Origin of the sequence: Acidovorax sp. 94 (assembly GCF_003634645.1) — a bacterium.
Taxonomy (GTDB): Bacteria; Pseudomonadota; Gammaproteobacteria; order Burkholderiales; family Burkholderiaceae_C; genus Acidovorax; species Acidovorax facilis.
Genome location: NZ_RBJA01000001.1, coordinates 3,479,096 through 3,532,961 on the forward strand (window position 1 = coordinate 3,479,096; position 53,866 = coordinate 3,532,961).

At 66.3% G+C, this 53,866-nt stretch carries 59 protein-coding genes (1 of these 59 only partly in view); 31 read left to right on the forward strand and 28 right to left on the reverse strand.

What is annotated here, in order from left to right:
* Nucleotides 1-94: the 5' portion of a tripartite tricarboxylate transporter substrate binding protein gene (locus C8C94_RS16055; protein WP_121421408.1), read on the reverse strand. 890 nt of this gene lie to the left of the window's left edge; 94 of the gene's 984 nt are visible here — the first part of the coding sequence; the start codon lies at nt 92-94; its stop codon lies beyond the left edge, outside the window.
* A 152-nt stretch (nt 95-246) separates the two neighbouring features.
* On the opposite strand from C8C94_RS16055, the gene C8C94_RS16060 reads away from it, so the two are divergent.
* Nucleotides 247-1,158 (forward strand): LysR family transcriptional regulator, encoded by a 912-nt coding sequence (locus C8C94_RS16060; protein WP_121421409.1) that lies wholly within the window; start codon nt 247-249, stop codon nt 1,156-1,158.
* Nucleotides 1,159-1,286: 128 nt separating this feature from the next.
* Here the strand turns inward: C8C94_RS16060 and C8C94_RS16065 are convergent, their stop codons facing one another.
* The 9 genes from C8C94_RS16065 to trpE all read right to left on the reverse strand — a co-directional run bounded on the left by C8C94_RS16065 (nt 1,287) and on the right by trpE (nt 7,701).
* Nucleotides 1,287-2,003: a uracil-DNA glycosylase gene (locus C8C94_RS16065; RefSeq protein WP_121421410.1), complete on the reverse strand. Its 717-nt coding sequence runs from the start codon at nt 2,001-2,003 to the stop codon at nt 1,287-1,289.
* Between the two features lie 70 nt (nt 2,004-2,073).
* A complete protein-coding gene (gene trpC, locus C8C94_RS16070) occupies nt 2,074-2,877 on the reverse strand; it encodes an indole-3-glycerol phosphate synthase TrpC (protein ID WP_056065300.1) in 804 nt (267 codons plus the stop codon).
* A complete protein-coding gene (locus C8C94_RS25735; RefSeq protein WP_174240343.1) occupies nt 2,867-3,031 on the reverse strand; it encodes a hypothetical protein in 165 nt (54 codons plus the stop codon). The genes trpC and C8C94_RS25735 overlap by 11 nt, the downstream gene beginning before the upstream one ends.
* 7 nt (nt 3,032-3,038) lie before the next feature.
* Nucleotides 3,039-4,076 carry an anthranilate phosphoribosyltransferase gene (trpD, locus tag C8C94_RS16075; protein WP_121421411.1) on the reverse strand — a complete coding sequence of 346 codons (1,038 nt, stop codon included), beginning with the start codon at nt 4,074-4,076 and terminating at the stop codon, nt 3,039-3,041.
* Nucleotides 4,077-4,099: 23 nt separating this feature from the next.
* Nucleotides 4,100-4,765: a LysE family translocator gene (locus C8C94_RS16080; protein WP_055395609.1), complete on the reverse strand. Its 666-nt coding sequence runs from the start codon at nt 4,763-4,765 to the stop codon at nt 4,100-4,102.
* An 8-nt stretch (nt 4,766-4,773) separates the two neighbouring features.
* A complete protein-coding gene (locus C8C94_RS16085) occupies nt 4,774-5,280 on the reverse strand; it encodes a DinB family protein (RefSeq protein WP_121421412.1) in 507 nt (168 codons plus the stop codon).
* A complete protein-coding gene (locus tag C8C94_RS16090; protein WP_121421413.1) occupies nt 5,277-5,861 on the reverse strand; it encodes an aminodeoxychorismate/anthranilate synthase component II in 585 nt (194 codons plus the stop codon). Before C8C94_RS16090 ends, C8C94_RS16085 begins: the two co-directional genes overlap by 4 nt.
* Nucleotides 5,858-6,205 (reverse strand): chorismate mutase, encoded by a 348-nt coding sequence (locus C8C94_RS16095; protein WP_121421414.1) that lies wholly within the window; start codon nt 6,203-6,205, stop codon nt 5,858-5,860. Before C8C94_RS16095 ends, C8C94_RS16090 begins: the two co-directional genes overlap by 4 nt.
* Nucleotides 6,202-7,701 carry an anthranilate synthase component I gene (trpE, locus tag C8C94_RS16100; protein WP_055395603.1) on the reverse strand — a complete coding sequence of 500 codons (1,500 nt, stop codon included), beginning with the start codon at nt 7,699-7,701 and terminating at the stop codon, nt 6,202-6,204. The genes C8C94_RS16095 and trpE overlap by 4 nt, the downstream gene beginning before the upstream one ends.
* A gap of 361 nt (nt 7,702-8,062) precedes the next feature.
* On the opposite strand from trpE, the gene C8C94_RS16105 reads away from it, so the two are divergent.
* Both C8C94_RS16105 and C8C94_RS16110 read left to right on the forward strand, forming a co-directional pair.
* A complete protein-coding gene (locus C8C94_RS16105; RefSeq protein ID WP_055395601.1) occupies nt 8,063-8,650 on the forward strand; it encodes a chalcone isomerase family protein in 588 nt (195 codons plus the stop codon).
* Between the two features lie 262 nt (nt 8,651-8,912).
* Nucleotides 8,913-10,562 carry a methyl-accepting chemotaxis protein gene (locus C8C94_RS16110; protein ID WP_121421415.1) on the forward strand — a complete coding sequence of 550 codons (1,650 nt, stop codon included), beginning with the start codon at nt 8,913-8,915 and terminating at the stop codon, nt 10,560-10,562.
* A 7-nt stretch (nt 10,563-10,569) separates the two neighbouring features.
* Here the strand turns inward: C8C94_RS16110 and gph are convergent, their stop codons facing one another.
* The 3 genes from gph to C8C94_RS16125 form a co-directional block, all read right to left on the reverse strand.
* The gene (gene gph / locus C8C94_RS16115; RefSeq protein ID WP_121421416.1) at nt 10,570-11,280 is read right to left on the reverse strand and encodes a phosphoglycolate phosphatase; all 711 of its coding nucleotides are present in this window, start codon (nt 11,278-11,280) and stop codon (nt 10,570-10,572) included.
* Nucleotides 11,281-11,360: 80 nt separating this feature from the next.
* A complete protein-coding gene (locus tag C8C94_RS16120) occupies nt 11,361-12,884 on the reverse strand; it encodes a hypothetical protein (protein ID WP_233573489.1) in 1,524 nt (507 codons plus the stop codon).
* Between the two features lie 2 nt (nt 12,885-12,886).
* Nucleotides 12,887-14,245: an SPFH domain-containing protein gene (locus C8C94_RS16125; protein ID WP_121421417.1), complete on the reverse strand. Its 1,359-nt coding sequence runs from the start codon at nt 14,243-14,245 to the stop codon at nt 12,887-12,889.
* Between the two features lie 228 nt (nt 14,246-14,473).
* Here C8C94_RS16125 and C8C94_RS16130 point away from each other — a divergent pair, with 228 nt between their 5' ends.
* The 3 genes from C8C94_RS16130 to C8C94_RS16140 all read left to right on the forward strand — a co-directional run bounded on the left by C8C94_RS16130 (nt 14,474) and on the right by C8C94_RS16140 (nt 17,819).
* The gene (locus tag C8C94_RS16130; RefSeq protein ID WP_121421418.1) at nt 14,474-15,172 is read left to right on the forward strand and encodes a response regulator transcription factor; all 699 of its coding nucleotides are present in this window, start codon (nt 14,474-14,476) and stop codon (nt 15,170-15,172) included.
* A gap of 29 nt (nt 15,173-15,201) precedes the next feature.
* On the forward strand, nt 15,202-17,298 hold the full coding sequence (locus C8C94_RS16135; protein WP_121422911.1) for a HAMP domain-containing sensor histidine kinase: 2,097 nt from the start codon (nt 15,202-15,204) through the stop codon (nt 17,296-17,298).
* 128 nt (nt 17,299-17,426) lie between these two features.
* On the forward strand, nt 17,427-17,819 hold the full coding sequence (locus tag C8C94_RS16140) for a hypothetical protein (protein ID WP_121421419.1): 393 nt from the start codon (nt 17,427-17,429) through the stop codon (nt 17,817-17,819).
* Between the two features lie 68 nt (nt 17,820-17,887).
* Here C8C94_RS16140 and rpe read toward each other — a convergent pair whose 3' ends face one another.
* On the reverse strand, nt 17,888-18,568 hold the full coding sequence (gene rpe, locus C8C94_RS16145; protein WP_121421420.1) for a ribulose-phosphate 3-epimerase: 681 nt from the start codon (nt 18,566-18,568) through the stop codon (nt 17,888-17,890).
* A gap of 87 nt (nt 18,569-18,655) precedes the next feature.
* On the opposite strand from rpe, the gene apaG reads away from it, so the two are divergent.
* From apaG to C8C94_RS16165, 4 genes are all read left to right on the forward strand, one after another.
* Nucleotides 18,656-19,063 (forward strand): Co2+/Mg2+ efflux protein ApaG, encoded by a 408-nt coding sequence (gene apaG, locus C8C94_RS16150; protein WP_121421421.1) that lies wholly within the window; start codon nt 18,656-18,658, stop codon nt 19,061-19,063.
* A gap of 82 nt (nt 19,064-19,145) precedes the next feature.
* On the forward strand, nt 19,146-21,161 hold the full coding sequence (locus C8C94_RS16155) for a site-specific recombinase (protein WP_121421422.1): 2,016 nt from the start codon (nt 19,146-19,148) through the stop codon (nt 21,159-21,161).
* 161 nt (nt 21,162-21,322) lie between these two features.
* Complete coding sequence (locus C8C94_RS16160; protein ID WP_121421423.1) at nt 21,323-22,582, forward strand: cation:proton antiporter; 1,260 nt, start codon at nt 21,323-21,325, stop codon at nt 22,580-22,582.
* Complete coding sequence (locus C8C94_RS16165; RefSeq protein WP_055395579.1) at nt 22,572-23,696, forward strand: YbdK family carboxylate-amine ligase; 1,125 nt, start codon at nt 22,572-22,574, stop codon at nt 23,694-23,696. Before C8C94_RS16160 ends, C8C94_RS16165 begins: the two co-directional genes overlap by 11 nt.
* Before the next feature lie 21 nt (nt 23,697-23,717).
* On the opposite strand, the gene C8C94_RS16170 is transcribed toward C8C94_RS16165, so the two are convergent.
* On the reverse strand, nt 23,718-24,116 hold the full coding sequence (locus C8C94_RS16170) for a tautomerase family protein (RefSeq protein WP_121421424.1): 399 nt from the start codon (nt 24,114-24,116) through the stop codon (nt 23,718-23,720).
* Nucleotides 24,098-24,322 (reverse strand): hypothetical protein, encoded by a 225-nt coding sequence (locus tag C8C94_RS16175; protein WP_147433269.1) that lies wholly within the window; start codon nt 24,320-24,322, stop codon nt 24,098-24,100. The genes C8C94_RS16170 and C8C94_RS16175 overlap by 19 nt, the downstream gene beginning before the upstream one ends.
* Nucleotides 24,323-24,485: 163 nt before the next feature.
* Here C8C94_RS16175 and C8C94_RS16180 point away from each other — a divergent pair, with 163 nt between their 5' ends.
* The 6 genes from C8C94_RS16180 (at nt 24,486) to C8C94_RS16200 (ending at nt 27,929) form a co-directional block, all read left to right on the forward strand.
* Nucleotides 24,486-25,394: a LysR family transcriptional regulator gene (locus tag C8C94_RS16180; protein ID WP_121421425.1), complete on the forward strand. Its 909-nt coding sequence runs from the start codon at nt 24,486-24,488 to the stop codon at nt 25,392-25,394.
* 45 nt (nt 25,395-25,439) lie between these two features.
* Nucleotides 25,440-26,423 (forward strand): thiamine-phosphate kinase, encoded by a 984-nt coding sequence (thiL, locus tag C8C94_RS16185; RefSeq protein WP_121421426.1) that lies wholly within the window; start codon nt 25,440-25,442, stop codon nt 26,421-26,423.
* Nucleotides 26,424-26,547: 124 nt separating this feature from the next.
* Nucleotides 26,548-26,751, forward strand: coding sequence for a DUF2892 domain-containing protein (locus C8C94_RS16190; RefSeq protein ID WP_010466405.1), 204 nt, complete (start codon nt 26,548-26,550; stop codon nt 26,749-26,751).
* 1 nt (nt 26,752) lies between these two features.
* A complete protein-coding gene (locus C8C94_RS25650; protein WP_158603832.1) occupies nt 26,753-26,923 on the forward strand; it encodes a hypothetical protein in 171 nt (56 codons plus the stop codon).
* A 4-nt stretch (nt 26,924-26,927) separates the two neighbouring features.
* Nucleotides 26,928-27,476: an RNA polymerase sigma factor gene (locus tag C8C94_RS16195; protein ID WP_121421427.1), complete on the forward strand. Its 549-nt coding sequence runs from the start codon at nt 26,928-26,930 to the stop codon at nt 27,474-27,476.
* A 99-nt stretch (nt 27,477-27,575) separates the two neighbouring features.
* On the forward strand, nt 27,576-27,929 hold the full coding sequence (locus C8C94_RS16200) for a hypothetical protein (RefSeq protein ID WP_055395567.1): 354 nt from the start codon (nt 27,576-27,578) through the stop codon (nt 27,927-27,929).
* Nucleotides 27,930-27,965: 36 nt separating this feature from the next.
* Here C8C94_RS16200 and C8C94_RS25740 read toward each other — a convergent pair whose 3' ends face one another.
* Nucleotides 27,966-28,115 (reverse strand): hypothetical protein, encoded by a 150-nt coding sequence (locus C8C94_RS25740; protein WP_162239752.1) that lies wholly within the window; start codon nt 28,113-28,115, stop codon nt 27,966-27,968.
* Here C8C94_RS25740 and C8C94_RS25655 point away from each other — a divergent pair.
* A complete protein-coding gene (locus C8C94_RS25655; RefSeq protein WP_162239751.1) occupies nt 28,110-28,253 on the forward strand; it encodes a hypothetical protein in 144 nt (47 codons plus the stop codon). The two genes, C8C94_RS25740 and C8C94_RS25655, sit on opposite strands and share 6 nt — an antisense overlap.
* 135 nt (nt 28,254-28,388) lie before the next feature.
* Here C8C94_RS25655 and C8C94_RS16205 read toward each other — a convergent pair whose 3' ends face one another.
* The 3 genes from C8C94_RS16205 to C8C94_RS16215 form a co-directional block, all read right to left on the reverse strand.
* Entirely contained in the window at nt 28,389-29,729 is a 1,341-nt protein-coding gene (locus C8C94_RS16205; RefSeq protein ID WP_233573490.1) for a ferric reductase-like transmembrane domain-containing protein, read from the reverse strand.
* A gap of 128 nt (nt 29,730-29,857) precedes the next feature.
* Nucleotides 29,858-31,039 (reverse strand): twin-arginine translocation pathway signal protein, encoded by a 1,182-nt coding sequence (locus C8C94_RS16210; RefSeq protein WP_121421428.1) that lies wholly within the window; start codon nt 31,037-31,039, stop codon nt 29,858-29,860.
* Nucleotides 31,040-31,071: 32 nt separating this feature from the next.
* The gene (locus tag C8C94_RS16215; protein WP_121421429.1) at nt 31,072-32,112 is read right to left on the reverse strand and encodes an NAD-dependent epimerase/dehydratase family protein; all 1,041 of its coding nucleotides are present in this window, start codon (nt 32,110-32,112) and stop codon (nt 31,072-31,074) included.
* Between the two features lie 142 nt (nt 32,113-32,254).
* Between C8C94_RS16215 and C8C94_RS16220 the strand changes: the two genes are divergently transcribed.
* Nucleotides 32,255-33,139 (forward strand): LysR family transcriptional regulator, encoded by an 885-nt coding sequence (locus tag C8C94_RS16220; RefSeq protein ID WP_121421430.1) that lies wholly within the window; start codon nt 32,255-32,257, stop codon nt 33,137-33,139.
* A 21-nt stretch (nt 33,140-33,160) separates the two neighbouring features.
* On the opposite strand, the gene C8C94_RS16225 is transcribed toward C8C94_RS16220, so the two are convergent.
* Complete coding sequence (locus C8C94_RS16225; RefSeq protein WP_121421431.1) at nt 33,161-34,105, reverse strand: LysR family transcriptional regulator; 945 nt, start codon at nt 34,103-34,105, stop codon at nt 33,161-33,163.
* A gap of 119 nt (nt 34,106-34,224) precedes the next feature.
* Here C8C94_RS16225 and C8C94_RS16230 point away from each other — a divergent pair, with 119 nt between their 5' ends.
* From C8C94_RS16230 to C8C94_RS16270, 9 genes are all read left to right on the forward strand, one after another.
* Nucleotides 34,225-34,641, forward strand: coding sequence for a 4-oxalocrotonate tautomerase (locus C8C94_RS16230; protein ID WP_121421432.1), 417 nt, complete (start codon nt 34,225-34,227; stop codon nt 34,639-34,641).
* A gap of 83 nt (nt 34,642-34,724) precedes the next feature.
* On the forward strand, nt 34,725-35,165 hold the full coding sequence (gloA, locus tag C8C94_RS16235) for a lactoylglutathione lyase (protein ID WP_121421433.1): 441 nt from the start codon (nt 34,725-34,727) through the stop codon (nt 35,163-35,165).
* 143 nt (nt 35,166-35,308) lie between these two features.
* Nucleotides 35,309-36,931, forward strand: coding sequence for a DUF4139 domain-containing protein (locus tag C8C94_RS16240; protein ID WP_121421434.1), 1,623 nt, complete (start codon nt 35,309-35,311; stop codon nt 36,929-36,931).
* An 89-nt stretch (nt 36,932-37,020) separates the two neighbouring features.
* A complete protein-coding gene (locus tag C8C94_RS16245; protein ID WP_121421435.1) occupies nt 37,021-37,497 on the forward strand; it encodes a universal stress protein in 477 nt (158 codons plus the stop codon).
* 18 nt (nt 37,498-37,515) lie between these two features.
* Complete coding sequence (locus C8C94_RS16250; protein ID WP_121421436.1) at nt 37,516-38,043, forward strand: phosphatidylglycerophosphatase A; 528 nt, start codon at nt 37,516-37,518, stop codon at nt 38,041-38,043.
* Nucleotides 38,040-38,567, forward strand: coding sequence for a CinA family protein (locus tag C8C94_RS16255; RefSeq protein WP_121421437.1), 528 nt, complete (start codon nt 38,040-38,042; stop codon nt 38,565-38,567). The genes C8C94_RS16250 and C8C94_RS16255 overlap by 4 nt, the downstream gene beginning before the upstream one ends.
* 81 nt (nt 38,568-38,648) lie before the next feature.
* Nucleotides 38,649-39,551, forward strand: coding sequence for an alpha/beta fold hydrolase (locus tag C8C94_RS16260; RefSeq protein WP_121421438.1), 903 nt, complete (start codon nt 38,649-38,651; stop codon nt 39,549-39,551).
* A gap of 218 nt (nt 39,552-39,769) precedes the next feature.
* The gene (locus C8C94_RS16265) at nt 39,770-41,659 is read left to right on the forward strand and encodes a cyclic nucleotide-binding and patatin-like phospholipase domain-containing protein (protein WP_121421439.1); all 1,890 of its coding nucleotides are present in this window, start codon (nt 39,770-39,772) and stop codon (nt 41,657-41,659) included.
* A gap of 84 nt (nt 41,660-41,743) precedes the next feature.
* On the forward strand, nt 41,744-42,232 hold the full coding sequence (locus tag C8C94_RS16270; protein ID WP_055401060.1) for a nuclear transport factor 2 family protein: 489 nt from the start codon (nt 41,744-41,746) through the stop codon (nt 42,230-42,232).
* A 281-nt stretch (nt 42,233-42,513) separates the two neighbouring features.
* Here C8C94_RS16270 and C8C94_RS16275 read toward each other — a convergent pair whose 3' ends face one another.
* The 3 genes from C8C94_RS16275 to C8C94_RS16285 form a co-directional block, all read right to left on the reverse strand.
* The gene (locus C8C94_RS16275) at nt 42,514-42,762 is read right to left on the reverse strand and encodes a hypothetical protein (protein ID WP_121421440.1); all 249 of its coding nucleotides are present in this window, start codon (nt 42,760-42,762) and stop codon (nt 42,514-42,516) included.
* A gap of 381 nt (nt 42,763-43,143) precedes the next feature.
* Entirely contained in the window at nt 43,144-44,697 is a 1,554-nt protein-coding gene (locus C8C94_RS16280) for a SulP family inorganic anion transporter (RefSeq protein WP_121421441.1), read from the reverse strand.
* Between the two features lie 130 nt (nt 44,698-44,827).
* Nucleotides 44,828-45,685 (reverse strand): YecA family protein, encoded by an 858-nt coding sequence (locus tag C8C94_RS16285; protein ID WP_121421442.1) that lies wholly within the window; start codon nt 45,683-45,685, stop codon nt 44,828-44,830.
* Between the two features lie 216 nt (nt 45,686-45,901).
* Between C8C94_RS16285 and C8C94_RS16290 the strand changes: the two genes are divergently transcribed.
* From C8C94_RS16290 to C8C94_RS16305, 4 genes are all read left to right on the forward strand, one after another.
* Nucleotides 45,902-47,644 (forward strand): FMN-binding glutamate synthase family protein, encoded by a 1,743-nt coding sequence (locus C8C94_RS16290; protein ID WP_121421443.1) that lies wholly within the window; start codon nt 45,902-45,904, stop codon nt 47,642-47,644.
* An 8-nt stretch (nt 47,645-47,652) separates the two neighbouring features.
* Nucleotides 47,653-48,474: a hypothetical protein gene (locus C8C94_RS16295; protein WP_233573492.1), complete on the forward strand. Its 822-nt coding sequence runs from the start codon at nt 47,653-47,655 to the stop codon at nt 48,472-48,474.
* 102 nt (nt 48,475-48,576) lie between these two features.
* Entirely contained in the window at nt 48,577-50,439 is a 1,863-nt protein-coding gene (locus C8C94_RS16300) for an ABC transporter ATP-binding protein/permease (RefSeq protein ID WP_121421445.1), read from the forward strand.
* A gap of 90 nt (nt 50,440-50,529) precedes the next feature.
* On the forward strand, nt 50,530-50,958 hold the full coding sequence (locus tag C8C94_RS16305) for an N-acetyltransferase (protein WP_055402480.1): 429 nt from the start codon (nt 50,530-50,532) through the stop codon (nt 50,956-50,958).
* Nucleotides 50,959-51,024: 66 nt separating this feature from the next.
* Here the strand turns inward: C8C94_RS16305 and C8C94_RS16310 are convergent, their stop codons facing one another.
* The 4 genes from C8C94_RS16310 to C8C94_RS16325 all read right to left on the reverse strand — a co-directional run bounded on the left by C8C94_RS16310 (nt 51,025) and on the right by C8C94_RS16325 (nt 53,809).
* The gene (locus tag C8C94_RS16310; protein ID WP_147433270.1) at nt 51,025-51,255 is read right to left on the reverse strand and encodes a hypothetical protein; all 231 of its coding nucleotides are present in this window, start codon (nt 51,253-51,255) and stop codon (nt 51,025-51,027) included.
* 307 nt (nt 51,256-51,562) lie between these two features.
* Nucleotides 51,563-52,048 (reverse strand): putative toxin-antitoxin system toxin component, PIN family, encoded by a 486-nt coding sequence (locus C8C94_RS16315; RefSeq protein WP_121421447.1) that lies wholly within the window; start codon nt 52,046-52,048, stop codon nt 51,563-51,565.
* Nucleotides 52,038-53,330: a class I SAM-dependent RNA methyltransferase gene (locus C8C94_RS16320; protein WP_121421448.1), complete on the reverse strand. Its 1,293-nt coding sequence runs from the start codon at nt 53,328-53,330 to the stop codon at nt 52,038-52,040. The genes C8C94_RS16315 and C8C94_RS16320 overlap by 11 nt, the downstream gene beginning before the upstream one ends.
* On the reverse strand, nt 53,327-53,809 hold the full coding sequence (locus C8C94_RS16325; RefSeq protein WP_099731911.1) for a thioesterase family protein: 483 nt from the start codon (nt 53,807-53,809) through the stop codon (nt 53,327-53,329). Before C8C94_RS16325 ends, C8C94_RS16320 begins: the two co-directional genes overlap by 4 nt.
* Nucleotides 53,810-53,866: the final 57 nt, after the last annotated feature.

The following is a 53,866-nucleotide window of genomic DNA, read 5'->3' on the forward strand; positions in this document are numbered from 1 at the left end:
GGTCCGGCCAATTGGCTTGTGCCTGCGCGGCAGACGCCAGCACCAGCTGGCCAGCCAGGCCCCAGACACCACGGCCCCAGGAAAGTAGACGCATACAGAGCACTCCCGCAAAGAAATCGGACACAACAGAGGATGGAACCATCTTAGGAAGCTGCGCCTTGCTTGACCACCAGCATTTCAGCAAGCTGCTTTGCCACCACGGCAAACCGGCGCATACTGAACACCTCCCTCTCCGCCCCTTCCTCCATGCGTCCCCACCTGCTGCAAGACACCACCCTGCGCTACTTTCTGGCCGTGGCGCAGAGTGGATCGCTCACCGAGGCTTCGGCCCGGCTGCATGTGGCCGCCTCGGCACTGAGCCGCCAGATCGCGGGGCTGGAGGCCCAGCTGGGCACGCCCCTCTTTGAGCGCCACCCGCGCGGCATGGTGCTGACGGCGGCGGGCGAGATCCTGGCGGTGCACGCGCGCCGCACGTTGCTGGACGCCGAGCGCGCGCTGGGCGAGATCGGCGCGCTGCAGGGCCTGCGTGCAGGGCAGGTGCGCCTGGCCACATCGGATGCGTTCGCGAACGAGCTGGTGCCGCGCCTGTGCGTGGAGTTCCAGCGCACGTACGCAGGGGTGCAGTTCAGCGTGATCGCCTTGCCCACGGCCCAGGTGCCCGACGCCGTGCGCAGCGGCACGGCCGACATCGGCTTGTGCTTCAGCCGCGCGCCGCACAAGGACATCGACGTGGCCTACCGCCAGAGCGCCCCGGTGCTGGCCCTGCTGCCGCCTGGCCACCCGCTGGTCAGCGCGGGCAGCGCGACCCTGGCGCAGATGGCCGAATACCCCTTGGCGCTGCCCCCGCCCGAGACCACGGTGCGCCAGATGATCGACATCGTCTGCAGCCGCCAGGGCCTGCAGCTCGACGCCGTGCTCATCAGCAACCATGCCAAGACGGTGGTCAACTTTGTGCTGCTGGGCGGCGGCCTGTCCGTGGCCAGCGAGATCGCCGTGCGCCACCTGGTGGCCGAAGGCGCCATCGTGGCCCTGCCCATCAGCGACCCCGGGATGGACCTGCGCGACATCGAAATTCAGACCCTGGCCGGGCGCAGCCTGCCGGTGGCGGCGCAGGCGTTTCTGGAGCTGCTCAAGGAACGGCTACCGCAGCAGTGGTAGCCCTTGGCGGCGGTTATCCGGCGTGCTGATCATCACCCGGCAGCCCCAGGCGAATCGGGCCCCCGGGCACCGTGGCATCCACCGGCACCCCGCCGCGCGTGACGCGCAGGCGGTGCTGCAAACCCTGCTCAGTAACCGTGCTGCGCGCGAAAATCCCGCGCCTTGCCAAAGTGCCCGTTGCCAATAAAAGGGACAGGCGGGCGCAGTGCCGACAGGGGCGAGGGGTGGTTGGACGTGAGCACCAGGTGCCCGCGGTCAGCGGGAATCCACGCGCGCTTTCCCTGGGCGTGCGAGCCCCAGAGCATGAACACCACCGGACGCGGGCCCTCGGCCACATGGCGGATGACGGTGTCGGTCAGTTCCTCCCAGCCCTTGCCTGCATGGCTGGCGGCCTGGCCCTCTTCCACCGTGAGGCAGGTGTTGAGCAGCAGCACACCGTTCTTCGCCCACTTGACCAGGCTGCCGCCGGGGTTCGGGAACGGGGGGAAGGCCACCCCCAGGTCGCGCTGCATTTCCTTGAAGATATTCTGCAGCGAGGGCGGCAGGCGCACGCCCGGCGCCACCGAAAACGCCAACCCCTCGGCCTGGCCCCGGCCGTGGTACGGGTCCTGCCCCAGGATGACCACGCGCACGTCCTCAGGCGGCGTCAGCTCCAGCGCGCGCAGCGGCTGGGGCGGAAAGATCGCCGCACCCGCCTGCAGCCGCGCCTGCAAGAACGCGAGCAACGCCTGCCCGCGTGCGCCAGCAAAAAAGGCGTCCGCCAACGGCTGCCAGCCGGGCGCCACGGGCCAGTCGGCGGGGTTGGCGCTTTGGAGTTGGGCCGGGGTCTGGGGAGTTGAATTCATGGTCAAAATAGGCTCTAGCGCTTTACCATCAAGCGCAAGCAGCTATTAAAACAGGAGTTTTCACCCTCTCTCACCCAAAGAGCTTGGCCAGGGCCAGGCCCGGATCGTCCGCCCGCATGAAGGCTTCACCCACCAAGAAGGCGTGCACACCAGCGTCGCGCATGGCCTTCACATCGGCAGGCTTCAAGATGCCCGACTCGGTGACGAGAAGCCGGTCCGCAGGCACGTCCTTGAGCATGGAGAGCGTGGTGTCCAGCGTGACCTCGAACGTGCGCAAGTTGCGGTTGTTGATGCCGACCAGCGGAGTCTTGAGCTTCAGAGCCCGCTCCAGCTCGGGCCGGTCATGCACCTCCACCAGCACCGCCATGTCCAGGCTGCGTGCAATGGCCTCGAAGTCGGCCATCTGGGCGTCGTCCAGGCTGGCCGCAATCAGCAGGATGGCGTCGGCGCCCATGGCGCGCGATTCGTAGATCTGGTACGCATCCACCATGAAATCCTTGCGCAGCACAGGAAGCAAGGTGCTGGCGCGGGCTTGTTTCAGGTAGTCGGGCTGGCCCTGAAAGAACTGCCGGTCGGTCAGCACCGACAGGCAGGCCGCGCTCACCTTGCCATCGCCTTCCATGTAGCTCTGGGCAATGTCAGCGGGCTCGAAGTCGGCGCGCAGCACCCCCTTGCTGGGGCTGGCCTTCTTGATCTCGGCAATCACGGCCGCCTGGCCCTTGGCGATCTTGGCGCGCAGCGCGCCTTCAAAGTCGCGCGTGAGCACACGGCTCTCGGCGTCGGCGCGCATGGCTTCAAAGGACAGGCGCTTTTTGGCTGCCGCTACTTCTTCGTGCTTGACGGCGACGATTTTGTTGAGGATGTCACTGCTCATGGTGCGCGGCCTTTGGGTTGTCGGTTTCGGTGTCGTCGGGCTCAGGGGAGCCCTGTTTCAGAATTTTGGTGAACACGCGGTGCATCACGAACCCGGCCACGATGAAAAGGGCAGAGATGCCCAGTGCAATCCAGGTGCCAGGGTCGCGCCACATGGCCGTGTCAGGTCGCCGTGGCCAGCGCGTGCGTGCGCGTGACCACCTGCTCCAGCTTGGCCAGCGCGGCGCCCGACGCAATCACGGCACGGGCCTTGGCCAAGCCTGCGGGCACCGAATCGACCACATTGGCGGCATACAGTGCCACGCCCGCGTTCAGGCACACGATGTCTTGCGCGGCGCCAGGCTCGCCCTTGAGCACGCCGATCAGCATCTCCCGCGACTGCTCGGGCGTCTCAACCTTGAGCGCGCGATTGCTCGCCATCGGCAGGCCAAAGTCCTCAGGGTGGATTTCGTACTCGGTGATCTGGCCGTTTTTCAACTCACCCACCAAAGTGGCAGCGCCCAAGCTGACTTCGTCCATGCCATCACGACCGTACACCACCAGCGCGTGCTCGGCGCCCAGGCGCTGCAGCGCGCGCACCTGGATGCCGACGAGGTCGGGGTGGAACACGCCCATCAGGATGTTGGGCGCACCGGCCGGGTTGGTCAGCGGGCCCAGGATGTTGAAGATGGTGCGCACGCCCAGCTCCTTGCGCACCGGGGCCACGTTCTTCATGGCCGGGTGGTGGTTGGGCGCGAACATGAAGCCGATGCCGACCTCTGCAATGCACTGCGCGATCTGCTCGGGCTGGAGGTTGATGTGGATGCCCAGGGCTTCCATCACATCCGCGCTGCCGCTTTTGCTGGATACGCCGCGCCCGCCATGTTTGCTGACCTTGGCGCCCGCTGCGGCGGCCACGAACATCGAGCAGGTGGAGATGTTGAAGGTGTTGGCACCGTCGCCGCCCGTGCCCACGATGTCCACCATGTGGGTCGCGTCCTTGACGTGGACCTTGGTGCTGAACTCGCGCATCACCTGCGCGGCGGCGGTGATCTCGCCAATGGTTTCCTTCTTCACGCGCAGGCCGGTGATGATGGCTGCGGTCATGACGGGCGACAGCTCGCCATTCATGATGAGGCGCATCAGGTGCAGCATCTCGTCGTGAAAGATTTCGCGGTGCTCGATGGTGCGCTGCAGCGCTTCCTGGGGGGTGATGGGCATGACGGTGTCTCCTGGGGTGGCGGTCAGGCCGCCGGTTGATCTGTAAAGGCCAGCTTGAGTCCGAAGCCGATGAACATGGCGCCCGCCACGCGGTCCAGCCAGTGCATGCCGCGCTGGATGGCTGTGGCGCGTCGCGCCATCCATGATGCCGCCAGCGCCCACCCCACGTTGACGGGAATGGCGTTCACGTTGAACAGCACGCCCAGCAGCACAAAGGCCAGCGCCTTGTTGTCGGTGCCCGGCGCGATGAACTGCGGCACAAAGGCCAGGAAGAAGATGGCGACCTTGGGGTTGAGCACATTGGTCCAGAAGCCCCCCAGGAACACCTTGCGAAGCGGCGTGTGCGGCGCAGGGGCCGCCTGCGCAGCTGCCAGCGCTGCGCTGTTACCACCATCAGCACCGGGCTTGGACAGCAGCATGCGCACGCCCATCCACATCAGGTAGGCCGCGCCGATCCACTTGAGCACCGTGAACGCCGTGGCCGAGGTGGCCAGCAGCGCGCCCACACCCACGGCGGCCGCAAAGATGTGCACGAAACACCCGGCCGTGATGCCCAGCCCCGCCACGATGCCCGCGCGTGTGCCGGAACGCAGCGCGTTGGTAACGATGTAGAGCACATCGGGCCCGGGCGTGAGGTTGAGCAGCCAGCCTGCCGCGATGAACATGAGCAGTTGATGAAGTTCGGGCATGGGTGTGTCTACCAGCGTCGGCCAGGTTCCAGTCGGTGCAGGAAGGTCGTCAGCGAATCGCGCGGAGGCTGCACCGCATGCGCGGCCAGGATGCGCCCTGCTGCCCCCCGGTGGTACGTGCCATGCACAACCAAGTGGTTCAGGATCTCGCTGCGCGACATGCGCCCCGTGTCGCCGTCGGTGAAGCGGAACGCCACCGGTTCGGCCAGCTGTGCATCGCCCAGCCCGCCCACGTACTGCACATACCAGTCGTCCGACGCGCGCACTGCCTCGCTCAGGGTGGCCAGCTCCGGCGTCTCATCGGTGTTGGTCGCCTGATAGGCAGTCTGAGGCAGGCCCTGCAGGTGGCTGGCAAAGATGCGGTCCACCACGTAAGTGTGGTTCAGGATGCGCACAAACAGCCGGTAATCGTCGGCAGGCAGCGCGCCCTGCGATGCCGCGCCCAGTGCCAGCAGTTCCTGGTTGGCCCACCGCTTGTACTGAAAAAGCTGGGCTAGGCCCTGGGGGGCTGTCATGCGCGCTGCTCCAGAAAGTTCTTGAGCATGGCGTGACCGTGTTCGGTGAGGATGCTTTCGGGATGGAACTGCACGCCTTCGATGGGCAGCGTCTTGTGGCGCACGCCCATGATTTCGCCGTCGTCGGTCCAGGCGGTCACTTCGAGCACATCCGGGCACGTGGCGCGCTCGATGGCCAGCGAGTGGTAACGGTTGACGGTGAATTGCTCCGGCAGGCCCGCAAACACGCCCTTTTGTGTGGTGGTGATCACGCTGGTCTTGCCATGCATGAGCTCCTGCGCACGGATAATGGTGCCGCCAAAGGCTGCACCAATGGCTTGATGACCCAGGCACACGCCCAGGATGGGCAGCTTGCCGGCAAAGTGCTGGATCGCTGCCACCGAGATACCGGCCTCTGCAGGTGAGCAAGGCCCGGGCGAGATGACCAGGCGGTCAAGCTGGCCCGCATTCAGGCGCGCCTCGATCTCGGCCACGGTGATCTCGTCGTTACGAAACACCTCGACCTCGGCACCCAGTTCACCAAAGTACTGGACGATGTTGTAGGTAAAGCTGTCGTAGTTATCGACCATCAAGAGTTTCATGCGGCGCTCCCGGCAGTGGCGGGCTCGCGCAGACGGGCGAACTCGCGGTGTTCATAGGCGATGCAGACTTCCATGAGGCTGCGGTAGATGGCTTCGATCACGTCGGCATCGCCACCTTCGGCCTGGGCGCGTTCGCGCACGCGGTCTACGATGGCCTGGATGCGCGCTTCATCGCGCACCTGTTCCACGCCTTGCTTGATGCGCGCGGCCTGGGTCATGTAGCCCACGCGCTCGACCAGCAGGGGCACCAGCACATCGTCCAGCACGTTCACTTCGCGGCGCACTTCCTGCATCGTGGTGCAGGGTTTGACCTTGTCGATGGCCTTGGGGTCAGCAGTCGTCATTCCAGCCCCTCCTCGACCAGTTCGGCGGCGCGCAGCAGGGCGCGGGCCTTGTGCTCGGTTTCTTTCCACTCCAGCTCGGGTACCGAATCCGCCACCACGCCCGCAGCCGCCTGCACATAGAGCGTGCCGTTCTTGATGATGCCGGTGCGGATGGCAATGGCCACGTCCATGTCGCCCGCGTAGCTGAGGTAGCCGCAGGCGCCGCCATACAGGCCGCGCTTGGTGGGTTCGAGCTGGTCGATGAGCTCCATGGCGTGCACTTTGGGCGCGCCCGTCAACGTGCCTGCCGGGAAGGTCGCCTTGAGCACATCCATGCTGGTCATGCCATCGTGCAGGATGCCTTCCACGTTGCTCACGATGTGCATCACGTGGCTGTAGCGCTCCACCGCAAAGGCTTCGGTCACCTTCACGGTGCCGGTCTTGGCGATGCGGCCGATGTCGTTGCGCGCCAGGTCGATCAGCATCACGTGTTCGGCACGCTCCTTGGGGTCGTTGATGAGCTCGACCTCGGTGGCCTTGTCCTTCTCGGGCGTGGCGCCACGCGGGCGGGTGCCCGCCAGGGGGCGGATGGTGACCTTGGTGCCCTCGTCGGTCTTCTCCTGGCGCACCAGGATCTCGGGGCTGGCACCCACCACATGAAAGTCGCCAAAGTCGTAGAAGTACATGTACGGCGACGGGTTCAGCGAACGCAGCGCGCGGTACAGGCTCAGGGGGCTTTCGGTGTAGCGCTTGTGGATGCGCTGGCCCACCTGCACCTGCATGAAGTCACCCGCAGCAATCAGCTCCTTGGCGCGGTTCACAGCGGCCAGGTAGTCGGCCTTGGCAAAGTCGCGCTGGGCGGGGTGGCTTTCGGTGGCCTTGACCACGGGGGCACTCACCGAATACTTGAGCTGCTCTTTCAGCTCGCGCAGGCGCTTCTTGGCGCGGGTGTAGGCCTCAGGCTGGGCCGGGTCGGCGTAGACGATGAGGTAGAGCTTGCCCGAGAGGTTGTCGATGACCGCCAGTTCTTCGCACTGCAGCAGCAGGATGTCGGGGCAGCCCAGGGTGTCGGGCGGGCAGGTGGTCTCCAGCTTCTTTTCGATGTAGCGCACCGCGTCGTAACCAAAGTAGCCCGCCAGGCCGCCACAAAAGCGTGGCAGGCCGGGGCGCAGCGCCACCTTGAACCGCTTTTGGTATGCCTCGATGAAGTCGAGCGGATTGCCCTGGGCGGTTTCGACCACCTGGCCGTCCGTCACGACCTCGGTTTTGGCCTGCGCCCCAAAGCCGCTGGCCCGCAGCAGCGTGCGTGCGGGCAGGCCGATGAAACTGTAGCGCCCGAAGCGCTCGCCACCCACCACGGATTCGAGCAGGAAGCTGTGCTTGCCCCCGTCCTTGGTGTGCGCCAGCTTCAGGTACAACGAGAGCGGGGTTTCCAGGTCCGCAAAGGCCTCGACCATGAGCGGAATGCGGTTGTAGCCTTCGCTGGCCAGGCTTTTGAATTCAAGTTCTGTGATCACGGGGAGGGCTCCCAGCTGTCGCAGCGCGTGTCCCTGTCAATGAAAAAGGGGCGCTGCGGTCCATTCAATCGGCCTCACCGCATCGGGGTGGAGGCCACGGGTGCACGCTGGGGCTGCTGCCCAGGTGCCATCAGGCGTTCAAAGCGACAGGCTGACGCCAGGGCCAGGCTCCCCGGTCGCTGCAACCTGTGATGAACACGTGGTGAATGAACATGGGCCAAAGTGTAGCAAAGCTTTTTTCAGTGCCTGAGTTGACGACTCTCAAGGCGAGATCGCACAACCACTCGAAAACCCTGTTGCGGCCCGGCAGGAGCACTGCAACAATTTGAAACGAACGACCGTTCTTTTTTAGGAGTTGCGCATGAAGTTTCTCCAGCGATGTGCCGCAGCAGCCGTGGCCTGCCTGTTGGCGGCCGGTGCTATTGCCCAGCCCATCACCGTGGCCGACGTCAAGTATGAAGAGACGAGCAGCCTGAGTGGCAGCAGCCTTCAGCTCAATGGCGCAGGGGTTCGCTACAAGGCCGTGTTCAAGGTGTACACCGCAGGCCTGTACCTTGAAAAGAAGGCCTCGACTCCCGCTGAAATCATGGCCCTGAAGGGCCCCAAGCGCATGAGCATCACCATGCTGCGCGAGATCGACTCCACCGAGCTGGGCAAGCTGTTCTCGCGCGGCATGGAGGACAACATGGACCGCGCAGCGTTCTCCAAGCTCATCCCGGGCGTGCTGCGCATGAGCCAGATCTTCTCGGACCACAAGAAGCTGCAGGCGGGCGACCAGTTCATGATCGACTGGATACCAGGTACCGGCACGGTGATCACGGTCAAGGGCAAGCCCCAGGGCGAGCCTTTCAAGGAGCCGGAGTTCTTCAACGCGCTGCTGGGCATCTGGCTGGGCAATGTGCCCGCCGACTGGAAGCTCAAGGACGCCCTTCTGGGCAAGCCTGCGTAACCCCCTGGGACAAACCCCGAGGCACTTCCGCCCGGGGCTGTCCCGCGCCCGACAGACGCGCTCCCTACTCGGGAGTAGCCTTTGGACCAACGAGCACACCCGCCCCTCACCGACGAAACAACGGCCTCTTGCTGCGCGCACCCCGCAGTCACTGATGCCACGGCCTGAACCGAGTTTTTCGCGCTACCCGCGCCCCGCAACGAGCCGTCTGTAACGCCCCCAATTTTCTGCCCCCAGATACCTTTTTGCGCCAGACCCCACCATGAAACTCAGCAACCTTTCCGTCGGCCTGCGCCTGGGCGCGTCGTTCGGTGCCATCCTGCTCATCACCGCGTTGATTGCCGCCACCGGCATGTGGCGCATCGCGAGCCTGCAAGGCGCCAGCGAACGCGTGGCCACCCAGGAGATCGAGCAGCAGACCCTGGTGGAGAACTGGGCGTCAGACATCCGCCTGAACTGGGTGCGCACCGAGGCCTTCCTCAAGGCCATTGACCGCGACTACATGGAAAAGCTCACGGCCGACACGCAGGCCACAGCCAAAGGCATCGAGGGCAAGGTCCAGCGCATCGAAGGCCTGGTACAGGGAGACAAGAACCGTGCGCAACTGGCCACCATTGCCGCCGCCAGCAAGGCCTACAACGACAAACTCGCCGAGATCCGCGAACTGCACCGTGGCGGCGAGCCCAATGTGCCCACGCTGGTGGACAAGGACTTGCGCCCTCTGGCGGACAAGTACCTCCAATCCCTCGACGACCTGCGCACTGCCATGGCCGCGCAGCTGGCAGACAGCCAGGGCGACACCAGCACGCTGGCCAAGGCCAGCCAGGTGTTGCTGGGCGTGGGCACACTGATAGCCGTGGCACTGGGGGCGCTATTGGCCTTCACCGTCACACGCTCCATCGTGCAACCTGTGCAGCGGGGCAAGCAGGCGGCAGAGAGCATTGCCGATGGCGACCTGACCCACCCCATCGAAGCCAGCGGCAATGACGAAACCGGCCAACTGCTGCAGGCGCTGGCCACCATGCAATCGCGTCTGGCCACCATCGTCGGCAATGTGCGCCACAACGCAGAAGGCGTGGCCACCGCCAGCGTCGAAATTGCTTCCGGCAACAACGACCTCTCGGCACGCACGGAACAGCAAGCCTCAGCCTTGCAGCAGACCGCCGCATCCATGGAAGAACTTGGCTCCACGGTGCGCCAGAACGCCGACAACGCGCGCACGGCCAATCAGCTCGCCATGAGCGCATCCACCGTGGCCCAACAGGGAGGCGATGTGGTGGCCGAAGTGGTCGAGACCATGAAGGGCATCAACGACAGCAGCCGCAAGATCGCCGACATCATCAGCGTCATCGACGGCATCGCCTTCCAGACCAACATCCTGGCCCTGAACGCTGCCGTGGAGGCTGCGCGCGCGGGCGAACAGGGGCGCGGCTTTGCCGTGGTGGCCGGGGAAGTGCGCAGCCTCGCTGGACGCAGCGCTGAAGCCGCCAAGGAGATCAAGGGCCTGATCGGCACCAGCGTGGAGCGCGTGGAGCGCGGCACAGCCCTGGTGGACAAGGCCGGCGCCACCATGAGCGAAGTGGTTGCATCGATCCGCCGCGTGACGGAGATCATGGGCGAGATCAGCGCAGCCAGCAGCGAACAGAGTCAGGGTGTCTCGCAGGTGGGCGAAGCCATCACGCAGATGGACCAGGCCACGCAGCAGAACGCGGCCCTGGTAGAGCAAAGCGCAGCAGCGGCCGACAGCCTCAAGACACAGGCGGGGCAGCTGGTGGATGCGGTGGCGGTTTTCCGCCTCTCAGCCAACACCACCCGCCACGGCGATGCAACGCCCGCCCCCGTGCGCGGCAGCAGCATCAGCGCATCGCGGCTGGACTACCGCGCCGTGGCGCCACGCCAGTTACCCGCCTGAGAGCGGCTCAGGTCAGCTGCGCCAGCGAATCCACAAAACCGTCGGCATCCACGGCCCGAACGGGCGCGCCGTGGTTGTAGCCGTAGGTGACCAGCACCACGGGGCACCCGGCCGCGCGGGCAGCCTGCGCGTCGTTGCTGGAATCGCCCAGCATCAGCGTGCGCGCGGGGGCAGTGCCCAGCGCTTCGCAGGTCTTGAGGAGGGGCAGAGGATCGGGCTTCTTGCGCTCGAAGGCGTCACCGCCAAACACTTTCTCGAAATACCCATCGAGGCCCTTGGACTTCAGAAGCGGCAGCGCAAAGTCCGTGGGTTTGTTGGTCAGGCAGGCCAGGCGCAGCCCCCGGGCCTGCAGCGCCTTCAGACCGTCCTCTACACCCCGGTAAACCCCTGCAAACTGGCCGTTGATGTCCAGGTAGTGGCGCTGGTAGCTGGCCCAGGCCGCAGGATAGTACGCTTCGATTTTTATAGCATCTTGCGCAATACCATCAAGCGCTAGCACGTGTTTTAGCACTGATCGCAGCAAATGCTCCGAGCCTTTGCCCACCATGTGTTCGATGTGCAGGGCCTCGATGGCCGGCAGGGCCAGCTCACGGAGCATGCGATTGATCGCCTCGTTGAAATCCCCCATGGTGTCCACCATGGTGCCGTCCAGGTCCACGATGACGGCATCTACACGGGACAGCAGAGAAGACAACATGGGGTCGGCGGCGTGGGACATAAGGCAGAAAGACGGAAGAGGAAAAAGTTGCCCAAGTTTAAGGAACCGATGAAGCCTTCTTCTTCTCGCCCACCCTGCATTCAGCGCAAGCTCAGCGTCTGCCGCTTCCACGCAGGGTCTTGCCAACGCTGGAACAAAGGCAGCGCTGCTACATCGCCCGTGACCCGCTCAGTGGTCAGGCCGTCCAACCGCACCACCTCAAAGCTCTTGCGGTAGCGCCCCTGGCCGCGCGCCTCGCGTGCCACCAGCATCTGCTGGCCGCCAGGCACCCATCCGGCCCACTCGGCCACGCCGGTTTCTGGCGTGGTGGCCGCTGGCGGCAGCACATCGGCGAGCCAGCCGCCTTCGGTCTTGCGCAGCACCCACAGCTCGCGCCAGCCTTCCAGGGGTTGCACGGCCAAGGCCACCGCCGTGCCTTCGCGGTTGGTGCTGGCCGACGCAGACCAGACCACGCCATAGGTGCAACGGCGCAGCAGCGGGGCCTGGGCCGTGTGCTGGGCATCCACCAGCAGCACACAGGTTTCACCGGGAGCGCCGGGCTCGGTCACCAGGGTCGGGCGGGCTGCTTTGGATGGGGCCGCTGGCGCGGTGGTGGGCACCAGTGCCCAGCGCACCGCACTCACGCGCATGGCAGCGTCGTTGTAGGCGCTCTGGTCTTCATCGGGCAGGTCGGCCTTGCTCACGCCGGTGAACTCGGTCAGCGCGCGCGCAGCAGCGGCAGCCACCGCTGGATCTGCAACATTTTTGCGCGCCTGCTCGAAAGCCGTGGCGCCCCACACGCTGGCGCGGCGCATTTGCACGCGGTTGCGCAGGTAGGGCGGCAAGCCGGCAACGTCCACACGCTCCAGCACATCGACCTGCCAGGCGTGCACCTTGGCGCGTTCGTGGGCTGGCAGGTCGGGGTTGATGCACTCTGGCCGCGTCAGCGCCAGGGCGGCGCGGGCGCGCTGGGCGGCATCGGCCACCGGCATGGCCAGCACGCGGCGAAAGGCTTCGCCGTCATAGCAAACCTGCATGCGGCCCTCCACCTCGTAAGCGGCAAAGCGCACGCCGTAGCCATTGGCCACATCCAGGTGGGCCGACAGCGTGGCCCCCGAGGCCTTGCTCGGCACGGCCACCGAGGCGCGACGTGCAAGCCGGTCGGCGAACGTGCCCAGCGCATCAAAAGCCTGCGCGCCCTCGACACCCGCCAGCAGCTGGCCGGGAGCCGCCTGCAGGTACGCGGCGGTGAGGCCAATCCCCAGCGCCTCAGCACCCGGCGTGTCTTGCATGAAACGCAGCACAGCCAGCAACGCGGGGCCTTCGGCTTCGGTCAGTGCCATGCGGCGCACATCGCTGGCGCGGATGAAGCCGCCGCGCTCACGCTTGTGGTCCCACACCTGCAGGTAATCCAGGCGCTCGCCGCGCACCTCCAGCACCTCGCCCTGCCACAGGCTGGCCTGCTGCTGGGCGCCATCGCGCGGCGCGGCACGCAGGCTGGCCTGGTCCTGCACCACGATGGCACTGCCCAGGGCATTGGCCGAAGCAGGAGGCACGGCGGCAGAGGCCACCGTGACTGCAGCGCTGGCGACCGCCGCGACGAAGGTCAAGGTCGTGAGATTCATGTTCATTGCTCCGTAGCCTGGGGGGTGGAGGCGTCGTCGGCCACGCCCGCAGCCTGTACAACACCGGCTTGCGCATTGCGGTTGCCGCCCAGCAGCGCCGCGCCGATGAAATCACCGTTGGTCGGAGGCGGCGCGATGATGACCTGGATCTTGTCGGAGAGCTTGTCGGCCAGCGTCTTCTGGATGAGCAGCGGATGTTTGGTGACCAGCGCTCCTTCGCGCGCCATCTGCTCGGCGTTCACCTTGCCAATGCGGTCCATGCGGTAGGCCTCGGCCTCAGCCAGCTTCTGGCGGGCATCCGCCTCGCCGTTGGCTTCGATGCGGCGGGCTTGGGCGCTGCCCTCGGCGGCCTTGATGCGCGATACCTTTTCGGCCTCGGCCTCCAGCTGGCGCTGCTCGATCTGGCGCTGCTTGAAGGGCAGCACATGCTTCATTGCCTCTTCCTGGGCGCGGGCGGCAATCACCTGCTCGCGGGCCGCAGCTTCAGCAGCCACCTCGCGGCGCACCTTGTCGGCATTGGCGTCGAGTTCGGTCTCCTTCACACGCTTGTCTTTCAGCTCCAGCGTGTAGCGCATCTTCTCGGAAGCCAGTTCCTCGGCCAGCAGGCTGTCCATGCCGCGGCGGTACTCGGCGGGCAGGTCCACCTTGCCGATCTGCACGTGGCGCAGCAGCACGCCATCGGCGGCTAGGCGCGTGCGCAGCTCGGTCTCGATGATTTGTGCGATCTCGGCACGCTTGGACGAGAAAATTTCACGCACGGTGTAGCGGGCAAACACCTTGTAGACCAACCCCTGCACGGCAGGTGCCACGATGTCGGCGTCCACATCATCGGGCAGGCGGCCAGCCTTGACGGTTTCGGAGGACGGATCGAGTGCGTAGCGCACACTCAGGTCAAGCCCGAACGACAGTCCTTCCACCGATTGCAAGGGTGCGCTGCCATTGGCCTGGCGCATGGCTTCAGGGCGGTAGCTCTGGTCCCGCAGAGAGAAGATGCGCACGCTGTGCAGGCCCGGAACCACCCACATGCTGCCATCACGCCACTGGCTCACCGAACCGGTGAACTGGTTCATGCGGACCGCCAGCTCACCCTGGCCCAGCTGCCGCACCGGCGGGTGGCGAAGCACAAGACCCCCTGCACCGACCACCACGGCACCGGCCACCATCCAGCGCACCGTGCTGGCCGTGGGCAGCAGGTACGCCCAGTGGATGCGCCCTGCGTCCACGTCTGCGGATGCTGGCATGGCAGCTTCCGTCTGCAAAGGTGCCGCGTCTTGCGGCCATTCGCCGCTGGCGTCCAGCGGGCGGGGGGCGGCATTGCGCCCACGCAGGGCTTGCACGATGCGGTTCCAGGCGGTTTTCATGGTGGTTCTCTCTCTCGGTAGGGTGAAGTTGTTGTCTGCTTCTGAGCCGTCCGATCGGGCTGCTCATTGGGGACTGATTCTTCGGATTCACCCCGGAAGCAACAACGCAGCGCGCACCCCAAAGCCCTCACACCCACCGCACAAACCCTCCGGACCCGGAAGAAACCTTCACACCGGGCAAGCAAGGCGCCCCGGATAATCGACGCACCCTTACTCCACGCCCCGCCCATGACCCGCATTGCCGTGATCGAAGACGACCTGCCCACCAGCAACCAGCTGGCGGGCTGGATTGCCAGTGCGAAGAGCGGCATCGTGATTGACCAGTGGTTCACGCGCGACGACGCCGAAGCCGCCCTGGCGCGCGAGCACTACGACGCCGTGGTCCTTGACATCGAACTGGGCCGTGAGCGCCATGCGGGCGTGGCGCTCATCAACGCCATCAACAAGCGCCGCCAGGGCACACCGGTGCTGGTGGTGTCGGCCATGCCTGCGGCCATCTACCGCAGCATCATGAAGGCGCTGGACGCGTGGGACTACCTGCAAAAGACCACGTTCGAGGAGGCCGACTTCATCGAGACCTTTCTCGACATCCTGCGCACCACGCAGACCCAGACTCCGACCCGCACAGCACCCGCCCCGGTGGGCGATGCGCTGGTGCTGGACCCGCTGTGGCAGCGCTCCCCCACCTGGCGCGGCGAGCGCATCAACCTGCCGCTGACGGCCCAGCGCATCCTGGCCACGCTGCACCAGCGCAGTGGCGAGGTGGTGTCGTACGACGAACTTTTTGAGGTGGTGAAAAGCGGGCGCAACCGCGATAACGTGCGCAAGCACGTCAGTACCATCCGCGAGGCCCTGCGCGAGGTGGACCCCGCCTTCGAAGGCATCGAGAACGTACCCATGCGCGGCTTTCGCTGGACAGGCAAGTGAAGCGTCTGCTCCGCCACCCCGCGCTGGAAATGCCCCGCCTGGGCCTGCCCGCCTTCCGGTTGCGGATTCTGGTGCGCAGCGTGTTTGTGCTACTGGCGCTGGCCACCGTCGCGCTGAGCGTGGTGCTGCTCAAGGAAGAAAAGGAGCGTGGCTGGCAGAGCTACCAGCACGGCTTCGCGCGCAGCCAGTCCGAGGTCATGGCCCGTCTGCGCCACCCCTCTGGGCAGCTGGCCTTGCTCAATGCGGGCAACCGTGGCGCCGCCCCCGCGCCGCTGGCGCCCCTGCTGCTGCCCTATGCGGCGCTAGATTTCGACGACCAAAACAAGGCCCAACAGGCCGTGGAAATGGCGGGCTGCGCGGTGCAGTACCCCGACGGTTCGTCGGTCTGCGCGGCCATCGGCAACAACCCCTATGCCGGGGGCTTCATCTACCTGGTGGGCAGCTTCTACGCGGGCGAGCTGGTGCCCCGCGAACGTGGCGCACTGGATGTGCAGGCCGTGCACCGCGCCCGCATCACGCTGGACATGCGCGGCGCTACCTACCGCTGGGTGGCGCCTTTTGAAGCACTGCCACCCCAGGGCACGATCAGCACCCGGGGCCGCCTGACAGGATTCGTGGACAGCGGAGAAGAGTCCCTGGATGCCCGGGCGCGGCCAGTGCGAGATTTTCGCGGCTGGCTCTGGCAGAACGGCCAGTGCCGGGATCTGGCGGGCGCCGTGCCCGATTGCCTGCGCCGCACCTTCTACTCCATCCGCCTGCCGGTGGAGCTGTTCCGCGAAGCGCTGTTTGACAAGCAGCGCCTGGTCTGGCCGCCACAGGATCTTGGCAACATGCGCGTGCGGGTGGAAATGCTGGCGCCTGGCACGGGCGCGGCGCTGTTCGACAGCAATGCCCCCGGTGCCCAGGCTGCGGCTTCGCTGGCGGAGGTGGCGCGCACCTTGCTGCCCGGCGAACAGGTGCAGATTCGCAAGCTGGGCACGAGCGACAGCGAAGCGATCACGCTCAAGGGTTCCGAAGTGCAGGCAGACCCGTCGGCGCCCTGGCTGCTACGCCTTATCAGCTGGCTGCCGCTGGAGTGGCAAGCCGCTGGCGATCATCAGGCGCAGCCGGTACCGGCCGGCCTCGACATTCTGGACACCCCGGCGGGCAACTATGCCGTCACCTTTACCGGCAACCTGCGCGGCGTGGAGCAGGGCCTTGCCGCCGTGGCCACCCGCATGTCGTGGTACCTGGGCGCCATGCTCGCGGCCATCGCGCTGGCCTGGCTGGTGGTGGAGGTGGGCCTCATCCGCCGCGTGACCGCCCTCACCCGCCGCGCGGCAGCGGTTTCGTACAACGTGCAGGACGGGCACATCGGCCCCCGCCTGGGCGACCTGGACGTGTCGGACCTGCGCGGATCGGACGAGCTGGGTATTCTGGCTGGCGGCCTGGCCGACCTGCTCCAGCGTGTGAAAGACGATATCCAGCGCGAACAGTTGCGCGCCCAGCAGGAGCGCGACATGTGGCATGCCGTGGGGCACGAGATCATGTCTCCCTTGCAATCGCTCATGGTGCTGCACGGCAGCGCCGACGACCCGGGCCACCGCTACATCCAGCGCATGCAACAGGCCGTGCATGTGCTGTATGGCACGGCCTCCCCTGCAGAGGCCTTGCAGGCGGCCGACGTGCCGCAGGGTCGCCTAGACCTGGATGCCTTCCTGCACCACGTGGCCAACAACGCGCACTTTGCAGGCATCGACAACGTGGTCTATGAAGGAGGGGCGGGCCCGGTTATCGTTCGGGCGGACGAATTTGCGTTGGAAGACGTGGTGACCCACATCCTGCGCAATGCCGACCGCTACCGCCCGCCGGGCACGGCCATCACGCTGACGCTGGCGGCCTCCGAGTCGACTGCCAGCGCCACGCTGCGCAACCAGGGTGCCACCATTGCCGAGGATCTGCTGGGGCGCATCTTTGAGCTGGGGGTGTCCGACCCCAGCCTTCCCATGCCCGACGGCGAGAGCGGGCACCGGGGCCAGGGCCTGTTTGTGGCCAAGACCTACATGGCCAAGATGGGCGGCACGATCAACGCGCGCAATACGGCCGACGGCGTGGCCTTCGTGCTGACCTTTCAGCGCCTGGGCTGACCCGGCCCGAAACGCGCGCCCCGCGCACGGCAGGGGGCGGCACTGTCCGACAGGGGCGCGCAGCAGTGGGGCCTACCCTGCAGGCATACGTTCAGACCACCGTCTGCGACTGCCCCAGGAGCCCTTTCATGAAACGCATTCCCTTTGCCCCCCCCCTCTTCACCGCCGCCTTGCTGCTGGCATGCGCGGGTGTATCCGCACAAACGCCGCCTCAGGATGCGCGGGCACGCTATGAGCAGGAGCGGGAAAAGTGCATGACCAACAACACCCAGGACAGTCTGGCCACCTGCCTGCGCGAGGCCAACAACGCGCTGGATGCTTCGCGCAAGGGCGATCTGAGCAACCCTGGAGCCGCCGCAAACGACAACGCCACACAGCGTTGTGCTGCGTTCCAGACGGCTGCCGACCAAGCTGATTGCATGCGCCGTGTGCAAAGCAGTCCGGCGAGTGGCTCGGTGTCCGGCGGCGGCGTGTTGCGTGAATCGACCACCACGACGATCACCGTCCCTGCGCAACAATAACCAAGCTCCAGGAAGGCGTGGTCTGTGAAAACGGCCACCGCACAAAGTATGCGCAGCGGCTCAGGAGATCACCCCAGTTCTGCGCGCATCGCGTCGATGACGCCTTGGTAGTCCGGCTTGCCAAAGATGGCGCTGCCCGCCACCAAGGTGTCAGCACCCGCATCGGCCACGCGGCGGATGTTGTCGATCTTGATGCCGCCATCCACTTCCAGGCGGATGTCCTTGCCCGAGGCGTCGATGCGCTTGCGCACAGCTTCGATCTTGCGCAGCGCCGAGTCGATGAAGCTCTGGCCGCCAAAGCCGGGGTTCACGCTCATGATGAGAATGAGGTCGATGTCGTCGATTACCCAGTCGAGGACGTCCAGCGGCTCGGCCGGATTGAACACCAGGCCGGGCTTGACGCCCTTGGAACGGATGGCCTGGATGCTGCGGTGCACATGGCCCGAGGCGTCGGGGTGGAAGCTGATGTAGTCCGCACCCGCGTCGGCAAACGCGGCGGCCAGGGCGTCCACCGGCTGGATCATCAGGTGCACATCGATCGGTACGGCCACACCGGCGGCGGTCTTGGCATGGGGCTTGAGCGCCTGGCACACCATGGGGCCGAAAGTGAGGTTGGGCACGTAATGGTTGTCCATCACGTCGAAGTGGATCCAGTCTGCGCCAGCGGCAATGACATTGCGCACCTCTTCACCCAGGCGGGCGAAGTCGGCGGAGAGGATGGAGGGGGCGATTCGGAATGTGCGGCTCATCCCCCGATTGTCGCAAAGCGCAGAAGGTCTGGGTTTTACCCCATGGACATGCACTTTTTAGGAATCTCCACGGTTACCATTCGCCCCATGCCAAAGTACCAGTTTGACGTGGAAGTGCTGCCCGAATACCTGCCCGAGCAGTCTGCGCCGGACACGGGGGTGTTCAGCTTCGCTTACACCATCACCATCACCAATTCCGGGGAAACGCCTGCGCAGCTGATTTCGCGCCACTGGATCATCAGTGACTCACGGGGCCACACCGAAGAGGTCAAGGGCCTGGGCGTGGTGGGCCACCAGCCGCTGCTCAAGCCGGGCGAATCGTTCCAGTACACCAGCGGTTGCCGGCTTCGCACCTCCAGCGGGACCATGCACGGCACCTTTCACTGCGTGGCCGAAGATGGCGAGCCCTTCAACAGCCCGGTGCCGTTGTTCGTGCTGGAGGCGATCAGCCACGGCCCTTCGGGCGAACCTTTGAGCGGCCGGGTGCTGCATTGAAGCGCTATTGCCCCCACGCTCCCCACTTCGTGTGGTCGCTGCCCCCCAAGGGGGCCGCTTTTCATCTTGGGGCGGCCCGGCGATGAAAAACACCCCCCATTCCGACCTGGCCAGCATTCTGGCGGCTCTCGACCCGGCCGCTGACCTGGCCCATCGCCATCTGTGGCTCATCCACCTGCTGGACTGGGTGCGCGGCAAGCGCGACTCGGTGCCTGCCGCTGTGGGCCGGGTGCAGCTTTTCATCGATGCGGTCACGGCACGACCCGATCTCCAGCAGCGGCTGCAAGCCTGGTGGGCCACCTTGGTGGGCCAGGTCGATATCACCACCTTGCTGGCCGATTTTGGCTTTGCGCCCCGCACTGCGCTGGTCAGCGAGATGGCGGAACGTCTGCGCACCAAGCTGCTGCCAGGCAGCCCAGAGACCATCGACGCGTCCGAGCTTTTCATGCTGGCGCTGCCCAGCGCTTTTGACGCCCAGTGGCTCGCTGCGCTCGACGAAGCCCAGCTGAACCGGCTGGTGGAGTTGCTGGCTTCCCCGGGTGGCAACAACAGCCCCGGTGGCGCCACGCGCTGGCACCGCGCCCTGCTCGACGCCATCACCTACTGCGCGGGGCAGATTCTCTCGACCGGCTTTGCCCCCGAACTCCGGCTGCGCATGAGCGAATCCGCGCGCGAGGCGCAGCCTTTTCATGCACTGATCCGCGATGTGGAGAGTCTGCGCGTGGAGGTACTGCATGCGCTACGCACGCCTGACCGGCTCAACGAGTCGGCCCAGCGCCTGCGCGAGCGCCTGGAGGCCTGCCGCGCGGCGGCGGCCACCGTGTACACGCATTTCGAAGACAACGGCATTTCAGTGGGCCTGGTCTTTCGCCTGCGGCAGCTGCGCGAGCGCATCCTGCGCGTGCGCGAATTGCTCGACTGCCTGCTGTCGGCCCAACCAGCCGTCACGGCGGCGCAGCTCATGGCGCACCTGGTGATGGTGGGACAGGAGCGGCGCAGCCTGCGCGCGTTGCTGGCGTCCAACTCCTCGCTGCTGGCGGCCAAGGTGGCAGAGCGCAGCGCCGAGACGGGCGAGCACTACATCACCCGCACGGGCACCGAATACCGCGCCATGCTGCGCAAGGCGGCGGGCGGCGGTGCCCTGATGGCGTTCACCACGCTGACCAAGTTCGGCCTCCATGCGCTGGCACTGTCGGCGTTCTGGGGCGGGTTCATGGCGGGGGTCAACTACGCCGTGAGCTTTGTGCTGATCCAGCTGTTGCACTTCACGGTGGCCACCAAACAACCGGCCATGACGGCGCCGGCCATGGCAGCCAAGCTCAAGGAGCTGGGCTCGGGCGGCGCGATCGAGGCGTTTGTGGATGAGATCACGCACCTGGTGCGCTCCCAGGTGGCGGCCGTGCTGGGCAATGTGCTGGTGGTGTTTCCCGCCGTGCTGGCGCTGGCCACGCTGATTGCCCTGGCCACGGGCGGGCCCGCCATCAGCGTGAAGGAGGCAGAGCATGTGCTCGCATCCTTGCACCTGCTCGGGCCTTCGCTGTTTTTTGCGGCCTTTACCGGGGTGCTGCTGTTTGCATCCAGCATCATTGCGGGCTGGACGGAGAACTGGTTTGTGCTCCACCGCATGGACTCAGCCCTGCACTACAACCCGCGCATCACCGGGCTGCTGGGCGCCGAGCGCGCCGCGCGCTGGGCCCGCTTCCTGCGCGAAAACCTCTCGGGCCTTGCGGCCAATGTCTCGCTGGGTTTCATGCTCGGCCTGGTGCCCGCGTTTGCCGCGTTTTTTGGGCTGGGGCTCGATGTGCGCCACGTCACGCTGTCCACCGGCCAGGTGGCTGCCGCCAGCGCCGCACTGGGCCCGCAGGTACTGCATTTGCCCGCATTCTGGTGGGCCGTGGCCTCGCTGCCCTTTCTGGGTGCGCTGAATGTGTCGGTAAGTTTTTATCTGGCCTTCAGCCTGGCGCTGCGCGCGCAAAACGTGAGCGGTGTAGACCGCTCGCGCATCTACGCCGCAATTCGCGCCCGCCTGCGCAGCGCCCCCCTGAGCTTTTTTGTGCCAGCGCGGCAAGCCAGCGTTGGTGTATCGTCGCAGGCCTGACGGCGGGCAACCGCCGCATCTGTCCTACATGGCCGGAATGTTTCCGCCTGTAAATTCGGGGCACCAACGCCCAAGCGCACCCCCTCCCATCTGCGGAGGGCCTGTGCGCGGGCCCTTTCACACCAACGGGCATCGCCCGTCTGACGCAGAGGTTCCATGACATGAACGAAATCCTGACCTTCTGGGCGCAGTGGCTGCGCCCCTCGGCCGGGTTGCCCACGGTGCAATGGTCGCTGCTGCTGGCCGTGGCCGCCATGGCGGGCTATCTCACGCAGCGCCACACGGGCCTGCCCAAGGTGCTCGGCTATTCGCTGGTAGGCACCGCCGCCGGGCTGGCCGGGTTCAGCGGTGCCGTGTGGCCGCTGCAGGGCATTGGCCTGTTCCTGCTGGAGCTGGGCATTGCCCTGGTGCTCTTTGAATGTGGTGGCCGCATTCCGCTGCGCTGGTTCCGCCACAACCCGATGGTGCTGGTGCAGAGCATTGCCGAATCGGTGCTGACCTATTTCGCCGTGTACTGGGTGCTGGTGTGGCTGAACCTGCCCACGCAGGTGGCCGGGCCGCTGGCCCTGGTGGCGCTCGCGGCTTCACCCGCCGTGCTCACGCGCGTGGTGGCCGACACCCGCGCCGCCGGGCCCGTGACGGAACGCGCCATCGTGCTCACCACGCTCTCTACGCTATACGCGCTGACACTGGGCAGCGCCAAGGCCGAGCTGATCAACCGCCAAAGCGTCACCATGGTGGAGACCGTGTACCCCGTGATGGTGGTGCTGGGCGTCTCCATCATCGTGGCCGCCGTGCTGGCCCTGGTGCTGCGCATGGCGTTGCGCTTCATGAGCCCCACGAGCGAAAACACCTCCATGCTGTTTTTGGCATTGGTCGCGGCGGGCACCGCCGTGGCAGCGCACATGGGGGGCTCGGCGCCGCTGGCCGCACTACTGGGCGGCATGCTGCTCAAGCAACTCAACCCGCGCCCCTGGGCCTGGCCCCGCCAGCTGGGCAATGCGTCGTCACTGCTCACCATGCTGATGTTTGTGCTGGTCTCTACCGTGGCGGCGCAGGCCGACTGGAGCGCCCCGGTGGCCGGCGTGGTGCTGGCCCTGATTGCCGTGCGCCTGGTGGCCAAGGCCACCGGCGTGGCACTGGGCAACGTGGGCAGCGGTGCGAGCTGGAAGCAGGCGCTGTGGGTGGGCTGCGCGATGACACCGATGTCGTCCATCGCACTCTTGATCGCCTCGCAGTTCGTGCTGGCCTCGCCTTCCACCGGCCATGTGATTGCCGGTGTGGCGCTGCCGGCCATCTTGCTGATGGAGGTGCTGGGCGCCGTGATTGCCACCGTGGCCATTTACCGTGCGGGCGAAAGCTCCAAACCCTGGGCGCCATTGACCCGCAGCAACAACGGAGAAAACAGCCGTGAGTCTTGAAGCCTTCAACCATTCCGAACCGCTGACGCTGGGTGTCGAGCTGGAGCTGCAGCTCGTCAACACCAACGACTACGACCTGGCCCCCTATGCCGAGGACATGCTGCGCCTCATGAAGAAAACCCCGCTGCCCGGCAGCGTGGTGCCCGAGATGACGAACAGCATGATCGAGATATCGACCGGCATCTGCCACTCGGCCAGCGAAGTGCTGGGCCAGCTCACGCCCATCCGCGATGCGCTGGTCAAAAGCGCTGACAAGCTCAACATCGCCGTGGTGGGCGGCGGCACGCACCCCTTCCAGCAGTGGCACGAGCGGCGCATCTACGACAAGCCGCGTTTTCGTGAGCTGTCCGAGCTGTATGGCTACCTGTCCAAGCAGTTCACCATCTTCGGCCAGCACGTGCACATCGGCTGCCCCGACGCGAACGCCGCGCTGCTCATGCTGCACCGCATGTCGCGCTACATCCCTCACTTCATCGCACTGTCGGCATCGAGCCCCTATGTGCAGGGCCAGGATACGGCCTTCGACTCGGCACGCCTGAACTCGGTGTTTGCGTTTCCGCTGTCAGGCCGCGCCCCCATGGCGCTGACCTGGGACGACTTCACGGTTTACTTCGACAAGATGACGCGCACCGGCGTGGTCAAGAGCATGAAAGACTTCTACTGGGACATTCGCCCCAAGCCCGAGTTCGGCACCATCGAGATCCGCGTGTTCGACACGCCACTGACCATTGAGCGCGCTGCCGCACTCGCGGGCTACGTGCAGTCGCTGGGCGCATGGTTTCTGGCCGACCAGCCCTTCATGCCCGCCGAAGACGACTACCTTGTGTACACCTACAACCGCTTCCAGGCCTGCCGTTTTGGCATGGATGCGGTGTATGTAGACCCGGCTACGGGCGACCACATGCCGCTGCGCGAGCACATCCTCAAGACCATGGACAAGATCGCCGGACACGCCGCCGTGCAAGGCGCATCAAGCGCCATGCACATGCTGCGCACTGAGGCGGAGGCGGGCCAGAACGACGCGCGCTGGCTGCGCGAGCGCCAACGCGAAGAGCAATTGCTGGCCGAGGTCAGCCGCCAGGCAGCGCAGCGCTTTCGCGGCGCACCAGCCTGAGAGCGCCTCGCACCCGCACCTTCACGCCGCCAGCGCCAGCTTGCGCGCCTGCTGCGTGCGCCCGCCATAGCCCCAGTCGCTGGCGAGCAACTCCCGCACCACCACGTAGCTGGCCGTGGCCAGCGCGCCGTCACCGGCCAGCTGGCGCTGCAGTTCAGCAAATGCGGCCTGGATGAAGGCGGCCTTCTCTTCCCGTGTGTTCGTACCCTCTGTGATGCTGATCTCCAGCAGTGCCGTGGGCTGCGCGATGGGCGCACCGCCGATGTGCCAACGCGCGGCGGGCAGGTCGTCGATGACCACCGCCGTCACCTCGCGGCGCTTGCCCAGCAGGTCCACGGTCAAGTCGGTCAGCGCGCTGGCCAGCTGCCGGTAGCGCTCGGGGTTTTGTAGCGGGGCGAGTTTCAGAACAAGGGTTGGCATGGTGTTTTCAGCTCCGGGGTGGAAGGATTCATGGGCGCAGCTTCAGTACGCGCGAGGTGGAAAGCCCGGCGGACCATGCGCAGGAACCCACGCGCCACCCAGGTGTGGGCTTCGCGAATCGCGTCCTGCCGCAGCTGCAGCGCGTGGCGCTTGGCCTCGTCGCGCAGTCGCTGGTAGTCATCGGGGTGCAGGTGCTGTGGGTACATGCTCATTTCCTTTCAGGGTGAAGCCACTGTAGGCAGCACCGGACACGGCGGAAACCGCCTGCGCTGCAAGGCCGTTTTGCACAGATTGCAAGGGGCCTGTGCGCGCATCGAGCGCGACGATTCGTGCAGAGGCTCCCCGGCCCCCCGCCGTTACCATTGCCCGATGCGCGATATCCGCTTTGAAGACATGCACCTGTTCGTGCGCGTGACCGATCTGGGCTCGCTCTCGGCGGTGGCGCGCGAGCGCGATGCGCCGGTGAGCCAGGTCTCGCGCACGCTGGCCCGCATCGAGAAGGCCTGCGGCGCACGGCTGCTGCACCGCACGACCCACGGCCTCACGCCCACACCCGAGGGGCTGACCTTTCTGGACTACTGCCGCCGCATCACCGGCACGCTCGACGAGCTGGAGGGCGAGTTCGCCCAGCAAAGTGGCCAGCCCAGCGGCTGGGTGCGCGTGGCGTCCAGCTCGGTGGTGGCGGAACACCTGCTGATCCCCAGCTTCGACAGCCTGCAGCACAAGCACCCGCAACTGCGTGTGGAACTGGTAGTGGACGACCGCATGGCCGACATGGCGCGCGATGGCATCGACATCGCCATCCGCACCGGCCCGCCGCTGACCGACACCGTGGTGGCGCGCCCGCTGGGCACGCTGGCCCGCGCGCTGTACGCCACGCCCGGCTACCTGCAGGCGCACGGCGTGCCCCAGCGCCCCGACGACTTGCGCCAGCACCGGCTCATCACCAACAGCGCGGTGGCGTTTCTGAACCACTGGCCTTTCCAGATCAATGGCGAACCGCATGTGCTGGTGGCCGATGGCCACTGGCGCTCGGGCAGCACGGCGATCACGGCGCGTTTGGCGCTGCAGGGCCTGGGCATTGCGCGCCTGGCCACGGTGGTGGCGGAGCCCCTGGTGCGCCAGGGCCTGCTGGCACCGGTGCTGGCCGACTGCGTGGACCTGCAGCCCAGCCCCATCCATGCCATCACACTCACCCGCAGGCACCGGCTGCCCAAGATCCAGGCCTGCATCGACCATTGGGCGCAGTGGTTTTCCACCGCAGAGCCGAGCGACTGAGCGGGTTCGCGCCGTTTTCTTCTCCCGATTCTTTAGGACCGCACCGTGGGTGAATTCGACCTGATTGCACGTTACTTCACGCGCCCCGCACGCCCCGGCGGTGCCGTGGCCCTCGGCGTGGGAGACGACTGCGCGCTGCTGGCGCCCACACCCGGCATGCAGCTGGCCATCTCCAGCGACATGCTGGTGGCGGGCCGCCACTTCTTTGCGGACGTGAACCCCGAAGCCCTGGGCCACAAGGCGCTGGCCGTGAACCTGTCGGACCTGGCGGCCTGTGGCGCGCGCCCGCTGGCGTTCACATTGGCCTTGTCCTTGCCCCGGGTGGATGAGGCCTGGCTGGAAGGCTTCTCGCGCGGGATGTGGGCGCTGGCCGATGCCCACGGCTGCGAGCTGGTGGGGGGCGACACCACGCAGGGCCCGCTCAACATCTGCATCACCGTGTTTGGCGAGGTGCCCGCCGGCATGGCCCTGCTGCGCAGCGGCGCGCGGCCCGGCGACGACATCTACGTGAGCGGCACCTTGGGCGACGCCCGCCTGGCGCTGGAGGCTCTGCTGGGCCACACCCCCCTGCCCGCCGACGTGCTGGCCCGCGCGCGCCAGCGGTTGGAGCGCCCCACCCCGCGTGTGGCCCTGGGCCTGGCCCTGCGCGGCGTGGCCAGCAGCGCCATGGATGTGAGCGACGGGCTGCTGGGCGACCTGTCGCACATCCTCAAGGCCTCAGGCGTAGGGGCCCGGATCGACACGCACATCACTTCAAAACTGATAGCTGCTAGCGCTTATCCATCAAGCGCTGGAGCCCTATTTGATGCTGAATTGATTCGCCAATGCACGTTGGCAGGTGGCGACGACTACGAGCTGGCCTTCACCGCCCCGCCCACGCAGCGTGACGCGGTGGCCGCCGCGTCGCAGGCAAGCAGCACGCCCGTCACCCGCATCGGCACGGTGCTGGTCACACCTGGACTGCAACTGGTGGATGCACAGGGCCAACCGGTAGACAAGCGCTACGCCTCGTTTGACCATTTCCGGTAACGGGCAGCCGTGACTGGCAAAAAATTTTTCGCAACCCATGAATCCTTTTGCGAAACCCGCGGCTCTTGGTGATGGAGGCGCCCTGTGTTGGCACCTCCTTCAACCGACCAAGGAGCCCATTCCCATGCTGTACCGCAAAAACATCACCCGCCCCGAAAGCCTGCTGCGCGTTGTGGGGGGCGTCGCCCTCATCGCTGCGGGCCTCTGGTGGCTGGCCGCATCGCCCCTGGGCCTGGCGCTGGCCGCCTCGGGCGTTGGCAGCATCCTGAGCGGTGCATTTGGCTACTGCCCCGCCTGCGCCATGGTGGGCCGCAAGCCTGTCGAATGACATGAAACAACACCCCCTGAGTCGCTTCGCGCCCACACCCCCTGCTCTTCTCACGCTGCGCCTGGGCGGTGGACGCAGCCAGCGCGGCGGGGCGGCCCTTGCGCGGCTGCCCGTGCAGGGGTCGCGCCGGTTTCACAGGCTGCGGGTGGCGCAATGCGCTGTGGAGAACTAAAACCATGAGCAACCCCACGACCGCACCCACACTCGCCCAGCTGCTTCCCGCCGCGCGCAGCGGCGACACCGTGGCGATGGAGCAGCTGCTGCGCCTCACCCGCCCCGACATCCGCCGCTATGCGCTGCGCCATTGCGCAGCCACCACGGCCACCGACGACGTGGTGCAGGAGGCGCTCATCATCGTTTACCGCCGCGTGGGCGCGCTGCGCGAGGTGGCGGCGTTTGGTGGCTGGGTGGTGCGCATCGTGCAGCGCCTGTGCATGCGGCCGATGCTGGCGTGGCTCAAGGCCGAGCCACTGGCGCAAGTCGAAGACAACCTCGCCTGGTCGCACCGCCCCGACCACGAGCTGCGCCACGACCTGGCCCTGGCCATCGACTCACTGCCGCCCCTGTACCGCGAGGCCCTCCTGCTGCGCGACTTCGAGGAGCTGACCATCGAGGAGATGGCGCAGCGGCTTGGGGTGACGCGCGAGGCCGCCAAAAGCCGACTGCACCGGGCAAGGGCCCTGGTGCGCGAGTACCTGGTGCCATCGGCGCCTGCGGCTCGCTGAGCCCCGCTGCGCACGCAATCTAACGGGCTGCGCAATAGTTCACGCAGCACGCTGCAGGCTTGTGCGTGGCCCGTGCAACAAGGTGCAACATCGCGCTCCATGGCTTATACCTACCTGTTCTTTCAGCCCGCAAGGTTGCCGCTGTCCACCGACGAGCTCTCACCCGACACGGTGCTGATGCTGCGCGACATCCATCACATCAAAACATCGCTCGCGCAGATGGTGCCGGGCCTGGAGTGGGCCCTGCCCACCTGGGGCCACGCCACGGTGCTGGGCCACGGGGTGGAATTCCATCTCCCCGACAACGTGTCCGATGGCCCGCTCGCCATGCATTGCTCGCTGCGCACCGACTACACCGCCTGGGTGCAGGCGCTGTGCGACGCGCTGGGCTGGCTGGCGTTCGATGAACGGCCCATGTGCCTGCAGCCCCACGGCCCATCGTTTCCCGCCTGAGAGTCCGCCCTGCGGGGCAGGTGCCGAAGACCCCGGCTACTTCGCAATGATGGTCAGCAACGCTTCACGCGTGGACTGCGCGCCCGCATAGGCAAAGGCCTTGCGGTACTGGGCCGAGAGCTTGCCCCACGGGGCGATGCAAACCAGATGGAGGCCTACCGCAGCACGCATGTGGGCGATGTGCATGACACCTCGCCCTACCCGGCCGACAACCCACCGAACATCGAGCCCTGTGTGAAGAGAGACAAGCCCCAGTTCATCTTCACCGCGGACTGGATACGGCGCATGGGCAGGCTGATCGCGTTCGTAGCGCTGGGGGCATGAGCACCTCACGGCCAACATTACGGGCACCATTTGCTACATTTTCAATAGCTATTTGCGCTTACCTGTAAAGCGCTGAGTGGCAATTTGGCTCATTTTCTCCTGCCCCACCCGGAGCGCCGGGGAGAAAACCCCGCCTCAACGCATCTGGAACAGCTCCTGGTGAAAGCGCGCAGGCGAGCGCCCCAGCTGCTGCATGCCCAGGCGCACCGCCTCGGCAAAACCCTGCGGCCCACAGAACCACACGCTCGCCGCCGGGCTGGTGCCCGCCAGCAGCGCTGTGGGTGTCACGGGCCCAGCGTCGTCGCTGTAGTGGATCTCCAGCGTCACGCTGGGCAGGCGCGCGCACAGCGCGGCCATGCGCTCGGCAAACACCGCCTCGCCTGCATGGCGCACGCAGTAGTGCAGGTGCACCCGGGGCGCCAGCGCGGGCGTGGACTGCATCGACTCCAGCCAAGCCATGAACGGCGTGGCGCCAATGCCTGCGGCCACCCACACCTGCTCGGTGGCGCTGTCGCCGCGAAAGTCAAAGCAGCCATACGGCCCCTCGATGCTCACCGTCTGGCCCGGCTGCACCTGCAGGGGCAGCTGCCCCGTGTGGTCGCCCAGCGCCTTGATGGCAAACCGCAGCGCGCCGTCGCCCTGGTCGGCGTTGAGCAGGGTGAAGGGGTGCGCCCCCTCGGCACGACCAAAGGTGACAAACGCAAACTGACCGGCCGCATGCTTCCAGCGACTGGCGGGGCTGACCTGGCAGGTCACTTCCAGCACCCCAGCCCCTTGAGGCGACACGCTCACCACGCGGGCTGCATGGCGGCGGCTGCGCCCGATGGCCCCGGCCAGCGAGCGCACGGCGCACAGCACCCCCACCAGCGTGCACAGGCCCACCAGCACACCCGCAGGCTGCTGCCACCAAGCGGGCGGCGTGAGCACCACAGCATGGAAGGCCAGCACCAGGTACACCACGGCCAGCAGCTTGTGCAGGTAGCGCCACACGTGGTACGGAAACCGCTGCCACAGCGTGATGACCAACATGGCCGCGAGGAACCACACGGCCCATTCCCCCATCTCCTCGGCCAGGTGGCGGAAGGTATTGAGCCACCAATCCGCGCGCGGCGCGCGCACTGGGCGGCCTACCCAGTCAGCCAGCAGGCTGCGCGACAGCTGCAGCCCGTAGTGCAGCAACGCCAGCACAATCGCGCCGATACCCGCCCACTTGTGCAGGCGGTAGCTCTTGTCCAGGCCACCGAGCGGCTTTTCCAGCCACGCGGGCCGCACGGCCAGCACCATGATCAGCGACATCAGCGCCCAGGCTGCCACCCCGGTGAGCAGGATCAGCTGGTTACGCCACCACCAGACATCGCCCCACGCGGGCGGTGCAGGCTGGGGCACGATCAAAGCCAACATCCACACGCCCATGGCCACCGCCAGAGTGCCCCCCAAAACCTTCTTCCACATCACCAGCCCCACTAATTGTTGCAATGCAGCAACTGTAGAAACCCGCGATGAACGCCACCTGAACAGTGTGTGAAGCAGCGGCAAAGCGCGCCAGCTTGTGGCCGGAGGTTGATCTGCATCAGCCCTTTGCGCAGGTGCTGCCCTCCTCGGAATCAAGCCTGCACAAAACGCGCAAGCGGCCTGCGCGGCGTGGCAGGCACCTCGCCCTGCGGGTAACCCATGCGGCAGAACATCTGCACGGTGGGCTCCTGGGGTGTACGCGGCGCGGGCCGCCCCAGAACCAGCTGGTGCACGCGCTCGAAGTGCGGGGCCATCTCGGCAAATTCCTGCACCGCCTGGCTCATGGGGTGCATGCCCACACCCAGCGCCGTGGCCTGCAACTGCTGGCGCACATACAGGCGCCCGGTATGAATCTGGTCGCTGCGCGTGTTGGGGCCGGCAATCCACACAAAACCCATGGCCGTGCGGCTGTGGCCTTCAAAGCGGCCCATGGCATTTTTGTACGCCGCGCTGCCTTCGGCGGGTGGTGCGGAGCGGTCGAACAGGCCCAGCGCCGACACCGCGCGCACAAAGGGCGAATTTATCGAGATGCCATCGCGGTGCTGCAGGATCTCGGCCGGGCCCACGCGGGTGAGCTGGATGCTTTCCATCATGGTGCGCGGCGTGAGCAGCTCTACCCGGGCGGACTCCCAGCACAGCGTGCGCAGCGCGGGCAACTGGTCTGCACTGACGGTACCGCCAACGCTGAGCGGGGCTTGAGCCGGGGCGCTGCCCAGCAACCGGGCCAGCAACTCGGGCGCCACGGGGCGGGTGGTGTCGAAATCGGTCTTGGGCGTGCGGCGCAGCAGCACCTGGGCAAACAGCGGGTCGGGCTGGCCGCCCGGCTTGAGGGTGATGCGCGCCACGGGACGGTCGTCCCAGTCCTTCAGGGCCGCAGGCATCTCGCCCTGCGGCCACAGCAGCACCTCGCTGGCCACGCCTTGCTGGGCCAGCGCCATCACCAGCAGCTCCAGAAAGGCGCCATGGCCGATGAGTATCTGGCGCCCACCCGGGTCGGTCTGTGGCAACACCCGTGCAGGGTCGGTGCGCAGGGTGATGACACCGCTCTCGCGCAAGTCCACCAGCCAGGGCTGCAGGTTGTGCGAATTGGGCGCGGTGATGGCGTAGGCCACCGCCCGGCGGCGCACATCGGTCTCGCCCACAGGGCCCTGCCAGGCCTCGACCGCCTCGGCGGGATAGTTCGAGCTCACGGCGCCGCAGGCGACCAGCGTGCCGGTGGTGGCGGCGGCGATGGTGCCACCCCCTGCCAAACGAATGAAGTTGCGACGGTTCATGAGAAGACTCCGGTGGTTCAAAGGTTGTGCCGTCAGGCCAGCGCAGCGCGGGTCGAACGCAAGGCTACGAGCCCCAAATCTGCCAGCGCCTGGCGCACGGCCTGATCGAAGGGGGTGTGGGGCTCGTCGCCGATCAGCGCACGCAGGCGGGTGTTGTCCAGACGGTGGGGCGTGCGCCACAGATAGCGCATGTCCGCCAGCGCAGCGAACCTGGGGGCCACCAGCCCCATCACGCGCAGCAGCGGCCACGGCAACTGCCCCACCCGCAGCGCGCCCGCATCGGGCAACCAGCCTTGCTCTGCGGCAATGGCCGTGAAGCTGTGCAGCCACTGCTGCGCCGTGACGTGATGGCCAGCGAAATGCAGGCACTCGAAGGGGGCCAGCCGGTCCCGCTCTTGCGCCACACGCACGAAGGTGCGGGCGAGGTCGGGCAGATAGGCCCAGGGCGTGGCTACGTCCAGCGGGCCGGGCCAGGTGATGCGGCCCCGGGGCAGGTCCTTGGCAATGGCCTGGTCCAGCCAGCTGCCGGTGCCACTGCCAAAGAAGTCCCCGGCGCGCAGCACCACGGCGCGCATGTCGCCCCTTTGCGTGGCAGCCTGCAGGCGCAGCTCCAGTTGCACCCGCATGCGGCCCTTGAAGCCCGTGGCGGCCTGGGGTGTGTCTTCGTGCAGCACGGGCGGCATGCCTTCGCCAAAGTTGTAGACGTTGCCCGGCAGCATCAGCGTGGCACGCAGCTGGCGGGTGACGGCAATGGCAGCTTCCATCAACGCGGGCGCCTCTTCGCGCCAGGCCTTGTGCGTGTAGGCGGGGTTGAGCGCATGCACCACCACCTGCGCGCCTTGCGCCTGGGCCGCCAGTGCGGCGGTGTCCTCCACCGCCACGGGCATCCACCATACACCGGCGATAGCGGGCAGCGCAGGCCCCCGCGCACCGGGCCGCACCTGGGCCAGCACTTGCCAGCCGGCCTGGGCAAAGGCCCGGGCCGCCGCCAGTCCCAGCCGGCCCCGGGCGCCCAGGATCAACACGGTGGAAGGGTTGTCCGTGCAGGGCGGAAAACGGGGGTGGGTGGTCATGTCAGGGCTCCATTCACAAGGGATGTATCGATTGTGGAAACGCAGAGCCCGTTACACAATTGGCTAAGCGTCCATAACAGCAATGCAAATTTGAATACCTCCAACCACCCCGCTGCCACCCCGTTGCGGGCACGCTATCGCCATGAACCAAACCTTTGACTGGAGCCTGGTGCAGTCCTTTCTGGCCGCGCTGGACCAGGGCAGCCTGCTGGGCGCAGCCCGGGTCCTCAACGCCAGCCAGCCCACCATTGGTCGCCACATTGCCGAGCTGGAATCGCAGCTGGGCGTGGTGCTGTTTGAGCGCACAGGGCGCGGCTTGTTACCCACCGCGACGGCGTTGCGGCTGGCCGAATCGGCCCGCGCCATGGAGATGGGCGCCCACCAGCTGGCACGCAGCGTGTCGGGCGCGGAGGAAGGCGTGACGGGCACCGTGCGCATCACCGCCAGCCAGCCCGTGGCCTGCGTGCTGCTGCCGCCCGTGCTGGCGCGCATGCGCCAGGCGCTGCCCGAGGTGCAGGTCGAGCTGGTGGCCAGCAACCAGGTCACCAACCTGCTGCGCCGCGAGGCCGACATTGCGCTGCGCATGGTGCGCCCCGACCAGGCCAGCCTGGTGGCCAAACGCATCGGCGCGGTCACGCTGGGCGCCTATGCCCACCGCGACTACCTGCGCCGCAAAGGCACACCCCGGCAGCCGCCCGATCTGCTGCAGCACGAGTTGGTGGGCAACGACCGGCACGAGGACATCCTGCAAGGCTTTGCCGCCATGGGCTACCCGGTGGAGCGCCAGCACTTCGCGTTTCGCACCGACGACCTCATGGCGTATTGGGAAGCCGTGCGCGCAGGATTGGGCATCGGCTTTGTGGGCAACTACATGGCCCGCACCGACCCAAACGTGGTGGCGGTGCTGCCCCAGCTTGCGTTGCCCGAGCTGCCTATCTGGCTCACGGTGCACCGCGAGATCCGCACCAGCCGCAGGATTCGGGCGGTGTATGACTTTTTGGCGGCGCAAGTGCCCGGGGTGTTGTAGCCCCGTGCCTGCGCTGCACGCCTACGCCCTGTCGGGGCGCAACAGCATGCCGGGTTCACCCGATGGTTTTGCAAACGACGCAAAGCAGGTCTGCAAATAGTCCATGGTGGCCAGCACTTTGGGCGCGCGGTGCCGGGTGCTCAGAATCACCGCAAATATGGGATGGCTCCCGCGTTCCACGGCCTGTGGCAAGACCGGCAAGAGCTTGCCCTGGTCCACCAGCGCCTGGCCAATCACGTCGTTCATGCGTGCAATGCCCGCGCCACCCAGGGCGAGGGAGATCACCGCTGCGCTGCTGTTGACCTGCACTTTGCCCTTCACCATCAGCATGGTGGGCTCGCCGTTCACCCGAAAATCCCATTGGTTGTGCGACGGGGTGGAGGCGTTGGATATGAGCCGATGCGCAGCCAAATCCTGCACGGATATCGGAGCTCCGTACGTTTGCACATACCCAGGTGATGCATAGAGTGCACGACCATGGCTGCCCAGCGACCGCGCCACGGATGCCTGTGCCGGGTCGACGCCAGCGCGAATCGCAATATCAATCGACTCATCGGCCATGTCCACCACACGGTCTTCCACCTGAAGTTCGACCGTCAGCCCCGGATACTGGGCCCCCAGAAGGTGCAGCTTGGGAATCAAGACATATTCAGCGAGCAGCTGGCTGACACTGATGCGCACCGTGCCGCCAATGTGCAGCGAACGCCCACCAAATCCGTCTCGCAACTGGGCATATTCGCCCAAAATCCGCCGCGCGTGCTCCAGGAACATTTCGCCCTCTTCCGTGAGCGACAGGCTGTGGGTGGTGCGGTGGGCCAGACGCAAGCCGCAGGCCGCCTCGATGCGGGCCATGCCGCGCGAGACGTGGCTTGCAGCCACGTTGCGCTCGCGTGCCACGGTTGAAAACGAGTGTGCCGAGGCAATTTGCACAAACAAGGCGAAGTCATCCAGCGTGAGGTTGTCCATGGTTGTGCATTTTCTGCACAAGCGCTGTGTCCGGCCAGCTGTTTCCGAAGTCTTTGCGATTCGCGACAGTCCGGGTGTGCGGATGGTCCGCACCAAGCCATCAACTTTCTGAAGCTGCTATGCCCCTCACACTCATCATCACCGAAGGCATCCTGCCCAAAAACCGCCAGCAAAGCACCATGGCACGCCTGTCGGAGGCCTTTCTCAAGCTGCACGGCTTGGCTGGCAACAAGTTCTTCACACCCAACGTCATTGGGCATATTTCAGAGCTCCCTGAGGGCAGCACCTACGCGGGAACAAGCCCGACCAACGTCGCCATCGTGGAATGGCTCACGCCCTCATTTGCATTTGCCACACGGGAAGTGCAAACCGCCTATGTCGCCGAGGCCACCGATATCCTCTTTGAAGCCTGCGGCGGCAAGCAGCCCCGCGAAAACATCTGGGTCAACCTGAAATACGCGGTGGACGGCATGTGGGGCATTGGCGGCAAGGCATACACCAACCAGGAGCTGGGCGAAGCAGCAGCCCGCGGGTAAATCCAGCACGCCTCAACACGGTGTGTGCGACTGTATCGCCCCACATTGCCACACCGTGTGTCCAAACCACCCCAAGGCCCACCATGACGACTTTTGACGATGAAGGACTGAGCCCCCAGCCCACCCGATTGCTGCATACCATGTTGCGGGTGGCAGATCTGGAGCGGTCCATCGAGTTCTACACCAACAAGCTGGGGATGCGCCTGCACCGCCAGGAGCGCTTCCCCCAAGGCCGCTTCACCTTGGCTTTTGTCGGCTATGGCCACGAGTCCACCGACGCCAGCATTGAACTGACCTACAACTGGGACCAGTCTGCCTATCAACGTGGAACGGCCTACGGACACATCGCGTTGGCCGTTCACAGTGTGGCCAAAAGCTGCGCCAGCCTGCAAGCCGCCGGGGTTTCGGTAGTTCGCGCGGCGGGGCCCATGCAGTCACTTTCTCTGGACCGGACTTCACCAGAAAACATTGCCTTCATTGAAGACCCTGACGGCTATCAGATAGAGCTGATTGAGCGGCGGTAGCGCGATCCCCCCACGAATCGCCGGAGGCACTCCACGCGGGGGCACGGCATCCGCAGCGCGGGCTGCTAGCATCCTTCGCTGTCCATCCACGCCCAAGGAGTCTCGTGATTCATTGCCCCAATATCCCGCGCCTGCACCGTACCTTGGGCCTTTTGAGCGCAGCACTGCTCTCCATCGCGGCCTCGTCGGCCCACGCCCAGGACACCTCCCGCATCGCCCGCGTCACCGTCTACCCTGGCAGCGCCACGGTGGAGCGTGTGGCCAAGGTGCCCGCTGGCGCGCGCAGCCTCACGCTGGCCTGCCTGCCCGCGTCGCTGGATGTGCAAAGCCTGCAGATCAACGCCGACCCCGCCGTGCGTGTGGGCGAGTTCAACGTGCTCACCGAAGACCGCGATGTGGCGGCGGGCTGCGCGAGCCCGCTGGATGGCCGCATCCGCGAACTGGAAGACCAGATCGCGGGAGTGAAGGCCGAAGCCTCCGCCCTGCAACTGGTGGATGGTTACCTGCGCAGCGTGGCACAAACCGGCAATGGCCAAGAGGCGGCAGCGCCTGCTACAAGCGCCCCCCGTGTCGCCACCCCGACGCCCGCACAGATCACCGCTACCGCCGATGTACTGCGCAAGTCTGGTCAAGACAGCTTTGCACGCGCGCACCAACTGCAACGCAAGCAGGAGGCGCTGGAGCTGGCCCTCAAGCCCCTGGTGGCCGAGCGCGACCGCGTGGCCAGCCAGCGTGCGCGGGTGGTGTCCGTCACCATCAACCTGGCCGCCGAGCGCGAGGCCGAGCTGCGCCTGTCTTACCAAGTACGCGGCCCTGGCTGGCAACCCACCTACCGTGCCACGCTGGATGCCACCAAATCCACCGTGTTGATCGAGCGCCAGGCGCTGGTGGCGCAAAACAGTGGCGAGGACTGGGGCACTGTGCAGCTGACCTTGTCCACTGGCCAGCCCGGCCGGGCCACCCAGGGCCGCCTGCCCCGCGAGTGGACGCTGGATGTAGCCCCGCCGCCGCGCCCCATGGCCGCAGCCGCACCGGCGATGGCCATGGCTGCAGCACCATCGCCCGTGGCACGCTCGCGCAATGTGGTCGAAGAGGACAAGATCTCCTTCGACGTGAGCACCCTCGACAAGGGTTTTGCCACCGAGTTCGCCGTGCCGCAGCGCATCACCGTGCCATCAAGCGGCCAGCGCGTGACGCTGGCGCTGGGCAACCACACGGCCCCCGCCACGCTGATCACCCGCACAGCCCCCGCCGTGGAAGAAGCCGCCTACCTGGTGGCCCACATGGCCCAGCCGCCCGGCGTGTGGCCCGCAGGGCCAGCAGGCCTGTACCGCGACGGCGCGTTTGTGGGCAACGGGCGCATCGACTTCTCCACCCCCAGCGCGGGCGCCCCGGCGGGCAGCACCAGCCTGTCGTTTGGCCGCGATGAACTCGTCACCGTGCGCGCCGAGCCTGTGCAGGACCTGACGGGCAGCACCGGCTTTACCGGCTCGCGCACCGAGCGCAAGACCCGCCGCGCCTACAGCGTGGAAAACCGCCACAAGACCGGCATCACGCTGCAGGTGCTGCATGCCGCGCCGGTGTCGCGCAACGAGAAGATCGAGGTTGAATCGCGCTACCAGCCCCAGCCCACCGACACGGCCTGGAACCGCACACCCGGCACCGTGGCCTGGCAGCAGCCGCTGGCCGCAGGCGCCACGGCGCAGTTCAGCGCCGAGCACACCATCCGCTACCCCAAGGATGTGGAGCTGCAAGAACGCCAGTGAACCGGCAATTGCAGCCCGCACCCATCCACAACAGTCGTTCACAATCGACAGCAGCGCCCCACGAAAAAGCCCGAGGAGCCAGCCCCACCATGAGTTACCAACACATCCTCGTTGCCGTTGACGGCAGCCCCACCTCGGACCACGCCGTGGCCCAGGCCACCAGCCTCGCGCAATCCACGGGCGGCCGCATCCGGCTGCTGAATGTGATGGACCCGGTGGCCCACATCAGCGGCTTTGAGCAGCCCGAGGTCTACAGCCAGGAGGTGCTGCCCCGCCTGCGCAAGGCCGGCGAAGCCCTGCTGCACCAGGCCCAGGAGCGCGTGGCGCAACGCGGTGTACCGGTAGACACTGTGCTGATTGAAAACCTGGACGCCCGCGTGGCGCAGCTGGTGGTGGAGCATGCCCAGGCCTGGGGGGCCGACCTGATCGTGCTGGGCACGCACGGGCGCCGTGGCCTGGCCCGCGTGCTGATGGGCAGCGATGCCGAGCAGATTGCACGCACCGCGCCCGTGCCCGTGTTGCTGGTGCGCCTGCCCGCAGGCGCAGACGTGGCCGCCAGCGCCTGACAGCCCCTCCCTCGTGCCATGACCGTTTCCGAGCCCCCGCAGCCCCTGCCCTCCCGCCGCCCTACCGTGGCGTTCATGTTTTCCCACCCGGCCCACTTCATCGCACTGGGTTTTGGCGCCGGGCTGTCGCGCGTGGCGCCGGGCACCGTGGGCACGCTGTGGGCTTGGCTCAGCTACCTGGCGCTACAGCAATGGCTGCCGCCCCAACACATGGGCCTGCTGATTGCCGCCAGCACCGTGGTGGGCTGGTGGGCCTGCACCACCACCGCCCGCAACATGGCCGTGGCCGACCCCGGCAGCATCGTGTGGGACGAGGTGGTGGCCTTCTGGCTGGTGCTGTGGCTGGCCATGCCCATGGGCTGGTGGGGGCAGCTGGTGGCTTTTGGGCTGTTCCGCTTTTTTGATGCTGCCAAACCCGGCCCGGTGGGCTGGGCCGACAGCCTGTTCAAGGGTTTTGGCTGGCGCGGCGGCTGGGGTATCTTGTGGGACGACTTTGTGGCAGCCTTCTGTACCCTGCTGGTCATTGCAGTGTGGAGGTTTCTATGACAACCGCATCGCTATCAAATAAAGAGCTGCTAGCGCTTGATACATCAGCGCTAGAGGCCAATTTGACCCAAATTTCTCTGGAATTGCTCAAACACAGCCACCTGCTGGCCACGGCCGAAAGCTGCTCGGGCGGCATGATCGCAGCGGCCTGCACCGACCTGGCGGGCTCCAGCCAGTGGTTCGAGCGCGGCTTTGTCACCTACTCCAACGCCGCCAAGGTCGAGATGCTGGGCGTGCCCGCTGCACTCATTGAGCAGGAAGGCGCCGTGAGCGAGGCCGTGGCCCGCGCCATGGCCGATGGGGCGCTGGCCCATTCCCAGGCGCATGTGAGCCTGGCCGTAACCGGCGTGGCCGGCCCTACAGGCGGCAGCGAGGCCAAGCCCGTGGGCACCGTGTGGTTTGCCTGGTGCGTGAATGGCGAAACCCACAGCGAGATGCAGCACTTTGCCGGCGACCGCGCCGCCATCCGTGCGGCCACGGTGCGCTACGCACTGCAGCGGCTGCTGGGCTTTTTGCTGGCCTGACCCCCTGGGTGGGCGCCTGACTGGGCGCACACGCCAATTCAGCCTGGCGCTCCAACGCAATCAACCATCGCCGCATCCCGCATGACCTCACCTACCTGGTTTGAAGGCTTCACCACCCAGCGCATCACCACCGCTGGCGCCGAGATTTTTGTCCGCACCGGCGGTACCGTGGGTGCACCGCCCCTGCTGTTGCTGCACGGCTTTCCGCAAACGCATGCGCTGTGGCACCGCGTGGCGCAGCAGCTGGCGCGCGACTACTTTCTGGTGCTGCCCGACCTGCGCGGCTATGGCGATTCATCGCACGCGCCCGGCCTGCCGGACCACAGCAACTACAGCAAACGCGCCATGGCGCAGGACATGGCCGAGGTGATGACCGCGCTGGGTCACGACGCGTTCTTTCTGTGCGGCCACGACCGGGGCGGCCGCGTGGCCCACCGCCTGGCGCTGGACCACGCAGCGCGCGTGAAGAGGCTGAGCGTGATCGACATTGCCCCCACGCTCGACATGTACGCCCGCACCGACATGGACTTTGCCCGCGCCTACTACCACTGGTTCCACCTGATCCAGCCCGCGCCGCTGCCCGAGACCATGATTGGCGGCAACGCCCGCGCCTACCTGCACGCCAAGCTGGGCGGCTGGGGCAGCGCGGGCCTGGCCCACATCGAGCCCCAGGCCCTGGCCGACTACGAGCGCTGCTTTTGCACGCCCGAGGCCATCCACACCGCGTGCGAGGACTACCGCGCCAGCGCAGGCATCGACCTGGAGCACGACCGCGAAAGCCGCGCGCGCGGCGAGAGGATCGCGTGCGACACTCTGGTGATCTGGGGCGAACACGGCGTAGTTCACCGCCTGTTCGACCCGCTGGCTCTATGGCAGGCGCAATGCGCGGGCCTGGTGACCGGCCAGGCCGTGCCGGCGGGGCACTTCATCCCCGAGCAATTGCCCGAGGCCACGGCCCGCGCGCTGAGCGCCTTCATGCGCTGACGACCCGCTCCGCATCGGCACGGAAGGGCAATCGCAAGGGCCCGCCGTGCATTTGTTCACGCGCTGCCCGGCCACCATGCCTTGCACAGTGCGCACAGATGCCCTTGCGTTCCTAGAATCCGCCGCTTCGCACGCTGCGGAACCCATCGCAAACACGACGTGTTGGCGAGCTCCCCGCTTTCCGCAGCGCCCCACCGAGCCTTGCCGATTGCGTGACCATGCCCCCTTTTACCGCCACCCACAACCAACTGCTCACCGAGCACCTGCGCAGCTTTCTGCCAGGCATCGAACCCGAAGCGCTGGAGCTGCTGCGCGCCCAGCTGGAGTGGGTGGAGGTGCCCGGCGGCAGCACGCTGATGGCGCAGGGCGAGCCCGGCGAGTCGATGTACCTCACCGTGAGCGGCCGCCTGCGTGCCTATGTGCGCAGCGATGACGGTAGCAGCGGCCCGCAGCGCCGTGTGGCCGACATGGGCCGGGGCCAGGTGATTGGCGAGATCAGCCTGTTCACCGACGCACCGCGCGCCGCCACCGTGGTCGCCGTGCGCGACTCGGTGCTGGTGCGCCTGACCAAGGACGTGTTCAAGACCCTGCTGGCCAGCAGCGCCCAGGTGTCGATTGCCCTCACGCGCCAGATCATCCAGCGCCTGCAAACGGGCACCGCCGCCCACACGGCCGCACAGGAGCGGCCCGTGGCCATGGGCCTGCTGCCCGTGAGCAGCGGCGTGGACCTGCAGGGCTTTGGCCAGAGCCTGGCGCGCCAGCTGGGCACCATCGGCCGCGTGCGCGTGGTCGACTCCGCCACCGTGGACGCAGAGCTGCACGAGCCCGGCATTGCCCAGCGCGAAGGCGCCGATGCCACGGCCAACCGGCGCATCGCCATGCTGCTCGACGAGATCGAGGCCCGCAACGACTTTGTGCTGCTGCTGGCCGACCCCGAGCCCACGCCCTGGACGCGGCGCGTGAGCCGCCACTGCGACGAGTTGCTGCTGCTGGCCGACGCTCAGGCCGAGCCCGCCATCCACCCCATCGAAGAAAACTGCCTGCTGCGCCGCGCGCCCCTGGCCGAGGCCGCCGAGATCCTGGTGCTGCTGCACCCGGAAGGCACGCAGTGCCCACGTGGCACCCAGCAATGGCTGGACCGCCGCCCCGTGGCCGACCACGTGCATGTGCGCCCCACCCTCGACCGCGACATGGCGCGCCTGGCCCGCATCCAGAGCCGCACGGCCGTGGGCCTCGTGCTGGCGGGCGGCGGCGCGCGCGGCTTTGCGCACCTGGGCATCTACCGCGCGCTGCAGGAGGAAGGCGTGGAGATCGACTGCGTGGGTGGCACCAGCATCGGATCGGTCATGGCCGCGTATGTGGCATCCGACCAGCCGCTGGCGACGGTGATGGCCAACGCCCGCGAGGCGTTTCGCACCAACCCCACGGGAGACTTCAACCTGCTGCCGCTGATGTCGCTCATCAAGGGCCGCCGACTGCGCCACATCCTGCACGAGGCCGTGGGGAGCCTGGTGGGCTTCCCGGCCCAGGTGGAAGACCTGTGGAAGAACTACTACTGCGTGGCCACCAACTACTCGCGCGCCAGCGAACAGGTGGTGCGCCGTGGCAGCCTGGTGAAGTCGCTGCTGGCCAGCATCTCCATCCCCGGTGCATTGCCGCCCGTGGTGCACGAAGGCGACCTGCTGTGCGACGGTGGCACGTTCAACAACTTTCCCGTGGATGTGATGCGCAGCAGCATGCGCGGCGTGGGCACGGTGATCGGCGTGGACCTGAACTTCCGCAAGCCGCGCCGCATCGAGCTGGACGACATCCCCACCAGCTGGGCCCTGCTGCGCGACAAGCTGCGCCCGCGCGCCCAGCGCCGCTACAAGCTGCCCTCGCTGGCCAGCTACCTCATGCAGGTCACCATCCTGTACAGCATGTCGCGCCAGCGCCAGTCGCAGCAGCTCACCGACCTGTACTTCAACCCCCCCATGGACCGCGTCGGCATGCTGCAGTGGAACCGCTTCGAGCAGATCGTGCAGCAGGGGTATGCACATGGCATCCAGGTGCTGGACGGACTGGATGACATCAAGCGCCGGCGCATCGGCGGGCTGCGCACCCGTTGAGAACGCACCACACGGCCCGGTCGCCCAAGCGGCATGCACAGGCAGGCACCGGTGTAGCATGGGCGCCCTTGAGGAGGAGACCCCATGCACCCCAACGCCCAGACCCTGCAGCGCTTCTACACCGCGTTTGCGCAGCTTGACCACGCCGCCATGGCCGCCTGCTATGCGCCCAACGCCACGTTCGACGACGAGGCCTTTTCCCTGAAGGGCCGCGACCAGATCGGCGGCATGTGGCGCATGCTATGCACCGCCACCAAAAAGCCCGGCGCGGCCGAGCACTGGAAGCTCACGTTCAGCGGTATCGAAGCCGACGCGGCCGGCGGCAAGGCGCACTGGGAGGCGCACTACCTCTTCAGCGCCACGGGGCGCAAGGTGCACAACATCATCGACGGCACCTTCACCTTCACGCCCGACGGGCTGATCGCCACCCACCGCGACCGCTTCAACTTCTGGCGCTGGGCGCGGCAGGCGCTGGGGGCGCCAGGGCTGCTGCTGGGCTGGTCGCCATCGCTCAAGCGCAAGGTGCGGAGTACGGCGGCGGGGAATCTGAAGAAGTTTCTGGCGCAGGGGTGAGGGGTGGTGTTGCCGATGTGCCGCGCCATAGATGCTGTGGTGTCTGGACGGGCGCAGACGGCCCAAGACATTTGGGGCCTCGGCTCCTGGCCTACAACTGGCGGAAGTGGGTATAGAGCATCGATCCTCATTCCCGTAGTCCGCTTCAACGTAGTCCGCTTCAACGAATAGTTGGATGGCAGCGCAGCCATGCGCGCATATGGCATACCGACTAAGCAAGCATAGGCACGGCAGCACTCAATCAAAATTGGGGGCGCACCGCGTTTACCAAGGACGCGAACCTAGTGCGAAAGAATGTTCTCAAGGTTTTCAATAGCCTCTCGAAGATAAGACGCGCTTCTGGTTCCTCCGCCTGGCTCACCTGTTCGGTCACACTGCTCTCTCCGCTCCAAAGCGACACGAAGGAAGCGTCGATACGTGTCGGCATCGAAAGTGTCGATGTGACGCTGAACCTCCTCGTTTAGCTCGCCTGCGTTGTGAGCAGTGACGAATACAACTCCCTTGAGTTCCTGCTTCGTGATGTCGATCATCTGATGCCTCCTGCATACTTCTAAAGTTAATTTCGTGGCGATGGGTTTAATCAAGTTCACACGAGTAGGCTCCGACATTTAACTCGATGTATCCCGCAATATCGTCTGAGCATCTGCATCGAGCATCGAGAAAATTCAAGCCAAATTGGCATCTAGCGCTTATCCAATAAGCGCCAGCAGCTATCAAATCAGTAGCTTCTATCCCAAAACCCGTAGCACCCTTGTACTTCTTGCCACTGCCACAACGGCGCGGAGCATTGCGACAGGACATGTGGCGATGCTGTGCACGGCGACAAAAAGGCCGGCAGCCAAGCGCTGGGCCTGCTGGGTGTGCTGCGGGGCGGGTCGCCTTCGCTAAAACGCCAGCGGATCTCTCCCCGCTCAACCGCCCACCTCTCCTTTCGCACGGGCCGGAGCGACATCGCTCCCCATCCGATCAATCAGCACCGCGCTGGCTTCGTTAAGCCCCAGCACCTGCACCGTGCAGCCATGGTGCCTCAAGCGTTCCACCACCTTGTCGAGTGCGGCCACGGCGGTGATGTCCCAGAAGTGGGCGTGCGTCACGTCGATGACCACCGCGCGGCCCTCGGCGCCCAGCACGTCGAACGCCTCGATGAACGCATCGGCCGAGGCAAAAAACACCTGGCCGGACACGCGCCAAGTGCGCTGGCCCCAGGCCGTGGCACCAGCGCCATCTGCGTGATCGGCGCCATCCGCATCGTCGTGCACGCGCACCTCCAGCATGTGCGAGACCTTGAACGCGAAGAACACCCCGCTGAGCACCACGCCCACGGCTACGCCAGCCGCCAGGTTGTGGGTGGCGATGGTGACGGCCACGGTGGCCAGCATGGCGGCGCTGGACAGGCGCGGGTGGCGCACCAGGGCGCCGAGCGATTTCCAGTCGAACGTTTCGGCCGACACCATGACCATGATGGCCACCAGCGCAATCACCGGCACCTTGGATACCCAGTCTTTCAGCACCACCATGAGGATGAGCAAAAACACCCCGGCAAACAACGTAGACAGGCGCCCGCGCCCGCCGTACTTCACGTTGCCCACAGCCTGGCCGATCATTCCGCAGCCCGCAATGCCGCCGAACAGGCTGGCCGCGATGTTGGCTACGCCCAGCCCCGCGCATTCGCGGTTCTTGTCGCTGGGGGTGTCGGTCAGCTCATCGACCACGGCGGCGGTGAGCACCGATTCGAGCAGGCCCACCATGGCGATCGCCAGCGCGGGCAGGAGGATGATGCGCAGGGTGTCGAGCGACGCGGGCACCTGCGGCAACGCAAACACAGGCAACGCGTCGGGCAGTTTGCCCAGGTCACCCACCGTGGGCAGGTGCAGCCCCAGCGCCGATGCCAGCACCGTGAGCACCACCACGCAGATCAGCGGTGACGGAATGGCGGTGAGCGCAGGCCATGCCAGCCGCTGGCCCAGCCACGGCAGGCCGTAGATGAGCGCCAGCCCCAACGCCAGCGCCCCCCAGGTGGCCGTGCTGGCGCCGTGCAGGTGCGGCAGTTGCGCGGCAAAGATCAGGATGGCCAGCGCATTGACGAAGCCCGTGCGCACCGAGCTGGACACGAAGCGCATCAACACGCCCAGCTTCATCAGCCCAAACGCCACCTGCACCGCGCCTGCCAGCAGCCCCGCCGCCAGCAGGTAGCCCAGCCCGTGCGACTGCACCAGCGGCGCAGCCACCAGCGCCACCGAGCCCGCCGCCGCCGACACCATCGCAGGCCGTCCGCCGGTGAAGGCGATGACCAGGCTGATGACAAACGAGGCGAAGAGCCCCACCGAAGGGTCCACGCCCGCCACGAAGGAGAAGGCGATGACTTCGGGGATGAGCGCAAACGTGGCCACAGCCCCGGCCAGCAGCTCGCGCGGAATGCTGGGCGCCCATTCGGCGCGCAGACGGGTCAGGGTGGAAGGGTTCATGCGGTGTGCCCTGCAAAAAACAAAGCGCGCCCGAAGGCGCGCTGCGAGGAATTTCAGATAAAAACAGGGTCTAGCGCTTATCCACCAAGCGCCAATAGCTATCTAATCAATAGCAAATTGCCCAACAAAATCAAGCTCCGTGGCACTTCTTGTACTTCTTGCCGCTACCGCAGTGGCACGGGTCATTGCGCCCCGGCTCGGGCGCCTTGCGCACCGTCTCCACGCGCGGGCCCATGCTCTTCCACAGCTGGCGCAGGTCGTACACGGCCCAGATGGCCTCGCCAAAGGCTTCGACGCGCGCCTGGCTGGTGCTGGGTGGGCCGTCTTCGTCGTACATGCAGACTTCGGGCTTGCCGGTGTCGTCTTCGGTCAGGGCAACGATGCGGTCCAGCGCATCGTCCAGCCACTTGGCGGCTTCCTTGTCGCGCGGGGCGGCCCAGTCTTCGGGCCAGTTTTCCACCGCAAACATGAAGCCCAGGGCCCACACCTGGCCGAAGGACGGGATCTCCTGGTCGTCGCCCATTTCGGCGCGCTGTTCGTCGGTCAGGCTGGCCACCGCGCCGCGCATGTCCATGGCTTCGGGCTGGAAGGTGCGGTCGTCGTCCAGCGTCTTCACGTCGGTGTCGAGCTGGGTCACGATTTCGGCCCAGCGGCGGTTCCACAGCTCTAAAAAGCGCGTCTGCTGGGCGGCGTCAGCAAAGGCTGGCAACTGCGGCAGCGGGTCGCCTTCGGCAACATCCAGCTCGGCGCCGTCGCCCAGCAGCATGGGCAGGTACTCGGCCGTGGCGATGGGGCGGCGGCTGCAGATCAGCGCGGTCATGAAGCCATCGCAGAACTCCCACTGCGGGATTTCCTCGCCGCGCGAGCGCAGGTCGTCGAGGATGTTGTCGATCTCTTCCAGCTCCTCCGGGCCCAGCGCGGCGGCCGGGGCGCCCGTGGGGTCATCAAGATCGTCGGTGGCGGGGGTGGGCAATGTGGGTTCGGTCATGGGGGGCTCCGGTCGTCAAGCGAGAAAGCGGGGGCGGTAAAACATTGTTTTACTTTTATGATGCGCAGGCCTTGTGCCGTGGCGCTGGTGTAGCGGCGGAGGTACGGCGGCCCGGGGTGGTGCCGGGACTCAAAAGCGCCTTGCGCAACATGGCAACCCGATAAAAAGGCGGTCAGTGTAGCCCCCTCTCGCACCGCCACCAGAACCAGGACCCCCATGCTCCACCAACTGAACTCCCTGTACCCGGTGCGCTACACGGCCTTTGCACTGTGCGTTTTCGGGCTGCTGCTGTCGCTGTTTGCGCTGGTGGCTTTTCACGTAGGGTTGCCCGTGGTGCTGGTGTTTGCTGCCCTGGTAGCAGTGGGCGTGTACGACCTGCAGCAGTCGCGCCACGCCATTTTGCGCAACTACCCGGTCATCGGCCACATCCGCTTCATGCTGGAATACGTGAGGCCTGAGGTGCGCCAGTATTTCATCGAAAGCGACAGCGAGGCCGCGCCGTTTTCGCGCGCACAGCGTTCGCTGGTCTACCAGCGCGCCAAGGGCGACCCGGACAACCGCCCCTTCGGCACGCACCTGGACGTGGGCGCGCAGGGCTACGAATGGGTCAACCATTCGCTCGCGCCCACACAGCTGCCGTCGCATGACTTTCGCGTGTGGATCGGCGGCAACCCCGATGCGCCGTCGCAGTCCGTGGCGCCCTGCACCCAGCCCTACCACGCGAGCGTGTTCAACATCTCGGCCATGAGCTTTGGTGCGCTTTCGGCCAATGCGATCCTTGCTTTGAACCAGGGTGCAAAAAAAGGCGGCTTCGCGCACGACACGGGCGAGGGCAGTATCAGCCAGCACCACCGCGTGCACGGCGGCGACCTGATTTGGGAAATCGGCTCGGGCTACTTTGGCTGCCGCAACCCCGATGGCACCTTCAGCGAAGAGCGTTTTGCGGCCAGCGCCACCGGCCCGCAGGTGAAGATGATCGAGCTGAAACTCAGCCAGGGCGCCAAGCCGGGGCATGGTGGCGTGCTGCCGGGGGCCAAGGTGACTGCCGAGATCGCCGCTGCGCGCGGGGTGAAGGAGGGCGAGGCCTGCATCTCGCCCGCCAGCCACAGTGCGTTCAGCAACCCGGTGGAAATGATGCAGTTCATCGCGCGGCTGCGCACCCTGTCGGGCGGCAAGCCCACGGGCTTCAAGTTCTGCCTGGGACACCCGTGGGAATGGTTTGCCATCGTCAAGGCCATGCTGGTCACCGGCATCACGCCTGATTTCATCGTGGTCGATGGCGCCGAGGGCGGTACGGGCGCGGCGCCCGTCGAATTCACCGACCACGTGGGCGCGCCGCTTCAGGAGGGCCTGCTGCTGGTGCACAACACCCTGGTGGGCGTGAACCTGCGCGACCGCGTGCGCATTGGCTGCGCGGGCAAGGTGATCAGCGCCTTCGACATCGCGCGCATGATGGCGCTGGGCGCCGACTGGTGCAACGCGGGGCGCGGCTTCATGATGGCGCTGGGCTGCATCCAGGCGCAAAACTGCCACACCGGCCACTGCCCCACGGGCGTGACCACCCAAGACCCGCTGCGCCAGCAGGCCCTGGTGGTGCCCGACAAGGCCACGCGCGTGGCGCAGTTTCACCGCAGCACCTTGCACGCGCTGCAGGAGCTGGTGCAGGCCGCCGGGCTGCGCCACCCCAAGGACATCACGGCCCACCACATCGTGCGCCGCATCAGCGACACCGAGGTGCGCCTGCTGTCCAACCTGATCACGCGCATGCAACCGGGCGCGCTGCTCGGCCCGCTCGACGCGCAGCACAACGTGTTCCGCCTGTACTGGCCCTTGGCCAGCGCGCACAGCTTTCAGGCCAGCGAGCCTGCACTGGAACCCTCCATCCCCCACCATGTCGAGCTGGTGCACGCAGCAGCCGTCGGCACCGCTGCTGCGGTGGCAGGGGATGCCGCCGTATGAACTTGACGATGGACGCATCCGCCTCCACCCACACCACCGCCCCGGACTACGCCGCCTTTTTGCAGCAGCAACTGGCCACCCAGCCCCACAACGTGATGGCCCATGTGCTGGGCCACGAACAGATCTGGATCAAGCGCGCCGGCGCGCCCCACGGCACGGGCCGCTACCGCGCCATGGCCGTGCTGGCCGCCCTGCTGCGGCTGGACGCCCTGCGCCCCGTGCCCAACCCCGGCGGCCCCACGGCCATTGCCACCGAAGTGCAACGCCTGCGCGACCTGGCTGCACGCGGCATCCACGTGCCCGTGGTGCTGGCCGCGCTGCCCCATGGCTTTGCCATGCGCCACCTGGGCAACGTGGGCGAAGAAACCCATTCGCTGGGCAACGAGATCGACCACGCCGTGCAAGCGGGCGACACCGCTACCGTGCTGGCGCTGTGGCAGCAGGGGCTGGACACCCTGGCCCAGGTGCACCGCCAGGGCACCTGCCTGAGCCAGGCCTTTGCGCGCAACCTGGTGCGCTGCCCCGATGGCGAGGTGGCCTGCATCGACTTTGAAGACGACCCCGCCGCCGTGCTGCCCCTGGCGGTGTGCCATGTGCGCGATGCGCTGTGCTACGCGCACTCCACCGCGATCTACCTGCACACCAGCGGCACGCTGACCGAGGGGCGCGAGCGCTGGGTGGCGTGGGTGGCGCAGGAGAGCGCGGAGATGCAGACGGTGCTGGCGACCAGTGTCCGGCGGATGGGGTGGATGGGGCTTCTGCCAGCAAGCCGCAGGCTGGGGCGGGATTTGCAGCGGGTGCGGGCGGCGTACGAGTTGCTCAGCAGATGAAACGCGGCCGTTCTTATCAAGCTGTGGTTGTCCGCTGACAGCGCCGAGCGCGCTCATCGCCTATCGTTCAGGTGGAGCTTCCTCCAGCCCTCCCTTCTTTCCATGCCACTGCCCGCCGCTGCCAGCCCAGCCGCCCCTGAGCCCACGCCCTTGCCCACCACCTCCGACAAGCCCCGCCGCAGCCGACCGCCCACCCTGTCGCGGGCAGCCTGGAAGCAGTTCATGGGCGTGGCCCGGCCCTACTGGGCAGGCGACAAGAAGCGCACCGCCTGGGGCCTGATGGCACTGTTGATCGCCCTGATGGTGTGCGAGACCCAGCTGGCCGTCATGCTGATCGACAAGACGGGGGAGATGACATCGGCCCTGGCGGCCAAGCAGGCCGACCGCTTCTGGGTTGCGGTGCGCACCAGCCTTGTTGTACTGGCATTCGCGGTGCCGGTGTACGCCTTTTATTACTACATGCGCGATGCGTTTTCCAACCACTGGCGGCGCTGGCTCACCCACCGATTCCTGGATGGCTATCTGAGCGAGCGCAAGTACTACGAGATCGGCGCGGGCGGCGACATCGACAACCCCGACCAGCGCATCAGTGAAGACATCAACACCTTCACAAGCCGGTCCACGCACTTCCTGCTGATTTTCATCGGTTCCCTGATGCAGCTGGTGGCGTTCAGCGCGGTGTTGTGGTCCATCTCCAAGACGCTGGTGGCTTTTTTGGCGGTGTATGCCCTGCTGGGCACCTTCGGGGCGCTGTACTTTTTTGGCGCGCCGCTGATCCGGCTGAACTTCTGGCAGATCCGCCGCGAGGCAGACTTCCGGTTCGGGCTGATGCGGCTGCGCGAAAACGCTGAATCCATCGCCTTCTACCGGGGCGAACCCCAGGAGCGCGTGCAGATCGACCACCGGTTCGAGGCTGCGTTTACCAACTTCGCCCGGCTCATCAAAAAGCAGCTCTCGCTCAACCTGTACCAGCGCTCTTTCAGCCAGCTTACCTTGATCCTGCCCAGCATCCTCCTAGCCAATGCGGTGCTGTCGGGCGAGCTGGAGGTGGGCCGGGCCATCCAGGCGGCAGGCGCTTTTGCCGCCGTGCTGGGCGCCATCTCGCTCATCGTGGACAACTTCGAGAGCCTGAGCCGGTTTGTGGCGGGCATCGACCGGCTCCATACCCTGTCGCAGGTCGTGCTCAAAACCCCAGCCGCGCCCACCCCCTGGGCCGAGCCCGCCCCAGCAGGCCAGCCTGCGGACGATGCGACGCCCGCGATCAACGCCCACGACCCCTCCGAGCCCCCACCGCAAATCACCACCCGCATCCGCGACACGCTGGCCATCGAAGGGCTCTCGCTTTACACCCCCCACTTCGGTCGCCTGCTCGTGGCCGACCTCTCGCTGCAGCTACAGCCCGGCGACGCGCTGCTCATCACCGGCCCGAGCGGCTGCGGCAAAAGCTCACTCTTGCGTGCCATTGCCGGCCTGTGGCACACGGGCAGTGGCACCGTGCAGCACCCGCCCCTGGAAGACATGTTCTTCCTGCCCCAGCGCCCCTACATGCAGATTGACACACTGCGCAGCCAGATCATCTACCCGAGCAAGCAGACGGCGCTGAGCGACGAACGCCTGCTGGAGCTGCTGCAGGAGGTGCACCTCGAATCACTGTCCGAGCGTGTGGGTGGGCTCAACGCGTCCTACGACTGGGAGAAACTGCTGTCCGTTGGCGAGCAACAGCGCCTGGCCTTTGCCCGCGTGCTGGCGCGCCAGCCCAGCATCGTCATCCTGGATGAAGCCACCAGCGCGCTGGACAGCGCCAACGAAACCGCCCTCTACGAACGCCTGCGCGCCAGCGGAACCACCCTCATCAGCATCGCCCACCGCCCCGCCGTGCTCAAACACCACACGCACGTGCTGGAGTTCAAGGGCGAAGGGGCTTGGGAGCTGCACGCGGCAGCGGACTTCAGATTTGATAGCTGAGCGCGGCGGCTCAAGCGACGGCGGGGCAGGTTCGCCCGATGAGAGCAGGTCGGGTTACGCTTCGCCAACCCGACCTACATGACTTCCGCAATGACCGACTTTGAGATCTACACACCCACAGCAGAAGAAGTTCACTCCGGCGTCTTAGGCCGTCGGATGCGGCAGTTCAACTACGGGTTCGTCGGTGAGTACGGCCAGTCCCAGCCGGTGTGGGTGAGCGCGCGTGACGCCCAGGGCGAATTGGTGGGCGGGCTGCGCGGATTCGTGTTTTTGGAATGGCTGAACGTGGAACTGCTGTTTGTGGACGAAGCCGCCCGGCACCATGGAGTGGGCCGCAACCTGCTGGCCACGGCAGAACAGAAAGCCCGCAACCTGGGCGCGCACAGCGTGACGCTGAACACCTTTGAGTGGCAGGCGCGCGAGTTCTATCTTAAGCAGGGCTATGAGGAGTTTGGGCACATCGACAACTACATCCAGGGATTTCAGCTGGTGTATTTGAAGAAGGTTTTGACGTCCTGATTTCCAGGGCTTGGATTGCCAACGTGGCAGGTCCGACTGCGCCCACCCATCCCACCAAACTTACGATCAACTTCCCAGCAGCATTTCGTACCTTGGCGTGTCTGACAACGGATCTGCAGACAGCACCAGCCCCTCAAAAAAATGGTGATCCTGGTCAGCCAGCAGGTGCGCGGCCTCTTGGTGCGAAAGGAACAGCACCTCTGCATAGGTTGGGTTGTGGTCCCTGCGAATCTGAACCGTAGCGCTCAATTCGGTCCAAACGCCACCGTTATCCCGAACCCAGTACGCATAGGTCACGTCCAACGTCCTGCCCGGAAACTGCCTCTGGAGCTCCTGCTCATCCAGGCTGTGTCCAATGCTCCTGCTGTACTCACGCAGGGCTGAGAGCAAAGTCTCCACATCCCGGCAAGACGGCTCAGAAAAAGACCAGGGGAGATCACGAAGGATTGACGACGGAAGACTTTGAGCCAAAGACGGCCTCGCAAAAAATGAGACAGCGCCAGCGGTATGCCAGAGGAAGTGCCGCCTTGAACTCATGGGCGGTGATACACGATCATCGGAGGGTAACAGCCCCCACGATCTTGTCGAAGACTTGGCAGGCCTATCAAACCGCAAGTGCTGCTACCTCCGCCTCCAGCACCAGCGCAGTCGCCACATCCGCCCCGAAATTCATCAAGCGCTTGCGCATACAGATCACCGCCTTGTCCTTGCTCAGCAAAATCGCCCGGTGTGCCGCCGCCAGGTCGATGAACTTCTGGTCGTCCGCGTCCTTGCAGACATAGGGCACCTTGGGCGCGATCTCCACCAGCCGCGCCTGCGCATCAAATGCAGCGAGTACCTGCGCTGCATCCACGCGGTAGTAGTCCATGCGCCCAACGATGTGCGGATAGGCCAGCACACGCTCCAGTTCGTCGCGCATGACCTGGGTCGCTATCCAGGCCAGGCGCCCTTGGGCCAGCAGTGCGCGCAGGGGGGCGGTGCGCAGGTCGCTGAAGATCAGCAGGTCGAGCGCGACGTTGGTGTCCACAACCACGGGGCGGGCGGGTTCGCCCGGTGCGGCCTCGGCGGGCAGGCGCAGTTCAACCTGCATTGCGCGGGTCGTTTTCAGGGGTGGGTTTTGCAGCACGGTCGCGCACCGCGCCCTTGATCATGTCGAAGCGGAAGAGGCGGCATTCGATGGGGCCGTTCCACATGGGCACACGGCGCGATTCTTTCAGACGCATCTTGCCGGGCAGCTTGAGGTCGGGTGTGAGCATCCAGGCTTGCCAACCAGCGTAGTTCTTCTTCCAGTGCGAGGCCAGCTGGCTGAAGAATTCGCCGCCATCCTCGGTCTGCGCCTCTTCGCGGCCCACGGCCATGCCCTGTGCGCGGTCGGCGGCGCGCTCGCTGGCGTTGCGGCCTGCGCTGCCTGCAGCAGCAATGCGCTCGCCATAGGGCGGGTTCAGCAGCATCACGCCGGGCTGCTCGCAGGGCGGCATGCGCTGCAGGGCGTCGCCGCCGCGCAGTTGCACGGCATCGGCCACACCTGCGCGCTCTGCATTGCGCTGCGCAAAATCGACCATGCGGAAGGCCACATCACTGCCAAACAGGGGCACAGCGCTGGTCTGTATTGCGCTTTCAGCTTCGTTTTTAATAGCATCCCAGACATGGGCCTGGAACGGCAGCAGCTTCTCGAACGCAAAGCGCCGCAGCATGCCCGCCGGGATGCGGCAGGCGATCTGCGCGGCCTCGATCACGATGGTGCCGCTGCCGCAGCAGGGGTCGTACAGCGGCTGGGGGTTGTCGCCGTGCGGGTCCCAGCCGCTGGCAGCAATCATGGCGGCGGCCAGGGTTTCTTTCAGTGGCGCGTCGCCCTTGTCCTCGCGCCAGCCGCGCTTGAACAGCGGCTCGCCCGAGGTGTCGATGTAGATCGTGGCCTCGTCGGTGGTCAGGTGCAGGTGGATGCGCACGTCGGGCCACTGGGTGTTCACGTCGGGGCGCACGCCGCTCTTGGCGCGAAAGCGGTCGGCCACTGCATCCTTGACCTTGAGGCCCGCAAAGTTCAGGCTCTGCAGCGGGCTGTGCTGGGCGGTCACCTCGACCTTGAAGGTCTGGCGCGTGGTGAACCAGATCTCCCAGGCCACGTCGCTGGCCATGGCATAGAGATCGTTCTCGGAGCGGTACGGGCGGTGCGCCAACTGCACCAGTACGCGCTGGGCCAGTCGGCTGTGCAGGTTTAGCAGCAGCGCCTCGCGCCACGAGGCGCGCAGCAGCACGCCGCCGCGGCCGACCAGCAGGTCTTGCCCCGTGAGGCCGGTGATGCCATGCACCTCGTCGGCCAGAAAGCCCTCCACACCGGCGGCGCAAGGGAGAAAAAGTTGGAGTTGGTTCATGTCGATGGGGAGGATACGCGCTCAGACAATGCGTGGGAATCCGGCGTTCCCGCGCGGGCCAGCAGCAATTGGCGGATGGAGTCAGGGATCGGTGCGACCTTGCGGCTGGCCTTGCCGATGAAGACGATGCCGATCTTGCCGCGCGCCACCTCGCGGCCTGAGGTCTTTTCGGTCATGCAAAAGACCAGGTCAAAGCCGTAGCGGTTGAAGTCCGCAGGCGCCATCTCCACGCGCATGGTTTCACCATGGAAACCTTCGGACTTGTACTGCGCCACGATGTCGCCGACCACGATGGACAGCCCGCCCACGTCGGCCTCGGGGTAGCCCAGCGACTGGAAGAAGCGCACCCGCGCTTCAGAGACCAGGCTCAGCAGTTGCGCGTTGTCCAGGTGCCCGCCTTGGTTGACGTGGCTGATGTAAATCTGCAGCTCGGTGGCAAAACCGAAGTGCGGGGGGAGGTCGAAGACGATGCGGGCCATGGTGGGGCGGCGGATAGAAAAACGAAAAATTCAAACAGGGCGAGCCATGCGCCCCCA

What these genes read in the sequence shown, in the direction of transcription:
- C8C94_RS16060 (WP_121421409.1), top strand. Translation starts at nt 247, where the DNA reads ATGCGTCCCCACCTGCTGCAAGACACCACCCTGCGCTACTTTCTGGCC.
- C8C94_RS16065 (WP_121421410.1), bottom strand. Translation starts at nt 2,003, where the DNA reads ATGAATTCAACTCCCCAGACCCCGGCCCAACTCCAAAGCGCCAACCCC.
- trpC (WP_056065300.1), bottom strand. Translation starts at nt 2,877, where the DNA reads ATGAGCAGTGACATCCTCAACAAAATCGTCGCCGTCAAGCACGAAGAA.
- C8C94_RS25735 (WP_174240343.1), bottom strand. Translation starts at nt 3,031, where the DNA reads ATGTGGCGCGACCCTGGCACCTGGATTGCACTGGGCATCTCTGCCCTT.
- trpD (WP_121421411.1), bottom strand. Translation starts at nt 4,076, where the DNA reads ATGCCCATCACCCCCCAGGAAGCGCTGCAGCGCACCATCGAGCACCGC.
- C8C94_RS16080 (WP_055395609.1), bottom strand. Translation starts at nt 4,765, where the DNA reads ATGCCCGAACTTCATCAACTGCTCATGTTCATCGCGGCAGGCTGGCTG.
- C8C94_RS16085 (WP_121421412.1), bottom strand. Translation starts at nt 5,280, where the DNA reads ATGACAGCCCCCCAGGGCCTAGCCCAGCTTTTTCAGTACAAGCGGTGG.
- C8C94_RS16090 (WP_121421413.1), bottom strand. Translation starts at nt 5,861, where the DNA reads ATGAAACTCTTGATGGTCGATAACTACGACAGCTTTACCTACAACATC.
- C8C94_RS16095 (WP_121421414.1), bottom strand. Translation starts at nt 6,205, where the DNA reads ATGACGACTGCTGACCCCAAGGCCATCGACAAGGTCAAACCCTGCACC.
- C8C94_RS16105 (WP_055395601.1), top strand. Translation starts at nt 8,063, where the DNA reads ATGAAGTTTCTCCAGCGATGTGCCGCAGCAGCCGTGGCCTGCCTGTTG.
- C8C94_RS16110 (WP_121421415.1), top strand. Translation starts at nt 8,913, where the DNA reads ATGAAACTCAGCAACCTTTCCGTCGGCCTGCGCCTGGGCGCGTCGTTC.
- gph (WP_121421416.1), bottom strand. Translation starts at nt 11,280, where the DNA reads ATGTCCCACGCCGCCGACCCCATGTTGTCTTCTCTGCTGTCCCGTGTA.
- C8C94_RS16120 (WP_233573489.1), bottom strand. Translation starts at nt 12,884, where the DNA reads ATGAATCTCACGACCTTGACCTTCGTCGCGGCGGTCGCCAGCGCTGCA.
- C8C94_RS16125 (WP_121421417.1), bottom strand. Translation starts at nt 14,245, where the DNA reads ATGAAAACCGCCTGGAACCGCATCGTGCAAGCCCTGCGTGGGCGCAAT.
- C8C94_RS16130 (WP_121421418.1), top strand. Translation starts at nt 14,474, where the DNA reads ATGACCCGCATTGCCGTGATCGAAGACGACCTGCCCACCAGCAACCAG.
- C8C94_RS16135 (WP_121422911.1), top strand. Translation starts at nt 15,202, where the DNA reads ATGCCCCGCCTGGGCCTGCCCGCCTTCCGGTTGCGGATTCTGGTGCGC.
- C8C94_RS16140 (WP_121421419.1), top strand. Translation starts at nt 17,427, where the DNA reads ATGAAACGCATTCCCTTTGCCCCCCCCCTCTTCACCGCCGCCTTGCTG.
- rpe (WP_121421420.1), bottom strand. Translation starts at nt 18,568, where the DNA reads ATGAGCCGCACATTCCGAATCGCCCCCTCCATCCTCTCCGCCGACTTC.
- apaG (WP_121421421.1), top strand. Translation starts at nt 18,656, where the DNA reads ATGCCAAAGTACCAGTTTGACGTGGAAGTGCTGCCCGAATACCTGCCC.
- C8C94_RS16155 (WP_121421422.1), top strand. Translation starts at nt 19,146, where the DNA reads ATGAAAAACACCCCCCATTCCGACCTGGCCAGCATTCTGGCGGCTCTC.
- C8C94_RS16160 (WP_121421423.1), top strand. Translation starts at nt 21,323, where the DNA reads ATGAACGAAATCCTGACCTTCTGGGCGCAGTGGCTGCGCCCCTCGGCC.
- C8C94_RS16170 (WP_121421424.1), bottom strand. Translation starts at nt 24,116, where the DNA reads ATGCCAACCCTTGTTCTGAAACTCGCCCCGCTACAAAACCCCGAGCGC.
- C8C94_RS16175 (WP_147433269.1), bottom strand. Translation starts at nt 24,322, where the DNA reads ATGTACCCACAGCACCTGCACCCCGATGACTACCAGCGACTGCGCGAC.
- C8C94_RS16180 (WP_121421425.1), top strand. Translation starts at nt 24,486, where the DNA reads ATGCGCGATATCCGCTTTGAAGACATGCACCTGTTCGTGCGCGTGACC.
- C8C94_RS16190 (WP_010466405.1), top strand. Translation starts at nt 26,548, where the DNA reads ATGCTGTACCGCAAAAACATCACCCGCCCCGAAAGCCTGCTGCGCGTT.
- C8C94_RS25650 (WP_158603832.1), top strand. Translation starts at nt 26,753, where the DNA reads ATGAAACAACACCCCCTGAGTCGCTTCGCGCCCACACCCCCTGCTCTT.
- C8C94_RS16195 (WP_121421427.1), top strand. Translation starts at nt 26,928, where the DNA reads ATGAGCAACCCCACGACCGCACCCACACTCGCCCAGCTGCTTCCCGCC.
- C8C94_RS16200 (WP_055395567.1), top strand. Translation starts at nt 27,576, where the DNA reads ATGGCTTATACCTACCTGTTCTTTCAGCCCGCAAGGTTGCCGCTGTCC.
- C8C94_RS25740 (WP_162239752.1), bottom strand. Translation starts at nt 28,115, where the DNA reads ATGCACATCGCCCACATGCGTGCTGCGGTAGGCCTCCATCTGGTTTGC.
- C8C94_RS16210 (WP_121421428.1), bottom strand. Translation starts at nt 31,039, where the DNA reads ATGAACCGTCGCAACTTCATTCGTTTGGCAGGGGGTGGCACCATCGCC.
- C8C94_RS16215 (WP_121421429.1), bottom strand. Translation starts at nt 32,112, where the DNA reads ATGACCACCCACCCCCGTTTTCCGCCCTGCACGGACAACCCTTCCACC.
- C8C94_RS16220 (WP_121421430.1), top strand. Translation starts at nt 32,255, where the DNA reads ATGAACCAAACCTTTGACTGGAGCCTGGTGCAGTCCTTTCTGGCCGCG.
- C8C94_RS16225 (WP_121421431.1), bottom strand. Translation starts at nt 34,105, where the DNA reads ATGGACAACCTCACGCTGGATGACTTCGCCTTGTTTGTGCAAATTGCC.
- C8C94_RS16230 (WP_121421432.1), top strand. Translation starts at nt 34,225, where the DNA reads ATGCCCCTCACACTCATCATCACCGAAGGCATCCTGCCCAAAAACCGC.
- gloA (WP_121421433.1), top strand. Translation starts at nt 34,725, where the DNA reads ATGACGACTTTTGACGATGAAGGACTGAGCCCCCAGCCCACCCGATTG.
- C8C94_RS16245 (WP_121421435.1), top strand. Translation starts at nt 37,021, where the DNA reads ATGAGTTACCAACACATCCTCGTTGCCGTTGACGGCAGCCCCACCTCG.
- C8C94_RS16250 (WP_121421436.1), top strand. Translation starts at nt 37,516, where the DNA reads ATGACCGTTTCCGAGCCCCCGCAGCCCCTGCCCTCCCGCCGCCCTACC.
- C8C94_RS16255 (WP_121421437.1), top strand. Translation starts at nt 38,040, where the DNA reads ATGACAACCGCATCGCTATCAAATAAAGAGCTGCTAGCGCTTGATACA.
- C8C94_RS16260 (WP_121421438.1), top strand. Translation starts at nt 38,649, where the DNA reads ATGACCTCACCTACCTGGTTTGAAGGCTTCACCACCCAGCGCATCACC.
- C8C94_RS16265 (WP_121421439.1), top strand. Translation starts at nt 39,770, where the DNA reads ATGCCCCCTTTTACCGCCACCCACAACCAACTGCTCACCGAGCACCTG.
- C8C94_RS16270 (WP_055401060.1), top strand. Translation starts at nt 41,744, where the DNA reads ATGCACCCCAACGCCCAGACCCTGCAGCGCTTCTACACCGCGTTTGCG.
- C8C94_RS16275 (WP_121421440.1), bottom strand. Translation starts at nt 42,762, where the DNA reads ATGATCGACATCACGAAGCAGGAACTCAAGGGAGTTGTATTCGTCACT.
- C8C94_RS16280 (WP_121421441.1), bottom strand. Translation starts at nt 44,697, where the DNA reads ATGAACCCTTCCACCCTGACCCGTCTGCGCGCCGAATGGGCGCCCAGC.
- C8C94_RS16285 (WP_121421442.1), bottom strand. Translation starts at nt 45,685, where the DNA reads ATGACCGAACCCACATTGCCCACCCCCGCCACCGACGATCTTGATGAC.
- C8C94_RS16290 (WP_121421443.1), top strand. Translation starts at nt 45,902, where the DNA reads ATGCTCCACCAACTGAACTCCCTGTACCCGGTGCGCTACACGGCCTTT.
- C8C94_RS16295 (WP_233573492.1), top strand. Translation starts at nt 47,653, where the DNA reads ATGGACGCATCCGCCTCCACCCACACCACCGCCCCGGACTACGCCGCC.
- C8C94_RS16300 (WP_121421445.1), top strand. Translation starts at nt 48,577, where the DNA reads ATGCCACTGCCCGCCGCTGCCAGCCCAGCCGCCCCTGAGCCCACGCCC.
- C8C94_RS16305 (WP_055402480.1), top strand. Translation starts at nt 50,530, where the DNA reads ATGACCGACTTTGAGATCTACACACCCACAGCAGAAGAAGTTCACTCC.
- C8C94_RS16315 (WP_121421447.1), bottom strand. Translation starts at nt 52,048, where the DNA reads ATGCAGGTTGAACTGCGCCTGCCCGCCGAGGCCGCACCGGGCGAACCC.
- C8C94_RS16320 (WP_121421448.1), bottom strand. Translation starts at nt 53,330, where the DNA reads ATGAACCAACTCCAACTTTTTCTCCCTTGCGCCGCCGGTGTGGAGGGC.
- C8C94_RS16325 (WP_099731911.1), bottom strand. Translation starts at nt 53,809, where the DNA reads ATGGCCCGCATCGTCTTCGACCTCCCCCCGCACTTCGGTTTTGCCACC.